Origin of the sequence: Luteibacter sp. CQ10, assembly GCF_040900725.1 — a bacterium.
Classification (GTDB): Bacteria; Pseudomonadota; Gammaproteobacteria; order Xanthomonadales; family Rhodanobacteraceae; genus Luteibacter.
Map to the genome: position 1 here is coordinate 1 of NZ_JAEUYM010000005.1, position 54737 is coordinate 54737.

Annotated in this window: 56 protein-coding genes, 1 tRNA gene and 1 riboswitch (1 of these 58 running past the window's edge); of the genes, 25 read left to right on the plus strand and 32 right to left on the minus strand. The window is 67.5% G+C overall.

Going from position 1 to position 54737, the window contains the following annotated elements; translation table 11 throughout:
• Positions 1–599 precede the first annotated feature (599 nt).
• The 5 genes from JNG39_RS17530 (at position 600) to JNG39_RS17550 (ending at position 6257) form a co-directional block, all read left to right on the plus strand.
• Positions 600–818 (plus strand): hypothetical protein, encoded by a 219-nt coding sequence (locus JNG39_RS17530; protein WP_144916311.1) that lies wholly within the window; start codon positions 600–602, stop codon positions 816–818.
• 109 nt (positions 819–927) lie between these two features.
• The gene (gene uvrD, locus JNG39_RS17535) at positions 928–3126 is read left to right on the plus strand and encodes a DNA helicase II (protein WP_368313270.1); all 2199 of its coding nucleotides are present in this window, start codon (positions 928–930) and stop codon (positions 3124–3126) included.
• Positions 3127–3229: 103 nt separating this feature from the next.
• Positions 3230–4945: an Hsp70 family protein gene (locus JNG39_RS17540; protein ID WP_368313271.1), complete on the plus strand. Its 1716-nt coding sequence runs from the start codon at positions 3230–3232 to the stop codon at positions 4943–4945.
• A gap of 74 nt (positions 4946–5019) precedes the next feature.
• The gene (locus JNG39_RS17545; RefSeq protein WP_368313273.1) at positions 5020–6138 is read left to right on the plus strand and encodes a hypothetical protein; all 1119 of its coding nucleotides are present in this window, start codon (positions 5020–5022) and stop codon (positions 6136–6138) included.
• The gene (locus JNG39_RS17550) at positions 6135–6257 is read left to right on the plus strand and encodes a hypothetical protein (protein WP_368313274.1); all 123 of its coding nucleotides are present in this window, start codon (positions 6135–6137) and stop codon (positions 6255–6257) included. The genes JNG39_RS17545 and JNG39_RS17550 overlap by 4 nt, the downstream gene beginning before the upstream one ends.
• Before the next feature lie 4 nt (positions 6258–6261).
• On the opposite strand, the gene JNG39_RS17555 is transcribed toward JNG39_RS17550, so the two are convergent.
• From JNG39_RS17555 to JNG39_RS17565, 3 genes are read right to left on the minus strand one after another with little or no spacing between them, the layout of a single operon-like run.
• Entirely contained in the window at positions 6262–7515 is a 1254-nt protein-coding gene (locus tag JNG39_RS17555; protein ID WP_368313275.1) for a heme biosynthesis HemY N-terminal domain-containing protein, read from the minus strand.
• A complete protein-coding gene (locus tag JNG39_RS17560) occupies positions 7512–8639 on the minus strand; it encodes a uroporphyrinogen-III C-methyltransferase (RefSeq protein WP_368313276.1) in 1128 nt (375 codons plus the stop codon). Before JNG39_RS17560 ends, JNG39_RS17555 begins: the two co-directional genes overlap by 4 nt.
• 46 nt (positions 8640–8685) lie before the next feature.
• Positions 8686–9456: a uroporphyrinogen-III synthase gene (locus tag JNG39_RS17565; protein WP_368313277.1), complete on the minus strand. Its 771-nt coding sequence runs from the start codon at positions 9454–9456 to the stop codon at positions 8686–8688.
• A gap of 137 nt (positions 9457–9593) precedes the next feature.
• On the opposite strand from JNG39_RS17565, the gene JNG39_RS17570 reads away from it, so the two are divergent.
• The 3 genes from JNG39_RS17570 to JNG39_RS17580 are packed head-to-tail and all read left to right on the plus strand — an operon-like array spanning position 9594 to position 10995.
• Complete coding sequence (locus JNG39_RS17570) at positions 9594–10058, plus strand: YiiD C-terminal domain-containing protein (RefSeq protein WP_368313279.1); 465 nt, start codon at positions 9594–9596, stop codon at positions 10056–10058.
• Between the two features lie 31 nt (positions 10059–10089).
• On the plus strand, positions 10090–10503 hold the full coding sequence (locus tag JNG39_RS17575; RefSeq protein WP_247370958.1) for a hypothetical protein: 414 nt from the start codon (positions 10090–10092) through the stop codon (positions 10501–10503).
• Positions 10504–10548: 45 nt separating this feature from the next.
• Positions 10549–10995, plus strand: a complete 447-nt coding sequence (locus tag JNG39_RS17580) for a rhodanese-like domain-containing protein (RefSeq protein WP_247370961.1) — start codon at positions 10549–10551, stop codon at positions 10993–10995.
• Positions 10996–11106: 111 nt separating this feature from the next.
• Here the strand turns inward: JNG39_RS17580 and JNG39_RS17585 are convergent, their stop codons facing one another.
• Positions 11107–12180, minus strand: a complete 1074-nt coding sequence (locus JNG39_RS17585; protein ID WP_368313281.1) for a 2Fe-2S iron-sulfur cluster-binding protein — start codon at positions 12178–12180, stop codon at positions 11107–11109.
• 31 nt (positions 12181–12211) lie between these two features.
• Between JNG39_RS17585 and JNG39_RS17590 the strand changes: the two genes are divergently transcribed.
• The 6 genes from JNG39_RS17590 to JNG39_RS17615 all read left to right on the plus strand — a co-directional run bounded on the left by JNG39_RS17590 (position 12212) and on the right by JNG39_RS17615 (position 17399).
• A complete protein-coding gene (locus JNG39_RS17590) occupies positions 12212–12664 on the plus strand; it encodes a hotdog fold thioesterase (RefSeq protein ID WP_368313283.1) in 453 nt (150 codons plus the stop codon).
• Positions 12661–13605, plus strand: coding sequence for a serine/threonine protein kinase (locus tag JNG39_RS17595; protein ID WP_368313285.1), 945 nt, complete (start codon positions 12661–12663; stop codon positions 13603–13605). The genes JNG39_RS17590 and JNG39_RS17595 overlap by 4 nt, the downstream gene beginning before the upstream one ends.
• A gap of 55 nt (positions 13606–13660) precedes the next feature.
• Positions 13661–14104: a hypothetical protein gene (locus JNG39_RS17600; RefSeq protein ID WP_368313287.1), complete on the plus strand. Its 444-nt coding sequence runs from the start codon at positions 13661–13663 to the stop codon at positions 14102–14104.
• Between the two features lie 18 nt (positions 14105–14122).
• Positions 14123–15292 (plus strand): class I SAM-dependent rRNA methyltransferase, encoded by a 1170-nt coding sequence (locus tag JNG39_RS17605; protein WP_368313288.1) that lies wholly within the window; start codon positions 14123–14125, stop codon positions 15290–15292.
• A 43-nt stretch (positions 15293–15335) separates the two neighbouring features.
• The gene (locus JNG39_RS17610) at positions 15336–16418 is read left to right on the plus strand and encodes a DNA topoisomerase IB (RefSeq protein WP_368313290.1); all 1083 of its coding nucleotides are present in this window, start codon (positions 15336–15338) and stop codon (positions 16416–16418) included.
• Between the two features lie 90 nt (positions 16419–16508).
• On the plus strand, positions 16509–17399 hold the full coding sequence (locus tag JNG39_RS17615) for a hypothetical protein (RefSeq protein ID WP_368313291.1): 891 nt from the start codon (positions 16509–16511) through the stop codon (positions 17397–17399).
• Positions 17400–17689: 290 nt separating this feature from the next.
• On the opposite strand, the gene pnuC is transcribed toward JNG39_RS17615, so the two are convergent.
• From pnuC to JNG39_RS17665, 10 genes are all read right to left on the minus strand, one after another.
• Entirely contained in the window at positions 17690–18250 is a 561-nt protein-coding gene (gene pnuC / locus JNG39_RS17620) for a nicotinamide riboside transporter PnuC (RefSeq protein WP_368313521.1), read from the minus strand.
• A 1-nt stretch (position 18251) separates the two neighbouring features.
• The gene (locus JNG39_RS17625; RefSeq protein WP_368313292.1) at positions 18252–20423 is read right to left on the minus strand and encodes a TonB-dependent siderophore receptor; all 2172 of its coding nucleotides are present in this window, start codon (positions 20421–20423) and stop codon (positions 18252–18254) included.
• Between the two features lie 59 nt (positions 20424–20482).
• Positions 20483–20579: riboswitch (TPP riboswitch) on the minus strand.
• A 20-nt stretch (positions 20580–20599) separates the two neighbouring features.
• Positions 20600–21724, minus strand: a complete 1125-nt coding sequence (locus JNG39_RS17630) for a phosphotransferase (RefSeq protein ID WP_368313294.1) — start codon at positions 21722–21724, stop codon at positions 20600–20602.
• 193 nt (positions 21725–21917) lie between these two features.
• Positions 21918–22649, minus strand: a complete 732-nt coding sequence (locus JNG39_RS17635; RefSeq protein ID WP_368313295.1) for a putative DNA-binding domain-containing protein — start codon at positions 22647–22649, stop codon at positions 21918–21920.
• Complete coding sequence (locus tag JNG39_RS17640; RefSeq protein ID WP_368313297.1) at positions 22646–23488, minus strand: DUF692 domain-containing protein; 843 nt, start codon at positions 23486–23488, stop codon at positions 22646–22648. The genes JNG39_RS17635 and JNG39_RS17640 overlap by 4 nt, the downstream gene beginning before the upstream one ends.
• Positions 23489–23538: 50 nt before the next feature.
• Positions 23539–23808, minus strand: coding sequence for a hypothetical protein (locus tag JNG39_RS17645; RefSeq protein ID WP_144916261.1), 270 nt, complete (start codon positions 23806–23808; stop codon positions 23539–23541).
• Between the two features lie 81 nt (positions 23809–23889).
• A complete protein-coding gene (locus JNG39_RS17650) occupies positions 23890–24333 on the minus strand; it encodes a DoxX family protein (protein ID WP_247370990.1) in 444 nt (147 codons plus the stop codon).
• Positions 24330–25070: a putative DNA-binding domain-containing protein gene (locus JNG39_RS17655; protein WP_368313298.1), complete on the minus strand. Its 741-nt coding sequence runs from the start codon at positions 25068–25070 to the stop codon at positions 24330–24332. The genes JNG39_RS17650 and JNG39_RS17655 overlap by 4 nt, the downstream gene beginning before the upstream one ends.
• Positions 25067–25900 carry a DUF692 family multinuclear iron-containing protein gene (locus tag JNG39_RS17660; protein ID WP_368313300.1) on the minus strand — a complete coding sequence of 278 codons (834 nt, stop codon included), beginning with the start codon at positions 25898–25900 and terminating at the stop codon, positions 25067–25069. Before JNG39_RS17660 ends, JNG39_RS17655 begins: the two co-directional genes overlap by 4 nt.
• An 11-nt stretch (positions 25901–25911) precedes the next feature.
• The gene (locus JNG39_RS17665) at positions 25912–26187 is read right to left on the minus strand and encodes a DUF2282 domain-containing protein (protein WP_144916250.1); all 276 of its coding nucleotides are present in this window, start codon (positions 26185–26187) and stop codon (positions 25912–25914) included.
• A gap of 172 nt (positions 26188–26359) precedes the next feature.
• Between JNG39_RS17665 and JNG39_RS17670 the strand changes: the two genes are divergently transcribed.
• The 4 genes from JNG39_RS17670 to JNG39_RS17685 all read left to right on the plus strand — a co-directional run bounded on the left by JNG39_RS17670 (position 26360) and on the right by JNG39_RS17685 (position 29402).
• On the plus strand, positions 26360–27001 hold the full coding sequence (locus JNG39_RS17670; protein WP_368313301.1) for a DUF1109 domain-containing protein: 642 nt from the start codon (positions 26360–26362) through the stop codon (positions 26999–27001).
• 40 nt (positions 27002–27041) lie between these two features.
• Positions 27042–27617 carry a sigma-70 family RNA polymerase sigma factor gene (locus JNG39_RS17675; protein ID WP_368313302.1) on the plus strand — a complete coding sequence of 192 codons (576 nt, stop codon included), beginning with the start codon at positions 27042–27044 and terminating at the stop codon, positions 27615–27617.
• Positions 27614–28255, plus strand: a complete 642-nt coding sequence (locus JNG39_RS17680) for an NrsF family protein (protein ID WP_368313304.1) — start codon at positions 27614–27616, stop codon at positions 28253–28255. The genes JNG39_RS17675 and JNG39_RS17680 overlap by 4 nt, the downstream gene beginning before the upstream one ends.
• A gap of 211 nt (positions 28256–28466) precedes the next feature.
• Entirely contained in the window at positions 28467–29402 is a 936-nt protein-coding gene (locus tag JNG39_RS17685) for an MASE1 domain-containing protein (protein WP_368313306.1), read from the plus strand.
• A 25-nt stretch (positions 29403–29427) separates the two neighbouring features.
• Here JNG39_RS17685 and JNG39_RS17690 read toward each other — a convergent pair whose 3' ends face one another.
• Together JNG39_RS17690 and JNG39_RS17695 are read right to left on the minus strand one after the other, a co-directional pair.
• Positions 29428–29865 (minus strand): hypothetical protein, encoded by a 438-nt coding sequence (locus JNG39_RS17690; RefSeq protein ID WP_368313308.1) that lies wholly within the window; start codon positions 29863–29865, stop codon positions 29428–29430.
• Positions 29866–30576: 711 nt separating this feature from the next.
• On the minus strand, positions 30577–31308 hold the full coding sequence (locus JNG39_RS17695; RefSeq protein WP_368313309.1) for a LuxR C-terminal-related transcriptional regulator: 732 nt from the start codon (positions 31306–31308) through the stop codon (positions 30577–30579).
• Between the two features lie 186 nt (positions 31309–31494).
• Between JNG39_RS17695 and JNG39_RS17700 the strand changes: the two genes are divergently transcribed.
• The gene (locus tag JNG39_RS17700; protein ID WP_368313311.1) at positions 31495–32808 is read left to right on the plus strand and encodes a winged helix-turn-helix domain-containing protein; all 1314 of its coding nucleotides are present in this window, start codon (positions 31495–31497) and stop codon (positions 32806–32808) included.
• Positions 32809–32824: 16 nt separating this feature from the next.
• Here JNG39_RS17700 and JNG39_RS17705 read toward each other — a convergent pair whose 3' ends face one another.
• Complete coding sequence (locus JNG39_RS17705) at positions 32825–34135, minus strand: acetamidase/formamidase family protein (RefSeq protein WP_368313313.1); 1311 nt, start codon at positions 34133–34135, stop codon at positions 32825–32827.
• A gap of 145 nt (positions 34136–34280) precedes the next feature.
• The gene (locus tag JNG39_RS17710) at positions 34281–35168 is read right to left on the minus strand and encodes a LysR family transcriptional regulator (protein WP_368313314.1); all 888 of its coding nucleotides are present in this window, start codon (positions 35166–35168) and stop codon (positions 34281–34283) included.
• A 107-nt stretch (positions 35169–35275) separates the two neighbouring features.
• Between JNG39_RS17710 and JNG39_RS17715 the strand changes: the two genes are divergently transcribed.
• Positions 35276–36145, plus strand: a complete 870-nt coding sequence (locus tag JNG39_RS17715; RefSeq protein ID WP_368313315.1) for an NmrA/HSCARG family protein — start codon at positions 35276–35278, stop codon at positions 36143–36145.
• Between the two features lie 62 nt (positions 36146–36207).
• On the opposite strand, the gene JNG39_RS17720 is transcribed toward JNG39_RS17715, so the two are convergent.
• The gene (locus tag JNG39_RS17720; protein WP_368313316.1) at positions 36208–38154 is read right to left on the minus strand and encodes a M61 family metallopeptidase; all 1947 of its coding nucleotides are present in this window, start codon (positions 38152–38154) and stop codon (positions 36208–36210) included.
• A 176-nt stretch (positions 38155–38330) separates the two neighbouring features.
• Between JNG39_RS17720 and JNG39_RS17725 the strand changes: the two genes are divergently transcribed.
• Positions 38331–38627 carry a hypothetical protein gene (locus JNG39_RS17725; protein WP_368313317.1) on the plus strand — a complete coding sequence of 99 codons (297 nt, stop codon included), beginning with the start codon at positions 38331–38333 and terminating at the stop codon, positions 38625–38627.
• A gap of 265 nt (positions 38628–38892) precedes the next feature.
• Here the strand turns inward: JNG39_RS17725 and JNG39_RS17730 are convergent.
• The 3 genes from JNG39_RS17730 to rplM form a co-directional block, all read right to left on the minus strand.
• Positions 38893–38966: transfer RNA gene (locus JNG39_RS17730), tRNA-Gln, on the minus strand.
• A gap of 57 nt (positions 38967–39023) precedes the next feature.
• Positions 39024–39416: a 30S ribosomal protein S9 gene (gene rpsI, locus JNG39_RS17735; RefSeq protein WP_144916175.1), complete on the minus strand. Its 393-nt coding sequence runs from the start codon at positions 39414–39416 to the stop codon at positions 39024–39026.
• 9 nt (positions 39417–39425) lie between these two features.
• Entirely contained in the window at positions 39426–39854 is a 429-nt protein-coding gene (gene rplM / locus JNG39_RS17740) for a 50S ribosomal protein L13 (protein WP_144916172.1), read from the minus strand.
• Between the two features lie 271 nt (positions 39855–40125).
• Here rplM and coq7 point away from each other — a divergent pair, with 271 nt between their 5' ends.
• Positions 40126–40767, plus strand: coding sequence for a 2-polyprenyl-3-methyl-6-methoxy-1,4-benzoquinone monooxygenase (coq7, locus tag JNG39_RS17745; protein WP_368313318.1), 642 nt, complete (start codon positions 40126–40128; stop codon positions 40765–40767).
• On the opposite strand, the gene JNG39_RS17750 is transcribed toward coq7, so the two are convergent.
• On the minus strand, positions 40764–41450 hold the full coding sequence (locus JNG39_RS17750; RefSeq protein WP_368313319.1) for an extensin family protein: 687 nt from the start codon (positions 41448–41450) through the stop codon (positions 40764–40766). The genes coq7 and JNG39_RS17750 overlap by 4 nt on opposite strands.
• 65 nt (positions 41451–41515) lie before the next feature.
• Positions 41516–42301 (minus strand): adenosylmethionine decarboxylase, encoded by a 786-nt coding sequence (speD, locus tag JNG39_RS17755; protein WP_036109987.1) that lies wholly within the window; start codon positions 42299–42301, stop codon positions 41516–41518.
• A gap of 343 nt (positions 42302–42644) precedes the next feature.
• Between speD and crp the strand changes: the two genes are divergently transcribed.
• Complete coding sequence (gene crp / locus JNG39_RS17760; RefSeq protein ID WP_144916163.1) at positions 42645–43340, plus strand: cAMP-activated global transcriptional regulator CRP; 696 nt, start codon at positions 42645–42647, stop codon at positions 43338–43340.
• 47 nt (positions 43341–43387) lie between these two features.
• On the opposite strand, the gene JNG39_RS17765 is transcribed toward crp, so the two are convergent.
• Entirely contained in the window at positions 43388–45649 is a 2262-nt protein-coding gene (locus JNG39_RS17765) for a YadA family autotransporter adhesin (RefSeq protein ID WP_368313320.1), read from the minus strand.
• Between the two features lie 55 nt (positions 45650–45704).
• A complete protein-coding gene (locus tag JNG39_RS17770) occupies positions 45705–47561 on the minus strand; it encodes a S8 family serine peptidase (protein WP_368313321.1) in 1857 nt (618 codons plus the stop codon).
• Positions 47562–47864: 303 nt separating this feature from the next.
• Between JNG39_RS17770 and JNG39_RS17775 the strand changes: the two genes are divergently transcribed.
• Positions 47865–49661: an ATP-binding protein gene (locus tag JNG39_RS17775; RefSeq protein WP_368313322.1), complete on the plus strand. Its 1797-nt coding sequence runs from the start codon at positions 47865–47867 to the stop codon at positions 49659–49661.
• On the opposite strand, the gene JNG39_RS17780 is transcribed toward JNG39_RS17775, so the two are convergent.
• From JNG39_RS17780 to JNG39_RS17790, 3 genes are all read right to left on the minus strand, one after another.
• Positions 49620–50030 (minus strand): response regulator transcription factor, encoded by a 411-nt coding sequence (locus JNG39_RS17780; RefSeq protein ID WP_368313323.1) that lies wholly within the window; start codon positions 50028–50030, stop codon positions 49620–49622. The genes JNG39_RS17775 and JNG39_RS17780 overlap by 42 nt on opposite strands.
• Positions 50027–50350 carry a response regulator transcription factor gene (locus JNG39_RS17785; RefSeq protein WP_368313324.1) on the minus strand — a complete coding sequence of 108 codons (324 nt, stop codon included), beginning with the start codon at positions 50348–50350 and terminating at the stop codon, positions 50027–50029. Before JNG39_RS17785 ends, JNG39_RS17780 begins: the two co-directional genes overlap by 4 nt.
• Before the next feature lie 101 nt (positions 50351–50451).
• Positions 50452–51402 (minus strand): GNAT family N-acetyltransferase, encoded by a 951-nt coding sequence (locus JNG39_RS17790; protein WP_368313325.1) that lies wholly within the window; start codon positions 51400–51402, stop codon positions 50452–50454.
• A gap of 142 nt (positions 51403–51544) precedes the next feature.
• On the opposite strand from JNG39_RS17790, the gene JNG39_RS17795 reads away from it, so the two are divergent.
• Positions 51545–52297 (plus strand): sulfite exporter TauE/SafE family protein, encoded by a 753-nt coding sequence (locus tag JNG39_RS17795; RefSeq protein ID WP_368313326.1) that lies wholly within the window; start codon positions 51545–51547, stop codon positions 52295–52297.
• Here the strand turns inward: JNG39_RS17795 and JNG39_RS17800 are convergent.
• The 3 genes in view from JNG39_RS17800 to trpD are tightly spaced (at most 49 nt apart) and all read right to left on the minus strand, a layout consistent with a single transcriptional unit that may run on beyond the window.
• Complete coding sequence (locus JNG39_RS17800; RefSeq protein WP_368313327.1) at positions 52294–52998, minus strand: haloacid dehalogenase-like hydrolase; 705 nt, start codon at positions 52996–52998, stop codon at positions 52294–52296. The genes JNG39_RS17795 and JNG39_RS17800 overlap by 4 nt on opposite strands.
• 7 nt (positions 52999–53005) lie before the next feature.
• Positions 53006–53857, minus strand: a complete 852-nt coding sequence (trpC, locus tag JNG39_RS17805; protein ID WP_368313328.1) for an indole-3-glycerol phosphate synthase TrpC — start codon at positions 53855–53857, stop codon at positions 53006–53008.
• A gap of 49 nt (positions 53858–53906) precedes the next feature.
• Positions 53907–54737, minus strand: the 3' portion of a protein-coding gene (gene trpD, locus JNG39_RS17810) for an anthranilate phosphoribosyltransferase (protein ID WP_368313329.1). Its footprint extends 201 nt past the window's final position; 831 of the gene's 1032 nt are visible here — the last part of the coding sequence; the start codon falls outside the window, past its right edge — the gene reads right to left on this strand; the stop codon is at positions 53907–53909.

A 54737-nucleotide genomic window follows, 5' to 3' on the forward strand; every position in this document is an offset into this window, starting at 1 on the left:
TGACCGGCGTTCTTCGCCGAGACAGGATGTCGAGTCGAAGAATCCCGCGTAGAGGTCCGTGCCCCGAAGGGGACGGGCGACGTGCGGCCGACAGGGCGCGCGGTCGGGGCGACCGCCTCGGTCCGCACCGCTCTTCGCGCCGAAGGCGTGTGGATACACGCATTCGCTGGAAGCGAATGAACCGGTTGCGGGCGCCAAGGCGCGGGCTGGGCGACCGCCTCGATCCGCACGGCTCTTCGGGCCGAAGGCACGTGGATACACGCATTCGCTGGAAGCGAATGAACCGGCTGCGGGCGCCAAGGCGTGGGCCGGGCCACCACGCCAGCCCAATTCGTTGGCAATACGTTAAATGAACCCCGGGTAACTTTTTTCGTCCTCGCCTGCAACTTTGCCCCGCCCCAGACGTCTATAGCTTCGGACGTACGCAACGGCGTCCGCATCGGTGTGTCCCACCTCCCTGGGACAACCTCGGAGCGACCCGGCTTTCCCCTGGGTCGGCCGCTCCCCGGGCCCCGGAAGCTCCCCTGGCTTCCGGGGCTTTTTTTCGTCTTCACATTTGTCAGGGCATCCTCCGTTTCACTCAAACAGGAGGCACATCCATGCGCGCGGGACTCATCATCGTCGGCGTCATCCTCATCGGCCTGGGCATCTGGGTCGTCGCCGGCAACGGCAGCTACAGCAAGACCGATACCCTGGCGCAGGTCGGGTCGGCCAAGATCACCGCCACGCACGATAAGTCCGTGCCGCAATGGGTGGGCATCGCCGGAATCGTGATCGGCGGCGTCGTCGCGGTGGCGGGTATCGCACGGAAGCGGTGAGCCGGCCACCCTTCGGGACACGGTTCGTGAGCCGTAAGCACGCCATCCGGCTGGCTTACGGTTCACGAGCCGCATGGCGGCAACCGCACTCTTCCCGCAAAATGGGAGGATGGATGTCTCCCACCTTCTCGACGACCTCAACGAGGCCCAGCGCGAGGCCGTCAGCGCCGCGCCAGGCCATTACCTGATTCTCGCGGGCGCCGGCTCGGGCAAAACCCGCGTACTCACCCACCGGATCGGCTGGCTCACCCAGGTCGAACGCGTGCCACCGTGGGCGATCCTCGCGGTCACCTTCACCAACAAGGCGGCGGGCGAAATGCGCGCTCGTCTGGATGGCCTCATTTCCGGCGGCACGCAAGGCCTCACCGTGGGCACGTTCCACGGCATCGCCCATCGCCTGCTGCGCCGTCACTGGCGCGAGGCCGGCCTCGTGGAGGGCTTCCAGATTCTCGATTCGGACGACCAGCAGCGCCTCATCAAGCGCGTGGTCGCCGGCATGGGCCTGGACGAGGCCCGCTTTCCGCCGCGCCAGGCCGCCTGGCAGATCAACCAGTGGAAGGACGAAGGCAAGCGCCCCGACGGCATCGAACATCGCGACCACCCGGTGACGCGCACCTTCGTGGAGATCTACAAGGCCTACGAACAGCAGTGCCAGCGCGCGGGGCTCGTCGACTTCGCCGAACTGCTGCTGCGCGCGCACGAGCTGTGGCTGAAAGATCCGCAGGTGCTGCGCCACTACCAGGATCGCTGGCGCTACCTGCTCATCGACGAGTTCCAGGACACCAACACCCTGCAATACGCATGGATCCGCGTGCTCGCCGGCCAGACCGGCCAGGCCTTCGTGGTGGGCGACGACGACCAGGCCATCTACGGATGGCGCGGTGCGCGCGTGGAAAACGTGCAGCAGTTCCTCAACGACTTCCCCGGCGCGAAGACGATTCGCCTGGAGCAGAACTATCGCTCCACCTCGACGATCCTCAACGCCGCCAACGCCGTCATCGCGCGTAACGGCGGCCGCCTCGGCAAGCAGCTGTGGACCGACGGCGACGAGGGCGACCGCATCGCGCTCTACGCCGCCTACAACGAACAGGATGAAGCGCGCTTCGTCATCGAGCGGATCCGCGAGCACATCGCCGAACACGGCAACGCGCGCGACTGCGCCATCCTCTACCGCTCCAACGCGCAATCGCGAAACTTCGAAGAACAGCTCATCCAGCGCGACCTGCCTTACCGCGTGTATGGCGGCCTGCGCTTCTTCGAGCGCGCCGAAATCAAGGACGCCCTGGCTTACCTGCGCCTGGCCTCCAACCGCCACGACGACGCCGCCTTCGAGCGTGCGGTGAACACGCCGCCGCGTGGCATCGGCGACCGCACGCTCGACGAGCTGCGCCGCCGCGCGCGCGGCGAAAGCACGTCGATGTGGGAAGCGGCGCTCAACGAAGTATCCACGGGCTCGCTCGCAGGCCGTGCCAAGAACGCCATCAAGGCCTTCGTGGGCCTCATCGACAACCTGCAGCGCACCTTCAACGGCCACGACGGCGACGGCGACGAACCCTCGGCGCTCGTGCTCGCCGAGCAGATCGAGCACGCCATCGTGCATACGGGCCTGCGCGACTTCTACGAAAACGACAAGCGCGGCAACGGCGAGGCACGCGTGGAGAACCTCGACGAGCTCGTCAACGTGGCTAGCCGCTTCGAGATGACGCCCGAAGACGTCGATGCCGGCCTCAACGAACTCTCCGCCTTCCTCTCCCATGCGGCGCTGGAAGCCGGCGAAGGCCAGGGCGAGGCATGGGACGACTGCGTGCAGTTGATGACCCTGCATTCGGCGAAGGGCCTGGAGTTTCCCGTGGTGTTCCTGGTGGGCATGGAGGAAGGCCTCTTCCCGAGCCAGCGCTCCACCGAAGAGGAAAACCGCCTGGAGGAAGAGCGCCGCCTCGCCTACGTGGGCATCACCCGCGCCCGCGTGAAGCTCTTCGTATCGCACGCGGAATCCCGGCGCATGCACGGCACCGAGATGCTGGCCCGTCCCTCGCGCTTCCTCGGCGAAATCCCGGCCGAGCTGATCGACGAGTTGCGACCCCGCGTGCAGGTGTCGCGCCCGGCCTATGCCGACCGCTTCACCAGCCCCTCCCTCGACGAACCCCTGCCCGTCCGCCTCGGGCAGCGCGTGAGCCATCCCAAATTCGGCGAAGGCACCATCGTCAGCGCCGAAGGCGCCGGTGCCCACATGCGCGTGCAGGTGAACTTCGAGGATGAAGGCAGCAAGTGGTTGGTTTACGCTTATGCGAACCTGACCGCGTTGTAAGGGGCTCCAACGTCGGCCGGATCGCCCGCCTCCCTTCCCGGGAGGCCGCGACCGCTCGCCAGGATGCGACTGCGCGCGTCGGAAACCGTCGCCAGGACCACGCATGATCATCGGAATCGATCTGGGAACCACCCACAGCCTCGCCGCCGTCTGGAAGGACGGTGGCCCCCGCCTCGTCCCCAATGCGCTGGGCAGTGTGCTCACCCCTTCGTGCGTGGGCATCGACGAGGATGGCAGCGTACTCGTGGGCGAGGCCGCCCGCGAGCGCCTGCAGACCCATCCGCAGCGCACCGCATCGTTGTTCAAGCGCTATATGGGCAGCGCGCGCACCGTGCGGCTCGCCGACCGGGACTACCGGCCGGAAGAACTCTCCGCGCTGGTGCTGCGTTCGCTCAAGGACGATGCCGAAGCCTTCCTCGGCCAGGCCGTGACCGAGGCGGTGATCACGGTGCCGGCCTATTTCTCCGACGCCCAGCGAAAGGCCACCCGCGTGGCCGGGGAGCTGGCCGGCCTGAAGGTCGAGCGCCTGCTCAACGAGCCCACGGCGGCGGCGCTTGCCTACGGGTTGCACGAGGGCGCGACGGAGACGCAGTTCCTCGTGTTCGACCTGGGCGGCGGCACCTTCGACGTGTCCATCCTGGAGATGTTCGAGGGCGTGATGGAGGTGCGCGCCAGCGCCGGCGACAACATGCTCGGCGGCGAGGACTTCTCCACCTTGATCGTGGAGCGCGCCTTCGCCGAAGGCATCCCGGAGGCGGCCCGAGCCGATGCCGTCTTCATGCAGCGGCTCACGGCCCGCGCGGAGGCGGCCAAGCGCGAACTCGGCGCACGAGGCGGTGCCACCTTCGACATCGACTGGAGGGACACGCGCGTCACGGTGACGTTGGACGCCGACGCCTTCGAAAAACTGTCCCAGCCCCTGCTCGACCGCCTCTGGCGGCCCATCGAGCGCGCGCTGCGCGACGCCCGCATCCGCGCGGCCGACCTCGACAACGTGGTGCTCGCCGGCGGCGCCACGCGCATGCCGATGATCCGCGCCCTCGCCACCCGCATGTTCGGCCGCTTCCCCGCCGTGGGCCTGAATCCCGACGAGGTGGTGGCCCTGGGTGCCGCGGTGCAGGCGGGCCTGAAGATGAAGGACGCGGCACTGAACGAAACGGTGATGACCGACGTGTGCCCCTACACGCTCGGCACCGACGTGGCGCAGCGGCTGGAAAGCGGCGGCCATGCGGCGGGCTTCTATGCACCCATCATCCAGCGCAACACCGTGGTGCCGGTGAGCCGCGTGCAGCGCTTCTCGCCGATATCGCCGCAACAGAAGGCGATCCGGCTGGGTGTGTACCAGGGCGAGTCGCGCATGGTCCGCGACAACATTCTCCTGGGGGAGCTCAACGTTCCCATCCAGCCAGGACCCGGCCATGCCGATGGCGTGGACCTGCGCTTCACCTACGATGTCAACGGCCTGCTCGAAGTGGAAGCCACGGTGGTCGCCACGGGCGAGAAACAGCGACTGGTCATCGAGAGCGGCGACGCACACATGTCGCCGTCCGACATCGAAGCCCGTCTCGCGGCGCTGTCGCTGCTGAAGATCCATCCGCGCGACACGCTTGAAAACCGCACGCTGCTCGCGCGCGCCGAGCGCATGTACGAACAGTTGCTCGGCGACATGCGCGACCACGTCGGCAAGATGATCCTGCGCTTCGAGCAGGTACTGGCGACACAGGATGCCCGGCTCATCGCCCGCGACGCCGAACTGTTCCGCCAGGCGTTGAAGGCGATCGAAGCCGACAGCCACTTCGCGCCCGATCCGGTGAGCTGACGCCATGGATGCCCTGCGGCGTTTCACCGATTTCGCCAGCGGCGACATGACCAAGATCGTCGAGCCCGGCTCCCATGGCTGAGACACCTTGGTTTCTCCGCGCCCTGGGGCTTCCGCCCTATGCGGACGTTTCCACCGTCCGTCGCGCCTACGCCCATGCCTTGCGAACGATCGACCAGGCCTCCGATCCCGAGGGATTCGCGCGTCTGCGCGCGGCGTACGAAGCCGCTCGGGCCTGGAGCGACCAAGCGATCGACGCGCCGCCCGACGATAAGACCGAAGCATCCGACGATGCCCTGCCGGCGGAAGACGCCGACCCAGCCCACACCGACGCGATCGACGCCCGCCGGGAGGCGGCCCAACTCATCGACGCATTCATCGCGCAGACGTTGGAAGCCGATTCGGGGCAGGCGATGGAAGGGCTCCATCGCACGATCGCGGCACTGCGCACCCGCTACGTGGATGCACCGGGAGAATTCGAGGAGCGCCTCGTCGACCTGCTGGCCACGCAAGGATTACCGCATCGGGCGACGCTTTTCGAGGCGGCCATGATCCCGTTCCAGTGGAGCGACATCGGCCAACTCGATGCGCTCGGCGAGCGTGGCGCATGGGTCGGGCGGGTACTCGCCGAACGTGAATTGTGGCTACGGCTCACGCCGTCCTGGCGCTGGCATTGGCTCGATCTCTTTGCACGTGCCACTCGAAAACTCGATGCCTCGACGGTCCGTCATTGGCCGGACGTCGCGACGCTCCAGGCCCACTATCCGCGCTGGATCGCCCTGCACCTGGACACGGCCACGAGCCAGGCGTGGCGCGCCGCCTTCGAAGCGGCACCGATGTCGACGCAAGCCATGTACCGGCAGATGGCGGCACCCTCGGACGCATTTCGCGTAGTCGCCCCCAAAGCCGTCCGCAGGAAGTCATCCCACCCCTGGTTCGGTTTTCTTTTTTTCATGGCGATCGGCATCGCCTACAACCTGCTCGTGGCGATACAGCACGGCACCGTCTCGCCGTCGTCGCGATCGCTGCCGGAGGATACGCCGCGGACCTGCGGCGAACTCCACGCGCGGCTCGATCGTCCGGATGCGCTCGCGGGCGTGAACGACGACGATGCCGATCTCATGAAGAGGCGCGGGGAGCGCTGCGCACGCCTGGGCTACTGGCACGCACCGACAGCGGAAGACGTTCGATGAACGTGCGGCAGCATCTCGATCTCCTGGGCCTGGACGACGATGCGGACGAGGCATCGGTACGCAAGGCCTACGCGACGCGCCTGAAGGCCATCGACGCGGCGGCGTGGCGCCACCGCTGATCGCTCAAGGCGACAACCGTGGCACGCCGTGCTGATCGCGCTCTTCCACCGCCGTCACCCGCGTATCGATGCGGCGGCCCCGGTATTCGGGCAGGGCCTCGGTGAGTTCGCCGCGCGAAAGCGCCAGCGCGTTGCGGTAGCAACGCTGCGCCAGTTCCGGTTGTTCCTCGCCGAGGTATACGTCACCCAACGCCTCCCACGCATCGGCACTCGGTGCGATGGCGAGCGCGCGTTCCAGGTACGGACGGGCCTTGCCCCACAACCGCACGCGCACGCACATGCGACCCAGGGCGGTAAGCAAGGCGGCGTCGTTGGGGTGCGCATCGACCCAGGACTCGGCCCGGCGCAGGCGCTGTTCGATGTCTTCCGAACCCATCTCGCCGTAGGTGGCGATGAGTTGCGACGACCATTCGCGACGCAGCGCGGTTTCGATTTCGTCCATCGCCGCCATCGTCTGCCCATGTTTCGCCGCCTGGCGCGCATAGGCATCGACGGCCGCGGGCAGGCGGCGCTGCGCCTTGGGCAACTGCGACCACAACGTGGCGAGCGTGGCACCGTCGGCGGCGGCGCCAACGTAGGCGGCGAGGACGCGCGACTCCAGCTCGGTATAGGCACGAGCGCCCAGCTCGCCGCTTTTCTGCAACGGTTCGAGCGCGCGCATGGCGCTGCGCGCATCACCCGTCTCGAGCGAGGCTTCGGCGTATTCGACCCAGCCGGCGGGCGTGAGCGCGGCCGTGCCGGCTTCCGGCGCCAGCAGCGCCGCCGCTTCGGCCGCCTTGCCGCCACGACGCAGCAAACGGGCACGCAGCACGCGCGCGGCGCGCGGCGTTTCCTGCGCGGCCGCGTCGAGCGTTTCCAGCGCGCGCGTCGATTCGCCGTGGCGTTCGGCGGCTTCGGCGGCGGCGAGCAAGGCCGGGCCGCGCACCGAGGGATACCGCGCGGCGCGGTTGAGGTCGCGCTCGGCTTCGGCGTGACGGCCTTCCACCAGCGAGACCAGTCCGTCGGCGAGGCGACGTCGGCTCAGGCGGCGATGGCGGCGTGTCAGCGCTCCGAAGGGCCAGCGGATCAGCGTCACCAGGGCCGCGATGACGGCCCAGGCCAGCAGCAGGATCGCCACCAGCGTGACCAGGGTCATCTGTACGTTGGTGCCGCGCCAGTGCACAAGGACGTAGCCCGGATCCTGGGCGACCCAATGCCAACCGAACGCCGCCAGGACGGCGACGAGAATGAGGCCGACGATCCAGCGCCAGAGCTTCATGGCGTATTCCCCTGCGGGGCGCCGGCCGCGCTCGACGCGGGCGCGGGCGCCGTCGTGTCCTTGAGCGCATGGACGGACCGCAGGTTGCGCAGCTCGCCCAGGGCAGCGCCGAGCTGCGGCTGCGGGCCTTTCGTCTTGCCGGCGAGCAAGGAGGCGATGCGGGCGCGGACGTCGCGCACGTCGGGCGACGCGGGATCGAAGCGCGCGGCGAGGCTCGCATCCACGCGCTCGAGCGCGGCCTTGCGCCCGGCATCGTCGTACGCGAGCACGGCGGATTCCGCGTGGGCGACATCGAGCGCGGCGAGTTCGCGGGCGATGCGCTCGTCGGCCAGGCCGAGCGGCGTGCCGTCGTCGTGGCTCACTTTCACGATGCTGCCGAGTGCGTCGCCGGCACGCTGCCAGAAGTCGCGCTCGCCGTCCTGCGGCTTGTCGTCGGCGTTCTTCAACGGCAGCGTGGGGATGCGGGCGCGCAAGTCGGCCAGCGTGGACAAGTCGTTGGCGCGCGACGTGGGCTCGATGGAGGCAAGGGCCTCGCGCTCCGCGCCGAGGCTACGCCGCACGGCGGCGAATGCGCTGTCGTTGACGGCGGCCAGCGTCGTATCGGCGAGATCGTAGGCGGCCAGGGCACCGGACGCGTCGCCGAACAGGGCAAACCGCTCCTTGGCCATGCGCAGCAGCGATTCGGCTTCGTCGAGCAGCATCGCGTCGTGGCCGCTGAGGCTACGCTCGGACAGATTGGCCACGGCGTCTTCGAGGTTCTTCGTGCGCTCGGAGACGCCCAGCATTTCCTCGCGCGCCGAACGGTTCACGCCGTCGGCGTCGCTCACGCGGCGGCGCAGCGTGGCGTTTTCCTCGGTGAGCGTGGCCACCTGCGTGCGCAGTTCACCCACCTGCCCGCCCAGGCCGTTGGCGGCGCCCAGTTCGGCGCGCATGTTCCATACCATCCACCCCGTGTAGCCCGCCGCGCCCAGCGCCGCGAGGGACAGCAGGATGCTCACCGCCAGCGCACCGCCGCCGCGTCGGGGCACGGTGGCGGGCGGCTTCGCGGTGCGTCGCGAGGCGGCGTCGGCGGCCGGGGCCGGCGGGGCCGGGGCGGTATCGGTCGATGGGGTCTCGGTCGTCATGGCCCGCATGCTAGCAGGCCATACGCGAACGCACGGAAGACATCCCTTACCGTCGGGTGAACGAGACGCCCGAGGCGGCTTCGAGCAGGTCGGCGGGCAGCGCCGACTTGGCCACCGTCACCCGCTCGAAACCGGCTTGTTTTGCGATTTCTCTCAACCGGTCGCTGCTGACCACCGCCACCGCCTGCACGAGCCGGCGCCAGGCCGGGGCGATGAGCGCGCGATGCAGGTGCTCCAGGGCCTCGGCGCTGGAGATCAGCACGGCGGATCGCTTGCTCAGCTTGAGCAGGGGATCGATGTGGCGGCGGTCGATGCGCGGCGCCACGCGGTGGTAGACGTGGATCTCCTCCAGCAGCGCCCCGCGCGCGACCAGTTGCTCGCGCAGCACGCCCCGCCCGCCCGGCGCGCCGATGAGCGCGACGCGACGGCCGGCGATGCCGTTCATCTCGGGCATGCCGAGCACGCCCTCGCTGTCCTGGCGGCTTTCCGGGAAGCGGACGTCGGCGACGTCGACCACCTTCAACGCACGCGCCGTGCCCCGCCCGACGGCCACCACCGTGGCACGCGTGACCAGGGGCAGGAGGTCGGCGGCGAAACGCACGGCCGCCGGGCTGGTGAAGACGAGCATGTCGCCTTCCAGCGCCGAGCGCAGCGCCGCATGGGTGGCCGAGGCATCGGCCGTGGCGCGCAGCGAAAGGCCGGGCACCGCCACCGGGATGCCGCCGAGCTTGCGTACGCGACGGGAAAGCGGACCGGCGGTGCCGGCGGGGCGGGTGATGACGACGGTAACGTTGCGTAGGGGCTGGGAGCGGCTCACGAAAGCATCCTGCGGGTGACGTTTCGAGCATACGTACATGCGGTCGATGACACGCATGCCGAAGGTCTACGATATTCATCATCGCATGCGCCATACGGGTGCGAACGTCACCGGCACGCACGTAGACTGCGCCGCTTATGACTTCTTCCGATGCCACCCTGCAGGCCCTCGAGCGTTTCATCCTCGACGGCATTCCCCTCGCCCGCGCCATGCAGGTGAGCATCGCCGGCTTCGACGGCGTGCACCTGGCGATGACCGCGCCGCTGGCACCCAACATCAACGACAAGGGTTGCGCCTTCGGCGGCAGCCTCGCCAGCCTGATGACCCTGGCGGGCTGGGCCCTGGTCGAATCCATGCTGCGGGAGCGTGGACATGATTGCGACCTGTTCGTGGCCGACTCCACCGTGCGCTACCTCGCCCCGGTATGGGGCGACCTGCGCGCCGAAGCGCGGCTCGCGCCCGGTGGCGACTGGAGCCCGTTCTTCGCCACGCTCGACGCGCGCGGACGGGCCCGGGTAGACGTCACCTGCGTGCTCCCGGGCGACGACGGCAGACCGGCGGCCAGCCTGGAGGCGCGCTTCGTCGCCAAGCGCCGGGCATAATGGCCGGGCTTTCGACCCGACGGAATCCGCCATGCGCCGCATCGCCCTGCCCGCCCTCGCCCTGCTGCTGGCCGTCCTGGCCGGCTGTGCCACCGACAAGCGCAACGAGGCGCTCAACAGCACGCTGATGCGTTACGCGTCGGCGATTCGCTGGGGCGACTTCGCCAACGCGCAGGGCTTCGTCGATCCCGACTACGCCACGGCCCATCCGATGAGCTCGCTGGAACAGAGCCGGCTCGGTCAGCTACGCGTCACCGCCTACGACGAAGGCGCCGGGCCGCACCCGGACGGCCAGGACGAGGTGACCCAGGTCGTTCAGATCAACGTGGTCAACGTCAACACCCAGGCCGAGCGCTCGATCATCGACCGCCAGCGCTGGCACTACGACCGCGACAAGGGCGTCTGGCGCCTGATGACCGGCCTGCCGGACTTCTCGCCGCACTGAACCGATATAATCGGCCGCTTTACCCTGGCGGCCTCGGAAGACCCGATGAACGACGTACTGCACAAGTTGCCCGAATTCGCAGGCAATCACCTGGCGCTGGCGGCGCTGTTCGCCGTCCTGCTGATCGCCCTGATCGCCGGTGAAGTCGGCACCCTGTTCCGCAAGTGGAAATCCCTGACGCCGGCCGGGCTCACCCAGCTGATCAACCGCGATACCCCGCTCATCATCGACCTCTCGGCCAGCGCCGACTTCGAGAAGGCCCACATCCCCGGGGCCAAGAACGTGGCGATGAGCCAGTTCGATCCGGAAACCCAGAAAGACCTCAGCAAGGCGAAGGAGCTTCCCGTGGTGCTGGTCGACAAGGACGGCCGCGGCGTGGGCAAGGCCGCCAATCGCCTGATCAAGGCCGGTTTCCCGCGCGTGTTCGTGCTCGACGGCGGTACCTACGCCTGGCAGAACGCGCAGTTGCCGGTGGCCAAGGGCAAGAAATAAGCGGTATCGCGACCGACTTCGCCGATACGATCGGCTCCCACCCCTTCGGTAGCCGCCTTGCTACCAGAGGGGTGGGAGCCGATCGTATCGGCGAATCCAGGTAGCCGGGACTCAAAGCCCATGAATCCCCGCCCGGCTGCGCAATATCTCCGCCAGCACGTCCGGCGCCAGTTCGAACGAGTCGAAATACAGCCGGTCGTCCGGCAGGCCCGAACCGGCGAAATGCTCGCGGGCCAGTTCGATCATCGGCGGCGGACCGCTCATGTAGACGTCGAAGCCCGACAGGTCCGGATGGTCTTCCAGCAGGGCCTCGTGCACCAGGCCGGCACGTATCCCGGCCTCCCACGCCGCGTCGATGTCCGACAGCACGGGCGTGAAACGCAGGCCCGGCATGCGCCGCTCCCATTCGCGGGCCAGTTCGATGAGGTAGAGGTCTTCGGGCTGCCGTGCGCCCCAGTAGACGTGCATCGGCCGCCGCGTGCCCAGTTCGATGAAATGCTCGACGATGGCCTTCACCGGCGCGAACCCCGTACCGCCGGCCATGAACAGCATCGGCCGTTCGGAATCCTCGCGCGGCACGAAGGTGCCCAGCGGCGCCTCGATGGTGAGCCGGTCGCCCACCTTCAGCGATTCGTACACCCACGTGGTGAAGCCGCCGCCCGGCACGTAGCGCACGTGCAGTTCGATGCTGCCGTCGTCGACGGGGCCGCTGGCGATCGAGAAGGGCCTGTGCCGGCCGTCGTCGAGCACCACGTCGAGGTATTGCCCGGGTAGCCAGTTCAGGCGCGAGCCGTCGACCGGCTTCAGCCAGACGCCCACCACCTCCGGCGCGAGCTCGCGCCGCGCCACCACCTCGACATCCACGCGGCGATGGGGGATGTCTTCCACGGAGGCGATCTCGCGCGCGCGGATGGCGATGTCGCCGCGCGGCACGGCCTGGCACAGCAGGATGGCTCCGTCGGCGCGCGCGTCGGCACCGAGCGCCACGGGCGGATTGCGCGGGTAGTCGCACACGCCCTCGACGAGGACGGCCTTGCAACTGCCGCAGACGCCGCCGCGGCAGGAGTACGGAAGGGCGATGCCCGCGCGCTGGGCGGCTTCGAGCACGGTTTCGTCGCCGGCGGCGTCGAATCGCTTGCCAGACGTTGTCAGGGTTACGGTGGGCACCGGCGCATTGTAGGACAATGCCGGATCGTTCACTGCGAAGACGCCGCCCATGGCCATCTGGAAGCAATCCACCGACCTCGCCCACATCAACGCCTGGAGCCGGGGCACGATGATGGAAACGCTCGACATCCGTTTCACCGGCATCGGCGACGACTGGCTGCGCGGCACCATGCCGGTGGATCACCGCACGCGCCAACCGTTCGGCCTGCTTCACGGCGGCGCGTCGGTGGTACTGGCCGAGACCCTCGGCAGCACGGCCGCGATGATCACCCTCGACCCCACCACCCATCTGGCCGTGGGCCTGGACATCAACGCCAACCACATCCGCGGCGTGCGCGAAGGCCTGGTCACGGGCACCGCCAAGGCCGTGCACCTGGGCCGCACCACGCAGGTGTGGGAAATCCGCATCGAAGACGACCGCGACAAGCTGGTCTGCCTTTCCCGCCTCACCATGTCGGTCATCGCCACGCCGGGCGGCATGGACGCGGTGATGCGTCCGTGAGTGCAGAGGCCCCGTATGCGACGCTCTCGCCCGACGTGGTGCTCGCCGCCGTGGAGGCCACGGGACTATGGAGCGACGGGCGGCAGCTCACCCTCAACAGCTACGAGAACCGCGTCTTCCAGGTCGGGCTGGAGGACGGCGGCTTCGTGGTCGCCAAGTTCTATCGTCCGGGCCGCTGGACCGACGAGGCCATCGCCGAGGAACACGCCTTCGCGCTCGAACTGGTGGCGGCGGAGCTTCCCGTGGTGGCGCCGATGGCCTTCGGCGGCGAGACGCTGCTGCGTCACGCCGGGTTTCGTTATGCGGTGTACCCGCGACGCGGCGGCCGTGCACCCTCGCTGGAATCGCCCGACCAGCTCGAATGGCTGGGCCGCCTGCTCGCCCGCATGCATGCCGTGGGTGCCCGCGAGCCTTTCCGCGAGCGCGCCGTGCTCGACCGCGCGTCGATGATCGACGGCCCCGCGCGCGCCGCCCTGGCCTCCCACCTGTTGCCCGCGCACCTGGCTGACGCCTATCGCGAGGCCGTCACCCGCGTGGACGACGCGGTGGCGAACCGCTTCGAGGCGGTGGGGCCGGTGCGTCGCATCCGCCTCCATGGCGACTGCCATCCCGGCAACGTGCTGTGGACGGACGCCGGCCCGCACTTCGTCGATCTCGACGATGCGCGCATGGGCCCCGCCGTGCAGGACCTGTGGATGCTCGCCTCCGACGAGGCGATGGTCGACGCGCTGCTGGAGGGCTACGGCCAGTTCCGCGACTTCGATCCGGCCGAACTCGCCCTCGTGCCCGCATTGCGCGCGATGCGCCAGGTGCACTACGCCGGCTGGATCGCGGAGCGCTGGCACGACCCGGCCTTCCCCGCCGCCTTCCCGTTCGCGGGCGAACCGCGCTGGTGGGAGCAGCACATCGCCGACCTGCACGACGCCGCCGACGCGCTTTAGCCACGGCTCAAGCGGCTACGTCCATAATCGCCCGTCGCTTACCCAGGGATCACGCATGCAATCGTTCCTCACCCGCATCATCGCCGTCTTCGAGATCGCCGGCGGTCTCTACGGTCTCGTCCGCCAGATCGGCCACCTGCTCGGCTCGCGGATGAACGGCTTCGAGGCGGTGTCCACCGTGTTGGGCGTGCTGCTGTTCGGCTTCATCCTCGTCGCCGGCGTCTTGCTGGCGAGCAACGACGGCCGCGGCACGCAGATGTCGGTCTGGGCGCAGTTCCTCCAGGTGCCGCTGCTGGCCATGCCGGTCTTCAGCTATGCGCTTTCGGCGGGCGCCTTCGCCAATCTCTCGATCACGCTCCAGCGCTCGCCGCGCCTGGGCTTCGACTGGGCCATCGCCGAGCATGGCTGGCTGCTGGCCCTGGGCGGACCCTCGGCGGCGCACGTGGGCATCAACGTGCTGGCGCTGGTTTCCTGGCTGGTCCTGCGATACGGCCGCTGAGGCCGGTATCATTCACCGATGAATACCCCCGCTTCCCCCGTCATCCAGCTCAAATCCGACCGTACCCCCGGCCACCCGTGGGTCTGGTCCGCCCAGGTCGTCAAGCCCGCCGAGCGCATCCCGCCCGGCAGCGTGGTGGAGGTGGTCGATACGCGAGGCCGCTTCGTTGGCCGGGGTTTCTGGAACGGCCACGCGCGCGTCGCGCTGCGCATGCTCACCACCGATCCGGCGGACACCGTCGACGCCGCGTGGATCGCCGCGCGCATCGCGCGCGCCGTGGAGCTGCGCCGCGACCTGCTCCGCCTCGACGATGCCAGCGACGCCTGGCGCGTGGTGCACAGCGAGGGCGACGGCCTGTCCGGCCTCGTGGTCGACCGCTACGCCAACCACCTCGTGGTCGAATACTTCGCCGCGGGCATGTGGCGCTTCCGCGATGCCATCCATGCCGAGTTGCTGCGCCACTTCCCCGGCGCGTCGCTGTACTGGTTCGCCGAACAGCACGTGCAGCGGCAGGAGTCCTTCGACGTGCGCTCCAACGACGCGCCCGAGGCCGTCGACGTGCACGAACACGGCCTGGCCTTCCACGCCGCCCCCGGCCTCGGCCACAAGACCGGCTTCTTCGCCGACCAGCGGGACAACCGCCTGCGCTTCGCCGGCCTGGCCCGCGGCCGCCGCGTGCTCGACCTGTGCTGCAACGCCGGCGGCTTCGCCGTGCACGCGATGAAAGCCGGCGCACTGGAAGCCACCGGTGTCGACGCCGATGCCGCCATCCTCGAGGTGGCTCGCGCCAATGCGCGCATGAACGACGTGGACGCCACCTTCGAACAGGGCGACGTCTTCGAATGGCTGCGCGCGGCCATCGCCGCCGGGCGCACCTGGGATGCCGTGGTGCTCGATCCGCCCAAGCTCACCCGCGACCGTAACCAGGTGGTCAACGCGCTGAAGAAATACTTCGCGATGAACCGCACCGCCCTCGACGTGATCGCGCCGGGCGGCATTTTGCTCACCTGCTCGTGCACGGGCCTGGTCGGCGAAGGCGACTTCATCGAGATGCTTCGCCGCGTGGCCCTCAACGCCGGCCGCGACATCCAGTTGCTCCACGTGGCCGGTGCCGGCCCGGACCATCCGGTGGCAAGCAACGTACCGGAAAACCGTTACCTCAAGGCCGTGTTCTGCCGGGTCTCGTAACGTTCACCGAGTCTTGATCGATGGCCGGCACACACTGCCGGCCATGTCCCGGAAACCCGTCCCCGAAGCCCTCGCGGCCGTCACCACGGAGATGGCCCACGCGAAAGCGGCGGGCCTGGTCTACGTGTGCGATACCGACGCCGGCATCACCCGGTGCCGTCGAGGCAAGAGCTTTGCCTACCTGGACCTCGACGGCCGCCGGATCACCGACGAAAACGTTCTCGCCCGGATCCGCTCGCTGGCCATCCCGCCCGCCTATAGCGAGGTGTGGATCTGCCCCGACGAACGCGGGCACCTCCAGGCCACCGGCCGCGACGCCCGCCGGCGCAAGCAGTACCGATACCACATCGAATGGCGGTCCATCCGCGATCGCGACAAGTTCGAGCGGATGCTCGATTTCGCCGCGATGCTGCCGCGTCTCCGCCGTCGCCTGCGCAAGGACCTCGCCCTGCCGGGCCTGCCGCGTGACAAGGTACTCGCCCTGGTGGTGAGCCTGCTCGAGGAAACGATGATCCGCGTGGGCAACGACACCTACGCAAAGGAAAACAACTCCTTCGGCCTCACCACGCTGCGCTCGCGCCATATCGCCGTGCGCAAGAACCGCATCGAGTTCCATTTTCGCGGCAAGAGCGGACAGTGGCGCGACGTTGTGCTCGACGACCGCCGGCTCGTGCGCGCGGTTCGCCGGGTGCAGGAGCTTCCCGGGCAACGCCTGTTCCAGTACGTCGACGACGAGGGCCAGCGCCAGGGCATCGATTCGGGCATGGTCAACGACTACCTGCGCGAGGTGACCGGAGGCGAGTTCACGGCCAAGGATTTTCGCACCTGGGGCGGCACGGTCCAGGCGGTCGCGGTGCTGGCCACCACGCCGCTACCTGACACGGGTGGCGAGCGCGCGGTGAAATCGACGCTGGCGGCCGCGGTGAAGGAAGTGGCGGCGATCCTCGGCAACACGCCGGCCGTATGCCGTCGTTCCTATATCCATCCGGAAGTTCTCGCCGGCTGGCTCGACGGCGAACTGGCCCGCCGGGTACCGCCGACCGACGCGCGTTTCACCCGGAAGCTCGAAGCCTTGACGGTGTCTTACCTGCGTCGGCGCTTACGCAGCACGAAGCGCTCCCGTTAGCGCATGCGGATGGCTATAGTGCGCGGGTGGGGATGGCTATTTTCTTCAGGGGTTGTGTCGACGATGTGGCGGTGGAAGCAAATCCCCCTGATGGTGGCCATGGGCGTGGCCGTCACGGCCGGTGCGCAGGAAGCGCCCGACGGTATGCCCGCCCTGCCGAGATTGCAGGCACATCGTGGCGTGATCGACGACACCTGGATCATCGCGCCCAAGCGCCTGGGCACCGCCACCCTGGCCGCCGTGAAGAACTACGCCGACGAAGGCGACATCGCGGCCGGCGTGTCGTTGCGCTATCGCATCGACCATGCCGACTGGATCGCGGCCGACGTGTTCATCTATCCCGCCGGGGAAGGCTCGACGGACGATATGCTGCGACGGGCCGCCGAAGACTTTCGCGAGTCGGTGTCGTTCGCCGAGCGCCAGGAGATCTACCGCAACGTCTGGTGGGGAGATGAGTCGCCCTACACCGCGAAGCTCGCCAACGGCAAGACGCTCGACGGCCGGTTCCTGCCATTGGTGTTCGATGCGCAGCAGGACATGCTCACCTCGCGCACCTATCTGTTCTACCGCAAGCTCTACTTCACCAAGATTCGTCTCACCACGCCCGTGGGGGCGGTGGATTCGCTCGCCGACAACGCCGACCGCTTCGTGCGCAACCTTCTCGACGGTGTCGACATCATCAGCGTCGGCGGCTGCGGCAAGAAGATGGACATCTCGGTGCTCGCCCCCGGGCAATCGCCTCCCCCCGAGATGGCCGACGGCGTGAGCGCCGACGGTTTTCGCCTGATGCTGCGTACCGGCAAGGCCGGGTTGCCCGCCTATGGTCCGGCGACGGAGAAGACGCTTTCGCTGGCGGCCAAGCGGCAGTTGGCCGGTGGATGCACCACGCTGGACTATCACCCGCCCCTGGAAGACGACACGCGCGCGGTGCTGCACCTGTCGTTCGAAGCGAGCGATTGGGGCGCGACGCCTAAGCAGTGATCGAGAAAACAAAAGCGGCGGGAACGCGTCCCACGTTCCCGCCGCTGTCGTGCTGCCCGGCGCCCCGAGAGGCCCCAGTCCTGGATGCCAAGCACCGGACTGCGTCGACCGGTGAATGATCCGTGTTATGGGTGGCCTTGCCTATGGAAGCATTCTGAAAAACGCGGATCGACATTCGTCAACGTAACGCTCCGCCGGATTCGCGGATACGATCCGCTCCCACCCCTCCGGTAGGAGGGTCATGCAAGCCTAGCTACCAGCGGGTGGGAGCGGATCGTATCCGCGAATGCCTACGGAGCGGCGACTTCCCGCCGCCACGCCCGCCAGCCCATCGCCGCCAACACCACGAACCCGGCATACAGCACGGCCGTCACCGGCAGCGACTTGTAGGCGTACTCGCCCACGTAGATCACGTCGACCACGATCCACAGCCACCATGCCGCCGCATGCCGCCGCGCCTGCCACCACTGGGCGACGAGGCTGAACGCGGTGAGCGCGGCGTCGAGCCAGGGCAGCGACGCGTCCGTCCAGCGATGCATCACGTAGCCCAGGGCCAACGCCGCCGCCGTGCCCACGGCGAGATGCAGCGTGGCGCTGCGGCCGTCCAGCGCCGCCACGCGCACGTGGCCACCCTCGTCCAGATGGCGCACCCAGCGATGCCAGCCGTAGAGGATGAGCACGGCGAACACCACCTGCAGCAACATGTCGGAATACAGCTTCGCGTCGACGAAGATCCACGCATAGGCAACCACCGACACCAGCCCCACCGGCCAGCACCACGGGCTGCGCCGCGCGGTGAGCCAGACGCCCGCCGCGCTCACCAGGGCGGCGGACACCTCGAAGGGCGACAGCTCAAAGCTCATACGTCACCGACAAGCGCGTGAGGCGTGGCATGCCCGGGAACAGGTAGCGGTCGCCGCCCGAGCTGCCCGTGTCGCGCCAGTAGAACCTGTCGAACACGTTGTCGACGTTGAGGTGCCAGGTGAGCGCATGCCCACCCACCGTCGTCGCATAGCGCAACCCGGCGTCGAACACGTTGTACGCGGGCACGCTCACCGTGCCCTCGGGCGTGGCGACGTTGGTGCCGACGTAGCGCCAGCCGCCGAGCACGGCCAGGCCGGGCACGAACGGGAGGCTGTAATCGGCATAGACCGCCGTGTGCCAGCGCGGCACGTTGATGACCTGGTGGCCCTCGTACTCGGCGATGCCGGTGTGTTCCGCACGGGCGCGGATCGCATTGGCGCTGGCCGTGATGCGGAGATTCCGCGTGACCTGTCCAGAGAGGTTCACCTCCGCTCCGGTATGCACTTCCTCGCCACGCTGCTGGAAGGTGAAGCCCTCCGCCGTGTCGTCGGGGGCGGCGAATTGATACGGCTGGCGGATGCGATATACCGCCGCCTGCAGGTCGAACGCGTCGTTCAGCGCGTACTTCGCGCCGGCCTCCACCTGCCGCGAATGCAGCGGCGCCAGCGTCGTGCCGCCGTTGCTGGTCCAGTACGGGGCTTCACGACCCAGGGAAAGACCCTCGCCATAGCTCAGGTAGGTGGTGAGCTTCGCCACCGGCTGCCAAAGCACCGCCGTCTGCGGGAGCATCTTCGACAGGCGCGTATGGCGATCGGCGGCGCCGTCGTCGTCATAGGCGGTTTCGTCGAGGCGCACGAAACGCGCGCCGGCCAATACCTGCCATGTGTCGCCCAGGTGCACCCGGTCGATCGCGAACAGCGTGCGCTGCCAACTGGTGAGCGCACGTGCCGACGCGCCCGGTTCGTTCGGCGACGGCGCGAACACCGGCGGCTCGCGCTGATCGATATTGGCCGTGCCCACGTAGTCGTAGACGTAGGGGCGCTGGTCCACCGTGCGACGGAACGCCGTGGCGCCCACGTTGAGCTCGTGGTCGACGCCGCCGGTGGCGAAGGTACCCGTGAGTACCGCGCGCACCTCGTCGTTCTGGCGCGTGTCGTCCGGGCTTCGATAATCGTAGATGTCGTAATCGCCGTTGGGCGCGAAGAAGTAGCCCGGCGAGCCGTTCGCGCAGGCTTCGGCATACCCGCAGCCATAAGCGAAGGCCACGTTGTCGTCGATCGCGGTATGGCTGTGACCCGCCGATACCTGCGCGTTCCAGGCATCGCTGAAGCGATAGTTGAAGCGCAGCGACGTGTTGCTCGAATGGATCCCCACCGGTCGCTGCCACGGCTGGTAGCCGAGCAACTGGGTGCGACTGGGATGTTCGGGAATCACCGTGCCGCCGAGCAGCTGGTAGCCCGATGCCGAGCGCTGGCCGCTGGTCTGGTAGTCGGTGTCGAGCAGCAGCGTGGCCGCGTCGCTGATCTTCCAGTCGGCGGCGACCGATACGAAGCTGCGGCGGCCGTCGGCATGGTCGATCCACGAATGCGTCTTCTCGTTCGCCGCGTTCACCCGCATGCCGAACGAGGGCGAGAACCACGCGCCGAGATCGATCGCCTCGTAGCTGGATCCGTGCGAATCGGTGCCGACGGTGACGTTGTGCACGTCGGCCACGCGCTTGCTCACGTAGTTCACCAAGCCGCCCGGCTCGACCACGCCGGCCTCGAGGCCGCCCAGGCCCTTGAGTACTTCCACCCGTTCCTTGCCTTCCAGCGCGAGCGTCTGCTCGGCGGACATGATCATGCCGTTGAAGCGGAAACCCGTGGCGAGATCGAGCGGAAAACCGCGGATCGACACGTCCTGGTAATACCCCGCGGGCGCGTAGTTGTCGTTGATCGCGGCATCGCCGCGCACCAGTTCGCTCAACGAACGGGGCTGGCGGTCGTCGATCTGCGCGCGGGTGATCACGGTGATCGCGGCGGGCGTATCGTGCAGCGGCGCGCTACCGAAGCTGCCGAACGTGTCCAGCTGCGAATCGGCCGCCTGGTAGCCGCTGGCCGTCGCGGCGTGCACATCGATGGCGGGCAGGGTGCGCGCCTGCGGCGGGGCGGTGTCGTCGGCATGCGCCAGCGGGGCGAGGGACAACAGGGCGAGAGCGAGGGGCGTGCGGGAGAGGGTCATCGTCGTCTTCGTCGAATACGTGCGAAGCGACGGCGAGCCACGGCGCCGGAACGGCGGTATCCGTGGCTCTGCAAGCTCCCTACGCCGGTGCAAACCGGATCAGGTTCCAAGGGACTCTCTCAGCCCGGCCAACGCCGGGCACCCCCGCTTCAGAATCCCTATTGAACCACGAATCCTCAGGCGGCGTGTCGAAGGGCGTCCAGGAAGGCCCGGCCATGGGGGCCGAGGAACCAGGCCGCATGGCCGCGCAGGAAGGTATGCCAGGCCACGTCGGCATGGTCGCGGCGTCGCGTGATGCCCTCGAAATACGCCACTTCCGAGAGGGCGAAATCCACGTGGACTATCGGCAGCAGGTCGGCAAGCGCGCCGATGTCGGCCGCCGAAAGCGGCCGGCGCGAATGGTACCCTTCGATCAGTGCGAGGGCGAGGTCGGCCCGCCCGATGTCGCCCCGTTCGATCTCGAGCCAGGCGATGGCGTTGCGCTCGATCGCCGTGGCGAGGTCGAAAAGCGCGAACGTGCGCGCCGATAGCCCGAAATCGAGTACGCCGGTGATGGAGGCGTCGTCGGTATCGCCGCTCCAGTACAGGTTGGACACGTGCCAGTCGCCGTGCGTCCACGACGGCGAGCGCGCGGCGAGATCGCAAGGCGGCCACGGTGCCATGGCGTCACGCAGTTCCTTGCGCCAGTCCCGCTCGCGCAGGTACGAATGCAGGCAGGGGCGTGAAGGCAGTTGCGCCTCGACCGCCGCGACCGGATCGGGGGACGAAAGGATCTCCGCGCGCGCGACGAGCACGTGCGTCGATCGTTGCGGTGCGTCGTATCCGGCGAGCGCATCGTGCAGCCTGGCCAGCATCTCGCCCGCCGCCCGCGCGTGCATCACGCCTCCGATGGGCGACCAAGAGTAGGCCTCGCGATAGACGTCCACGCCATGCGCGGGCTCCTGCACCTCGTAGACCCAGTCGTCCTGCGCGATGACGGAATCACCCGCCTCGTCGTGGAAGATGCGCGGCACGGGCAGGCCGCGGCGTCGCACGTGCGCGGCAAGGCGATGTTCCTCGGCCAGCTGCGCCGGTGTGCGCACGCTGCGGTGGTGGCGCTTGACGAAGACGCGTCCGTGCGACGTATCGACCAGCGCCGCCGCCGACAGCGGCCTGGGACTGCGCCACGCCAAGGCCTTCGCGATGCCCGTCCCGGGCACCCGTTCGAGCGTGCTCGCGACTTCGGTGAGGGTCAGGGCGGGCCAGTCGGGCGTGAGCTCGTCACCGGCAAGGCCATGGGTCAGGTGCGCATCGTCGATCATGCGCGCAGTCTAATCGGTGAGAGCATCGCCGATACGATCGGCTCCCACCCCTCCGATGGGCCGGTCGCCGAAGCGGACCATGTCCGCGAATCCCACGCGAAAGCCTGTCTACCGAAGGGTTGGGAGCGGACCGTGTCCGCGAATCCTACGAAGCGGTGCACCCCAAGATGCGAAGCGGCCCGAGGAAGCGGCGTCACCGCAATCCGCGCAACATCCCTTCCGCCGTCCACGCTCCAAGGCACCCCCCCGCGATGCGTGCGGCATGCTCGCCGTCGTAACGATGTCCCAGCCAGGCGCAGATCTCGCCGAAGCTCGCCCCGGCCATCGCGAGGTCGAGGCACGAGGTTTCGTCGGCCGTCATGCTCGCGTAGCGGGGCGACAGGTCGCTGCGCCACACGCGTATACCGACGCCCTCCTCCACGCCCACCGGCGCGGGAGGGGGCACGCCATCGCCGAGCGCGCGCCAGATCGCCGTGGCATTGCTCCTGGCCCGGCGAAACCGCAACGTCGGCACGAAGTCGAATTCCACGCTGTCCCAGTCGTCGGCCTGGAGATCGCCGATGCCCAACACACCCGCGTCCGGCCCGGAAAACGCGCGCCGCAGGTGCCAGTCGAGCCAGGCGATCTCGCCCACCTCGACGTCCGCCGGATAGGCGGCATCCAGGTGTTCGACGAACGATGCGCCGTAGGCGTCGAGTGTCCATGACGATGGCGCATGCGCGGCGACGTAGGCCGACGCCAGCGTGTCGAACGTCGCTTCCCCCAGCCAGAGCAGGGTCTTCTCGTAGGTATCGCGCAACGCGGCCACGAGCTGGCCATGGTAGTTGTTGGCGTAAACGGCCATGCCCCGTGGATCGACCTCCGCGGGCACCAGCCCGGCGGCGAGCGCCGCCGCGAACGCCCTCTGCCGGTCGCGCAGGTTCACGCCACGTGCCGCCGCGCGGTGGCGGCGAGATCGCGCGCGTGCGCCACCTCGGCCAGCAGCTCGGGCAGCGGGGGAATCTTGTCGTCGCGCTCGATCATCACGGCCACCTCGCCCAGTCGTTCGATGAAGCGCACGTACAACGCCCACACCGGATCGGGCACGGGCGCATCGTGCGTATCCACGAGCATATCGCGACCGACGCTGTGGCCGGCAAGATGGATCTGCCGCACGCGATCCAGCGGCAGGTGCTCGAGCCAGTCGTCGGGGTCGAAACCGTGGTTGGTGGCGCTCACGTAGATGTTGTTCACGTCCAGCAGCAGGTAACAACCGGTGCGGGCGCACAGCTCGGCGAGAAAGGTGGCCTCGTCCATCTCCGCTTCGCCGAAGGCGAGATAGGTCGACGGATTTTCCAGCACCAGGGGCCGGCCGAGGATGTCCTGCGCCACGGCCACGTTCTCCGCGACCATGTCGAGCGCTTCACGCGTATAGGGCAACGGCAGCAGGTCGTGCGAGTTGAAGCCCTCGACGCCCGTCCAGCACAGGTGGTCGGACACCCACAGCGGCTGCACCGAATCGGCCAGCGCGCGCAGGCGGCGAAGGTAATCGCGATCCACCCCATCGCTGGTGCCGATGTTCATCGACACGCCGTGCAGGGCCACCGCATGACGCTCGCGCACGCGGGCGAGCACATCGAGCGGGCGGCCACCGTCGACCATGAAGTTCTCGGAGATCACCTCGACGAAGTCGACGGGCTGTTGCACGTCGAGGAAGTCGGCGTAATGCGGAATGCGCAGTCCGAGCCCGAAGCCGTCGAAGCGCGGCAAGGTGGAGACGTTCATGGTCGGAAATTCCAGCAGGCCCGGCCGCCGTGGGCGGCCGGGCCCATCGATCACTTGGCCGGCGGGGTGGTGCTGCCGCCCTGGGCGGTGCATTCCTTCATGGAGACTTCCTTGAAGCCCTGGCCCTTGCACGAGTTCTGGCCCTTGCAGGCATGGTCGCCGGACTTGCAATCCGAGGTGCCCTTACAGCTGTTGATGCCGTAGCACTGCACGGTCTTGCCGGCGCCCTTCTCGGCGGCCTGGGCCGGCGTGGAGATGGCGACCGCGGACACGGCGAAGATGGCGGCGGCGGCGGCGATGGTGTGGGTGGCGGTATGCATGGTGGACTCTCCGTTGCTTGGGTTGTGCCGTAGTGGCATGGATGATTCGCGCCTGGCGTGGCGCCGGTTACACGAATGTCGTCAACGAATGCGCAAAACGTGGTCCAGGGAAAGACGACCCGCCCCACGCGCGATGAGATACAGCAGGATCGATGCCCACGACAAGTGCGTAGGCCAGGCATCGGGATAGACGAATACCTCGATCACGGTGGTCATGCCCAGCAGCACCAGGGCGGAACCGCGCGTGAAAAGTCCAAGCACCAGCAGAATCGGCACGATGTTTTCCACGTAGGCCGACAGGTGGGCCGCGATCTCCGGCGGCAGCAGCGGCACCTTGTATTCGGTGCGGAACAGCTCGTAGGTGGTGTCCTTGATGGACAGCAAACCCTCGACCTTGGTCCGGCCCGAAAGGAAGAAGATCGCGGCGATCGATACCCTCGACACCAGGGCGAGCACGTCGTGCGTCAGCAGGGATTCCACTCGGTCGGCGAGCGCGTTCCAGCGGGTACGCAGGGTCATGTTCATGGATGTGAAACTCCTTCATGGGCGAATGCGCCGATACGCAGGCATTCGGCGAAGATGTGGTCGAGGGCGGCATCGGAATAGATGCCGAGGGTGTGCATGGCCGCTTCAGCCAGCGTGGCGCCCGTGGCACAGGCATCGATGAAGGCGAGGCTCGATGCCTCTACGGCATGCACCTGTACCGTCATGCCCGCGCGGGCGACGAGGGCGCATTCCGGCCGCCATGCGAGATCATCGACGGCCGGCAGGCCCGCCCGGCTCGCCTGCCAGATCGACACGGCCGGCGTCACCGCGCGAAACAGCCGCAATGCGGGGTGGATGGTGGGCACGACACGCGCGAGCGCATCGGCAGCGAGGCCGCCCCAGTCGGGCGCCGCCGCATCGGCGGCCATGTAACTCTCCGTCCAGAGGCGGTCCAGGCGCGCGACGTCGGCGAGGTACGGCAATTCCGCCGCAGGGCCGAACGCGGCCAGGAAGGCGGGAAACGTGTCGCCGTAATGGAGCAGCCGCGAATCCCGCGGCGGCTCGGCTTCCGCGTACAGGGCGGCCACCGAGCGAAACCAGTCCCGGCCCACGAGGCAGGCGACGGCCGGGAAGTTGTCCTCCAGGGCGTCGACGCAACCGCGCATCGTCGTGTTGCGATACACATCGAACGCCGCGTGGCGCGACGGCGCGAAGTCCGCTTCTTCCGCATCGAGCGCATCGACGAACGCCGACTGATAGGCGGCGAGCTCGTTCATGCGGCCTCCCGCAGGCGGGACATCGCGCGATGCGCGCGGCGACGCTCATCCATCAGCCGGTCGAACGCGGGCACGTCACCGTCGCGCTCGATCAACGTGGGAACGTGCCCCGCGCGGGCGATGACACGCTCGTAAAGCAACCACACGGCATCGTCCACGGCGGCATCGTGCGAATCGATCAGCAGGCGCCCATCGCGGGTTTCGTCCACGCCATGGCCCGCCAGATGGATCTCCGTCACCGCGTGCAAGGGAAACGCGTCGAGGTAGTCCTCGGCACGGAAGCCCAGGTTGTGCGCGCTGACGTGAACGTTGTTGATGTCGAGCAGCAATCCGCAACCGCTGCGTGCGGCCAGCTCGGCGAGAAAGTCGGTTTCGCTCCAGGCGTGGCCTTCCAGCGCCAGGTAATGCGAGGGATTCTCCACCGAGATGGCACGCCCCAGGGCCTCCTGCGTGCGTTGCACGTTGTCCACCACCCTCGCCAACGCTTCCGCCGTACGGGGAAACGGCAACAGGTCGGGCAGGTAGCGTCCTTCGTAGACCGACCAGGCCAGGTGTTCGGAGACGAGGGCCGGCTCCACGCGATCCAACAGGCGGCGCAGCCGGGCGAGATGGGTGGCGTCGGGCGGCACGGCCGAGCCGAGCGACAGCGACACCCCGTGCAGCGAGAGCGGGTGGCGCGCGGCGAGCGCGTCGAGCATCGCCAGGCGCGGACCGCCGTCGACCATGTAGTTTTCCGGATGCACTTCCAGCCACACGCCGGCCTCGGTGCAGGCCAGGGCCTCGTCGAGGTGCTGCGGCTTGAAGCCGACGCCGGCGGTGAGCGCGGTCATGCGGACGAGCCTCAGGCCTTGCTCTGCTCGAGCGTGCCGTGGCCGTTCGGGGTCTTGATCGCGGTGCAGGTGCCCAGCGGCACGAGCTTCCACGCGTTCTTCTGGAAGTCTTTCTTCGCGGTGCCCGCGCAGGTGGTGCCCGGGCCGGCGGCACAGTCGTTCTGACCGGCCTTCGCGACGCCCCAGCACTTTTCCGAGCCTTGCGGCTTGGCGTCGTCGGCATGGGCGACACCCGCCACGAGGGCGGCGACGGCGAAGGCGAACGAGGCGGCGTGACGATGGTTCATGGCGATGTCCTTGAGGTGGGGCCCGGGCCACATGCCCGGGTTCGAGGATTCATTCGTCCCGCCACGGCATCCGGTTACACCGTCATGCCCGCGAAAGCAGAAATTCAGAACCTCGCGGCATGAACATGGAGCGAGGTGTAACCAGGCGCCCCGCGCGCACGAATAACCGCTCATGCACACCCGTCACCTCATCGATGTCCTCGCCAGCGACACGCGCCCCGTGCGCCGGCACGCGGTGGCGACGCGCCTGGCCTGGTCCACGCTGACCGGCATCGGCGTCGCGCTGATCCTGCTGCTCACCTTCGGCGGCATGCGCGGCGATCTTCCCGACGTGCTCGACAACCCCGTGTTCTGGTTGAAGTCGCTCTTCCCCGCCAGCGTGGCCACCGCCGCCTTGGGGTTGGCCGCGCGCCTGGGCCGGCCCGGCGCACGCACGCGGTCGGCCTGGCTGCTGCTGGCGCTGCCCGTGCTCGCGGTGTGGTTCGCGGCGGGCTGGGTGCTGGAGTCGGCGCCCCCTTCGCTGCGCATGCCGCTGCTCTTGGGGCAGACCTGGCGCGTGTGCTGCTTCAACATCCTGGCCCTGTCCGTTCCCACCTTCATCGCCACCTTCTGGGCGGTGCGAGGGCTCGCCCCCACGCGCCTGACGCTGGCGGGCATGGGCGCCGGCATCCTCGCCGGGGCGCAGGCCGTGCTCGTCTACACGCTCTACTGCACAGAAATGGCCGCGCCGTTCTGGGCCACGTGGTACGTGCTGGGCATGGCGCTGCCCACGGTGCTCGGCGCCCTGCTCGGCCCGAGGCTCTTGCGATGGTGAGCGCGGCACGGGTATACCGTGCGCCATGGAGACCCTGGCGATGACGACGCGAACCACGGCATCGGCCGGCGTCTCCGCCGCCGAGATCGAACTGCATGCGCGCTTCGTGGCCGGCCTGCGCGGCGACGCCGCGGAGTATCGCCGCTTCCTCGACGGCCTCACCGGTTTCCTGCGCGCCTACCTGCGCCGCCGCCTGCCGCGCGCGCTCGACGACGTGGAGGACATCCTCCAGGAAACCCTCCTGGCCGTGCACAACGCCCGGCACACCTATCGCGAGGACCAGCCGCTCACGGCGTGGGTCCACGCCATCGCCCGCTACAAGCTCATGGATTTCTTCCGCGCCCACGCCCGCCGCGAGGCCCTGCACGAGCCGATCGACGACGATCCGCGCATCTTCGTCGACGCCGACACCGAGCCCGCCGACGCCCGTCGCGACGTCGGGCGCCTGCTCGAAGGCCTGCCCGACCGTCACCGCGTCCCCATCGAGATGGTGAAGATCCAGGGCCTGTCCGTGGCCGAGACCGCCCAGCGCACCGGCATGTCCGAGTCGGCGGTGAAGGTGGGCGTGCACCGGGGCCTGAAGGCGCTGGCCGCCGCCCTGCGAGGCAGCTTATGAAAACCGACGACCTGATTTCGATGCTCGCCCGCGAGGCACCGGCGGTGGACCGCCGCGTGCCCGCGCGCCGTTACGCCCTCGCCGTGCTCACCGGCGCGGCTGGCGCCGTGCTGCTGATGGCCTGCCTGCTGGGCCTGCGCCCCGACCTCGGCGCCGCCGTGCGCCTGCCCATGTTCTGGTTCCGCCTGGGCTACGCCGCCACCATCGGCGCCGCCGCGCTGTGGCTGGTCATCCGGCTCGCGCGTCCGGGCGCCACGGTCGGCTCGCGCTGGGCGGCGGTGGCGGCGCCGATCGCCGCGGCCTGGGCCGCCGCCGCGGCCATCCTCGCGCGCACGGCCGCCGACGAGCGCGTGGCGGCCTGGCTGGGGCATACCTGGAAGGTCTGTCCCGTCCTCATCGGCATCCTCTCGATACCGGCCTTCGTCGCCATGATGTGGGCGGTGCGCGGCATGGCCCCGACCCGGCCCCGGCTGGCCGGTGCCGCCACCGGCCTGTTCGCGGGGGCCACGGCCACGGTCGCCTACTGCCTGCACTGCCCCGAGATGGCTCCGCCGTTCTGGGCGTTCTGGTACCTGGTGGGCATGCTCGTCCCGGCGACCGTCGGCGCGCTCGCCGGCCGCCGCCTGCTGCGCTGGTAAGTCGCCTGGCTACCCCATCAATCCCGGCGCCAAATCGGCAAACGTGAATGCGGCCCCCTAAAGCCCGATGGCGGCGAGGCCGATGAACCTTCAGACTATAGGCGTCGTCGTATTCGGGCCGCTCCCGCGTCCGCCGGCGCAGTAGGCCGGCCGTCGGGCACCCCTCGACGACCGCCCCTGTTTGGACCGCTGTTCAGGACGAGGGCGCCACGTGATCGCAAAATTCAAGGATCCGTCCATCTGGGGACCCCACCTCGCGGTGGCGGCTGCCTATGCCGCTTGCTATGAGGTGGTGCGGTATTTCTCATTTACCCATTGGATGATCACGGCAGGCCTTCGCCTGGGTTGCCTCTTGCTCGTACAGCGACGCTTCTGGCCGGCGCTCGTTCTCGGCGAATTTTTGCCCATCGCAGAAAAGATTTTCTTGGGAGGCGCCCCATTCGGCGCGGCCTGGGCATCGATCGCCACGATTCCCCCGATCCTCCTGTGCGCCCCGGTTTTCGCGCTGCTGCATAAGCATATGCCGCTCATTCGCGAAGACGGCCGAGCGAACATGGTCATGATCCTCACCGCCGCCCTCGTATGCGCAGGAGCCACCACTGGTATTGGCTCCATGGCGCTATCGGTGATCGTGATGCCGGATGGCAGCACGCCTCCTCCGGTCTCCGTGCCGATCGTGCTGGCGTGGCTGCTCGGCAATTACCTTGGAGCGCTTACGATCGTTCCCACCGTGCTTGCGTTGCGAGAGCGCATCATGCGCATCGATGGACCACTCACGTGGGCTCACGTGTGGCATAGCCCACTGCTCAGGGAAATTCTTTGCGTAGAGGGCCCCATCCTGATCGCCTTGCTCGCGGCCGTGCATTTCATTGGCGGTAACACGACCCCCTACATGCGCATGGCGATGGTGATTCCAGTCGTCGTTCTGGCGGTAAGGCATGGCTGGCACGGTGCGGCCATCGGCGGGATGCTGGCCAGCGTAGCACTTGCGGAGAGCGCCATCGCCACCCGTGATCCATCTATGATCCCGGCCCAGGTCACGCTTGCCTTCGCCATTTCCACATCGCTTCTGCTCGGACTGCGAGTAACGGAACGCCGTGCCGTAGCCAAGCAAGCCGATGCACGGATCAACCCCGTAACGCGTTGATCCGCGCATCTCCCTCACGCTTTTATCAGCGGAAGGCTCCCGTGCATTCGACCGGATTTTGAGCGCAATTCACTGGGGCGGCCATCAGGCGCATCGTGCCGTCCGGTTGCGGTGCCGCAAACACCTTGATGTTGTTTCCCTGATACACCGTCTCACCCGTCGTGCTCGCAGGCGCGGGCATCGGCTCATCAGGCGTGGCGAGTTCGGCCGTACCGATCGGCAAGCCGACGAGGCTATATGGCGTGCGGGCAAACGCACCACGCACGTTACCGTTGGCATCGTTCACCTGGATATAACGGGTATTGCCACGCTCGAACACGTAGACGTGGTAGTTCGGGCTCGAGCTGACGTCCGTGGCATTCGGCCAGGACTGCCCCAGGCCGCTGACGGCGGCCTGCTGCGCGTGGGCGGAGAACGGGACGGCGATCAGGGAGGCGAGAAGAAGGACGGAAAGGGTACGCATTGGGAGTTCTCCTGGAACGATGGGAGGGATGGCCGACGCTGGACATCGGCACGAGAACACCAGCCCGCCCTTGCAAAAGAGCGGCTGGTATAAGCACTTTCCTGCAACTGCACCTCAGTTTTGGAGGTGGTGCCGATTACGCGCATGTTTCAGGTCAAATGAAAGCACCCGAAAACGGCCGAAATCCGCCCTCGTGCAGGCGGGGCAAGCATATGTTCGGCGGGTGTCGCGGCCTGAGACCGAACGGGAAAGGTTAGTCGCGGCTGGATAAACGCTTCCCGACCGGTCATCGGGTCACGTCCTAGGACACCTGCCGGTAAGCTGAGTCCGGCGCCGGAACGACCGGCGCCCTCCCCGGTGACCGGGCCGAATCCACATACACCTTGCCCGTGTCGTCGAAGCGTCCCTACCGGAGGGTGGGAGCCGATCGCATCGGCGAAAGGCGCACGCCACGAAGCGTGGCATGCCCGCACCATCGGCGCCCCCATGAGTAACTTCGGCGTAAAAAAAGCCCTTCCGGCGAACCGGAAGGGCTCTCGATGTACCGACACACGTCAACCCGGTGACGGGGCGGCCCCATGGAAGGACCTCGGCACCCCCATCCTCGATCGCGAGACACGTCATTCGATGTCAGATCGATGAAAGGTCACCAGACCTTCCGGAGATAATTTCCGAATTATCTTAAGAGACGTGACGTCATCGGCGATGCCGTCACTGCATGGTGGCGATCCCGGCCCGCAAGGCATAGCGGGTCAGCTCGGCGATGCCCTCCACGCCCAGCTTGGACTGGATGTGTTCCCGGTGCGTACCCACCGTCTTCATGCTGATGTGCAGGCGATCGGCGATCTTCCTCGTGCTGAGGCCCTCGGCGTAGAGCTGGAGCACCTCCCGCTCGCGCGGTGTCAGCACCGATTCGTCGCCCTTGCCGCCGCGGCAGAAGGCCTCCACGAGCACGTGGGCCAGCTCGGGGCTGACGTGGTATCGCGCCGCCAGCACGCTGTCGATGCCCTCCACGAGGTGGTCGAAGGCGCAGCGCTTCAGTACATAACCATGGGCGCCGGCGTCGAAGGCCGCGCGCACGCTGGAACGATCGCCGTTCTCGGACAGGCACAGCATGCGCGTGGCCGAGCAGCGCGCGGCGACCCGGCGGGCCATCTCGAAACCGCCCATGCCGGGCATCGCGTCATTGAACACCATGAGATCGGGCCGATGGTCCAGACACAGGCGGAGGCCTTCCCTGCCGTCACCCGTGCTGCCCACCACCTCGAAGCGATCGTTGGCCGCCAGCAGCGCCGCCAATCCTTCCCGCATGATCCTTTGCTCATCCGCGAGCACCACTCTTACGGGCCGGGAAGCGCCCATCCGCCCGATCTCGGGCGCCTCGCGACGCGGCTGTGACAGAATGCGCTCCACAGGACGGCCGTCCAGGTAACTTCCTTGCATTTACCTACTCCGGTTTAAGACTTCGCCTACCGTCGCAGATGACGCCAGCCGAAGTCCTTCCCGGAAGCTTACGGCCCGGAAATCGATTTCAGTTCAGGCACACCCAGCAAGATGTCGATGCACGGCGGAGACCGCCCCCACCACGCCCTTAGGCCATTCACCGTCGGCGAATGGCACGTTTTCCCGATGCACCGGCGCATCGAGCGTTCGAACGAACGGCGAACGCTGGAGCCGCGCCATGTCGACGTACTGGCGTACCTGGCCTCGCACGCGGACGAAGTGATCGGAGTGGAACGCCTCCTCCAGGCATGCTGGGGAAACGTCTTCCACGGCGACAACCCCGTGCACAAGACCATCGCGATGCTGCGCAAGGCACTGGGCGACGATGCGCGTTCGCCGCGCTATATCGCCACGGTACGCAAGCGAGGCTATCAGTTGATCGCGCAGGTGGGCCAGGCCGCGCCCCCCGCACAGATCATCCCGAATCCGATGCGCATGCCATATCGCGGGCACCTCCCTTACGGCGTGGACGACGCGGGCGTTTTCTTCGGTCGCGCGCGCGCCACGGCCGAACTGCGTGACACCCTGTTCGATAGCTGTGCCCGTGGTCGCCGCGTCGTCGTGGTGCATGGCGCCAGCGGCTGCGGCAAGACGTCGCTCGTCCACGCCGGCCTGCTCGCCTCGCTGTCCACACCGTCGGCGCGCCACGAATTTCCACTCGCTTCATGGATGCAGGTCGCGCCGCACAGCGGCGGCGACGTGCAAGGCGTGCTCGCGGCCACGCCGCCGCACGAACGCGTCATCCTCGTCGCCGACGGCATCGAACGCATGCATCCTTCGACGGCACCGATGCTCGACCGCTTCGTGGCCGATCCACGCGTCATGATCGTGGCCACGTGCCGCCACACCGAACTGGCGACGATGCGGCGCCACCCCTCGTGGGCCGCCCTCATGCGTGGCAGTGCGGATTACGCCGTGTCCGCGCCGAGCGCGGGGGAGATCGCCTCGATCATCCGCGACCCCGCGCGATCATGCGGGCTGCGCTTCGGCCGCGATCCGGTCGACGCCCGCCAGCTCGACGACGTATTGCTGCATGACGCGTGGAAGCATGCCGGATCCCTTCCCGCGCTCCAGTACCTGCTTCGCCGGCTTTGCGAAGCGCGCGACCACCTCGGCGTCATGCCGTTCGAGGCATATCGCGCCATCGGCGGCATCGACGGCGCGCTGGCGCGCGATGCCGCACGGCGGTTGCTGGAAAGCGGATCCACGCGGGGCGGCGTGCTGCCGCGGTTGCTGCGCCGCCTGGTGTGGACGGCCACCGACGGCGTGTTCCGCTCGCAACCGGTACCTTACAACACGCTCGACGATGAGGAACTCGCCCTGGCCGACGAGCTCGTCGAATCGCGCCTGCTCGCCAGCCAGTTGATCGACGGACGTGCATGCATCACCGCACCGCGTCCGTCGGCCACCGTGCTGTTGGCCGACGCGTTGCCTTCCTGACGGTGGACGACGCGACCTATTCCGCCCGATTCTCGCGCACATGCGGCAAAGGAAGCAGGCGCTTGTCGAGTTTCGCGGCCACGCCGACGCTTCGTCCGGCGAGGTTCGCCACGTCGTAGTGGATCGCGCTGCCCATCACCTGCGCCGCCTGCGACAGGGTCATGCCGTAGTCGTTGCGTAGCCATTGGATCATGCCCGTGCTGGCCGCCTTCAAGGCATCGTCCAGCGACCCTGCCTGACCGAGCACCATGATGCGTTCGGGCGATTCGACGCGCGGCATCGATATGGGACGACCATGGATGAGATCCACCGTGACGGTGACGTCCATCGACGTTTCCAGCGCGTACTGGCTGGTTTCGCCGTCGCCCTGGAGGGCATGCGCGTCGCCGACATACAGCAGCGCGCCGGGTTGCTGCACCGGGAGATAAACGGTGTTGCCTTCGATCACCTCGTTGAAATCCATGTTGCCGCCGAAACGGCTCGTATCGCCCGTCGAGATGGGCGGCATCCCGAATCCCGGTGCGACGGCCAGGCCGCCGAGCATCGGTTTGACCGGCACCACGTAATCGCGCAATGCGCCCGAAGCGTTCTCCGGGCGTGCAAGCCCCTTCTCGCGATCGAGGATCCAGCGAACGGGTTTCCCCAGGTGCCCGGCGTCGGGGACCAACGATGCACCGAGCGCGCGACCGACGATGGTGTCGAGGCTGTCGGCATAGTCGCGATCGAGGCGCAGGCGGCGGATGTGCACGACCAGCGTGTCGCCGGGAACGGCGCCCGCGACGAAGAACGGGCCGGTCTGCGGATTGCCGAACAGGGCTCGCGTCACTCCCGTGGCGTCCACGCCTCCCGAGTCGAGCGTGGTGGTATGGATGGTGTCGCCCGGCCAGACGACGAGCACGGGTTTCCGATCGGCGTCCCACGTATTGGAGTAGCTGTCGGGCCGGTAGTCCCACAGGCGGGGCCCACCCGTCCTCTCGGGGAGTTTCCAACCCGTCACCGCATGCGTCACCCGACGGTTGCCGTCATTGGGGTCAGGAAGGTCGGCCGTGCCGGTCACGTCGTCCTTCGTTCGACGAAGCCGGTATCGCGAGACCCGGCCTTGCCCGTCGGTGCTGTCGAACACCAGTTCGCGACCGTCGGCCTTGCCGGTGATGGCATCGCCGTCGAGGCTGCCTTCGAGCCGGACCTTGTCCGGGTGCGCGATCAAGGTGGAGAACGCTGGGGAGTGCCACAAATCGGTGCGGAGAATCCACGTATCGCCGGCGTGGCTCGTGGCTGAGAGGATCACCACGGCAAGGGCCAGAACGGGTCGGATAGCTGGAACCACGGTCGCTCCTCCAGATTGACTACATTTGTAGTCAAGACTACATGTGTAGTCACGAGAGGGGAAGTGACCTATGGACTACGTCGTCATGGCCTGTCCTGGCGCACTGCTCACAGCAGAAGAAGCGCGACGTACGCGGAGGATCAGGTCACCGGGACGCGGCTGCCGTGAACGAGCCGTCGGGATACTGGTCGACGATGAACTCGACGAATGCCCTGACTTTCGGACTCTGCAGGCGACGCGAGGTATGCAACACCCAGAGTTCGACTTCGCTGCCTACGCTCCCCCACGTCACCACCGTCCCACGCTCGATGGCACTCCCCAGGATGGATTGCGGCAGGAGCGCCACGCCCGCGCCGGCGGCGACGGCATCGCGCACCATCAAGAGCGACGAGAGGCGGAGCACCGGCTGCGGAAACACGGTGAGTCCGCCCCCGCGAGCCGTCCAGACATCACCGTCCCGGTAGGTGCTCATCACGACGGCGGGTACGGTAACAGGGCCCTCGCCGTGCTCCCTGGGTATCGGAATCGAGGGCGGCGCCGCCAGCACGAGACGGTCCCTGGCGAAGCATCGTCCCACGAGGTTGCTGTCGTCCTGCGGGTTGATGCGAATGGCGATGTCGAAGTGCTCCTCGACCAGATCGACGAAACGATCTTCCGAGATGGTCTCGACCTGGACCTCGGGATACGACGCCACGAACCGGGCGACGAGCGCACCCAAGGCCACCTGGGAGAAGAGTTGCGGAGCGGCGATGCGCAATCGGCCCCGCGGCGCCCCCATGCCGTCCCGCGCGGCGGCGAACGCTTCACCGACCTCGCGAAGGGGGCCTTCGGTCCGGCTCAGGAGCGCCTGCCCGGCCTCCGTCAGCGCGAGGCGCTGGCTCCCTCGCTCCACCAGGCGAACGCCCAGCGCCTCCTCGAGATCCGCGACCCGGCGCGACAGCGTCGCCTTGGACCGGCCGGTTGCCCGGCTGGCCTTGCCAAAGCCGCCGTGGGTCGCCACCAGCTGAAAATCCTCGAGAGCGCTCAGATCCATACCGTCTCATTTTTGATACGAGGTATCTCCATTCTACGATCTGTGTTTCTCCCATGGCACTACCTATCGTAGTGGACACCTCACTCATACCTTTCGGGAGACACACCATGACCATCCTCGTTACCGGCGCCACCGGCACCGTTGGCCGCGAAGTCGTCCATCAGCTCGTCAAGCGCGGCGCCGACGTCAGGGCGCTCGTTCGCGATCCTTCCAAGGCCAGGCTGCCCGAGGGCGTGGCGATCGCCCAAGGCGACCTGCTCGACGTCGATTCCCTCCGCAACGCCTTCACGGGCGTATCCACGCTGTTCCTGTTGAACGCGGTCACCTCCGACGAGTTCACGCAGGCCCTCGTCGCGCTCAACGTGGCGCGCGAGTCGGGCATCGAGCGCATCGTGTACCTGTCGGTGATCCACAGCGACGTCTACGTCAACGTGCCCCATTTCGCCGTCAAGTTCACGGTGGAGCGCATGATCGAAACCATGGGGATCCACGCGACCATCCTTCGCCCGGCGTACTTCTTCGACAACGATCGCTCCATCAAGGACGTGATCATCGAGCACGGCATCTACCCCATGCCGATCGGCGGCAAGGGGCTCGCGATGATCGATGCACGCGACCTCGGCGAGATCGCCGCCATCGAACTGCAGCGCCGCGAGCAGGCCGACACGCCGCTTCCGCTGGAACGGTTCCATGTCGTGGGGCCGGAGACGTTGACCGGTCAAGACATCGCCGGCATCTGGTCCGACGTGCTCGGCCGTCCGGTGGCGTATCCCGGCGAAGACCCGGCGGGATTCGAAGCCAACCTGCGACAGCACATGCCCGGCTGGACCGCCTTCGACATGCGCCTGATGAGCGAACGCTTCATCAGCGACGGCATGCTGCCCGTACCCGGCGATGTCGAGCGCCTGACGACCATGCTGGGACGCCCGCTCCGGTCGTACCGCGACTTCGCACGCGAGGTGGTTCAAGCCGGCTGAGGGAACGTGGGCGCGAGGTCTCGCGGAGCAAGGCCTCGCACCCACGTTCCGGTGACGCCGTTTTACTTATGCGCGGCGATGATCTCGCTGAGGTAGTCCGGCGTGCCCTCGACGCGTACGAGGTGCGGGTACTGTAAGCCGTCGTGGTAATCCACCGGTACCGTGCGATAGCCACCCTGGTATTTGAGTAGCAGCACGATGGGCGATTGCCCGCCCTTGGCGGCGGCGATCTCGTTCTTCAGCACGTCTTTCGAATACGCCTTGCCGTTTACCGCGACCAGGGTCGCGCCGGTGCTGACACCGGCCTTGAAGGCGGGACCATCCCAGCGCACGTCGTTGACCTCACCCTCGTCGTTCATCGTCAGGCCGATCGACCAGGCGAAGTTGTACAGATGCCGGGATGGCTCATGGCGGCTGTTGTATTGCTTTTCGTATGCGCTTTCCTGATCGGTGTAGACCAGCTTCCAGCCGGTGGCCGCGATGCCATCGAGCAGCGGCGGGTTGACCGTCGCGACATGCGCGCGCAGGAAGGTGGCCCAATCGTACGGGGCCACGCCGTTCAAGGTGGCCACCACCTCGTCGAAGGTGTAGGTCCTGGGCACATAGCTGCCGTCGTCGACACCGAAGAACGCATGCGCGAAATCGTCGAGCGATTTCCTGTCGTGCGTGAGGCCGCGCAGTTTGGCGTCCACTTCCAGCCACATCATCTGGCCTGCGCTGTAATACTCCTCGCTCATCTGCCAGCTGCGATACGGCAGTGCCGTCCGGTGGGCGGCCGTCGGATCGTTGGTGGTGTCCTCGAGCGTACGCCACTGGAACCCGACGCGATTGCGATCGTAGTTGGCGGCCGTCATGGCCAGGGCATCGCGGAACTGCTGCGGCGACCAGATGCCCGAGCGCGCGGTCAGCACGAATCCCCAGTACTGGGTCTGCCCTTCGTACACCCAGAGCAGCGAATCGCCCATGGGCACGTTGAAATTGGGCGTCCAAAGATCGGCGGGGCGGCGGAATTTGCCGTTCCACGAATGCACGTATTCGTGAGCCAGCAGGTCGCGCTCGGGCGCCGCCTCGTTCCAGGCGGTGAAGTAATCCGAACCCAGGCCGTCCTCGCTGGATTGATGATGTTCCGTGCCGTTGCCACCCAACTGGTCCGACAGGGAGAACAGGAAGTCGTAGTGATCGTAGTGATGTGAACCGAACAGTTTCACCGCTTGCGTGACCAGCGCGCGATGCACCTTGACCTGCTCGGGCGTCATCTCCAGGTCGCCGGGCTTGTCGCCGAAGACATCCAGGTGCACCGGTGCCTTGTCACCCGGATTCAAGTCGACGCGCTTGAAGTAGCGGCCCGCGTACACGGGGGAATCGACGAGATTGTCGAACGTCACCGGCTTGAAAGTGGTGGTATCGCCGGACGGTGAAGCCGTTTCCAGGGCCGTGCCGAACTGCCAGCCATGCGGCAGCGTCATGCTGGGCACGAACGTGATGCCCCGCGTGAAATAGCCGGCTGGGTACAGGGCGACCTTGCTCCACTCCATGTCCATCATGCGATCGGTGATCTCGAAGCCGCCGTCGCGCGGCGAGAGGTACTGAAACTCGGCGTCGATCGCCGATACATCCGTGGGCACATCGAGATGGAAGGCGTACACGTTGTACGTGTCGCGTTTCCACGCCAACGGCTTGCCATTCGCCGTGAGCTTGAGTCCGGCGAGCATCGCGATCGGGCCGGACGGCGAATGGTCACCGGGTATCCACTGGGGATACAGAAGCGTCAGCTCGCCTGCCTTGACCGGTATCGTTTCATGGACGCGAAAAATGCCTTGGGCCGTATCGCTGGCATCGACATGAAGCTTGATCTGCCCCGTGTAAGGCACATCCCGCGGTGGCGGCACCGCGTCGTTGCCGATCTGCTCGGCAACGGCGGAACCTGCCGCCGTGCCTGTGATCAAGGCCAAACCAAGCAAGAATTTACGATGGGCGGCAAGCGACGCAATGCGACGAACGTGGGACATGGCGGTATCCGGCGATGGGACGATAAGCGCGCAACTTACCATCACCCCCATCGCCGGGAGAAACGATCGCGCCGAGTGCCCCCAACCGATGGCACGGATGTGGTGAAGATGAAACCCGTAATATCTACCTAGGGCGCCTGATGCGTCCTCCCCCCACTCATCGAGGTGTTTCATCCATGCGTGCATTGCTATCGGCTGCCCTGCTGTCCACCCTGCTCATCGGCACGCCCGCATTCGCGGCTACCGGCGCCGGAAAGATCGAAGGCCACTGCAAGGCCGGCCAACAGCTGGTGATCACCGCCGAGCGTTCGAAGGCGGTCGTTGGCGCGACGTGCGACAAGGCAGGTACCTTCCACGTCGACGACCTGGCGCCGGACCAGTACTTCATTCATACCGGTGGCTCCACATCGGATGCTGACGCGACCGGCGTGCCGGTGCTGGCGGGTCGCGTCTCTTCCGTCGACGTGAAATAGCACCGCGACATCGAGTACCGACACTGACGCCGGGGCGGCTGTCGGTGCTCTGCCAACAAGCTACGTCGTGTCAGCGTGCGTCGTGGGAATAGGTCAAAACACGTACGTTCCGGGTCCGTGCCTGATCGGTGGCATGAATGACGTCAGGCGCGCGCCTTAGCGGACTCGCCGAAGCGGTATGTCGTCGCTTGCAGGAAAGGAGTTGGACCGAACGGCAAGTCCTGAAAAGCAAAAGGCCTCGCTTTCGCGAGGCCTTTTGCTTGTTTGGCTGGGAGACTAGGATTCGAACCTAGATAAACGGAGTCAGAGTCCGTTGTCCTACCGTTAGACGATCTCCCAATAAACCGGGCTTCGATGCGCTCTGACCTTGGAGCACCGAAGTTTGAAGCGCGATGATTAGCGCTTCGAGAACTGCGTGGCGCGGCGGGCCTTGTGGAGACCGACCTTCTTACGCTCGACTTCGCGGGCGTCGCGGGTCATGAAACCGGCCTTGCGAAGCGGCGACTTGAGCGCTTCGTCGTACTCGACGAGGGCGCGGGCGATGCCGAGGCGAATGGCGCCGGCCTGACCCGTGATGCCGCCACCGGCGACGGTGACCATGATATCAAACTTCTCGGAATTGTCAGTCAGCTCGAGCGGCTGACGGACGATCATGCGCGAGGTTTCGCGGCCGAAAAACTGATCGAGCGGCTTGCCGTTGACCACGATGCCACCGGTGCCCTTGCGGAGGAACACGCGGGCGGCGGAGGTCTTGCGGCGGCCGGTACCGTAATTCTGCTGGGTAGCCATGTCGGTTCCTTAGATTTCCAGCGCCTGCGGCTGCTGTGCGGTGTGCGGGTGTTCGGCGCCGCCGTACACCTTGAGCTTGCGGTACATGGCGCGACCCAGCGGGTTCTTCGGCAGCATGCCCTTGACGGCGATCTCGATCACGCGCTCCGGGTAGGTGGCCAGAAGATCCTTGAGGCTGGTGGTCTTCAGGTTGCCGACGTAGCCGGTGAAGCGGTGGTACATCTTGTCGTCCAGCTTGGCACCGGTGACAGCGACCTTGCCGGCGTTGATCACGACGATGTAGTCGCCGGTATCGACGTGCGGGGTGAACTCCGGCTTGTGCTTGCCACGGAGACGGCGAGCGACCTCGGTCGACAGACGACCCAGGGTCTTGTTCGTGGCGTCGATCACGAACCAATCGCGCTTGACGCTCTCCGGCTTGGCGCTGAACGTTTTCATTTCGAAAATACCTGGTTTGCCGCCGTGAGAGGCGGAACACGGAATCGGTGAAAGCAAAGACGCGAGAGAATAGCGGAACCGCCCTTCATCGCGCAAGCCCACCAGATAGGTGAGCTTCGGGCCGACAATCATAACATGACAACATGGCCGTATCGCAACCCCGCCACGGACGGGACATCCATCGGCGCGACAAGCGGCCGCAGCGGCGATGGCTCCGTTCGGGGCGGCGCGCATTGTAACGTGTGTCATCCCCCTTCGTCAGGAGTCTCCCATGTCCGTCCGCACGCTGAGCCCTTTCGACCGCCTGCTGGCCGGCCTGGAGCGCGCCATGGAGGCGGTGGCCGGTTCGCCCGAGGCGGCACGCCCCTCCCCGGGAGACGTCGTGCCCGACGCCGCGATGGACGATGCCGAGCGTCGCCACGCCGCGGGGCTGATGCGGATCAACCACGTCGGCGAGGTCTGCGCCCAGGCGCTTTACTACGGTCAGGCCGCCCTGGCCCGCACGGACGAGACCCGCGCCCACCTCATGCACGCCGCGCAGGAAGAAACCGACCACCTTGCCTGGTGCGCTGAGCGCCTGAAACAGCTCGACAGCCGCCCCAGCCTGCTCAATCCGCTCTGGTACGCCGGCAGCTACGCCATCGGCGTGGCAGCGGCGGCCGTGGGCGACCCGATCAGCCTGGGCTTCGTGGTGGAAACCGAACGCCAGGTGGAGGCTCACCTCGCCGAGCATCTCGAGCGCCTGCCGTCGCAGGACGAGCGCTCCCGCGCCATCCTGCGCCAGATGCAGGTTGACGAGGTGCGCCACGCCGAGGCCGCGCAGGCTCGCGGCGGCGTCGACCTGCCCTTCCCCATTCCGCGCCTGATGCAGGCGGCCTCCGCCGTCATGAAGACGGTGGCCTACCGTCTCTAGTGGCAGAAGCCGTATCCGCGCCCCTGCACGTGGAAGTGGGTGCGGTGGGCCGCGTTGTAATCCGGCCCCAGGAAGGCGCCGAAGTAGTGGCAGCCGTCGCCCTGCAAGGCCCGGAGAAACGGCGCGCGGGCGGGGTCGACCCAGTCCTCTTCGATGCTTACCCGGCGGCCGTCGCCCAGCCGGAACCCCGTGATGTCGAAGGCGTCCGCGCGGGCATGGCGGCTGAGCGGCGCCTGGTCGCGGTGGTAGACATTGCGGCAGGCATAGCTGCCCACGTGATCGATGGCGCGCACCGGCTGGCCGAAGGCGACCCGCGCATCCGGTTGCAGCACGTTGCGGTCGAACAGCACCAGCGAGGCCGCGAGACGGCAGGTGAGCATCACGGGCGAGGCGAGCTTCGCATCGGCGAGCGCGGAGAGGCGCACCGCGTTCGACCAGCCGCATCCGCCGGCCTGCTCACGATCGGCCAGCGGCTCGAAGACGGCTCCGGCATCGCGCAGGGCCGCCCGGCAGCGTGGCGCATCGTCGGCCAGCCGGGAAAGCTTGTAGCCGAGGAAGAGATCGGGCTCGGCGCGCAGGTCCAGCGGCGCCCACGGGTTGTAGCGGTCGGGCGGCCGCCAGCCGCTGGACCAGACCAGGGCCACCACGGCCAGCAGGAGGGCAAATAGCAGCCAGGCACGCATGGACGCACCCTAGCCGGGACGAGGTGAAGCCCAACGAAAAAGCCCCGCTTTCGCGGGGCTCGTCGTCACATCAGGTTGCGGCCGTGAAAGAGCTCTTCGATCTCGCGGCGCAGCAGCGATTCGATGCGCTGGCGCTCCTTGAAGGAGAGGTCGTCGGCCTGGGCCTCGAACAGGTAGGTGTCGAGGTCGAAGTCCTTGATGTGCATCTTGGTGTGGAAGATGTTTTCCTGGTAGACGTTCACGTCGAACATCTCGTACTTCTGGCGGATGTGCTTGGCCAGGTAGTCCTGCACCGAGTTGATCTTGTGGTCGATGAAGTGCTTCTTGCCCTTCACGTCGCGCGTGAAGCCGCGCACGCGGTAGTCGGCGATGACGATGTCCGACTCGAAGCTGTCGATCAGGTAGTTGAGCGCCTTCAGCGGGGAAATGACGCCGCAGGTGGCCACGTCGATGTCGGCGCGGAACGTGGCGATGCCGTTGTGCGGGTGCGTTTCCGGATACGTGTGGACGGTGATGTGGCTCTTGTCCATATGCGCCACGACGGCGCCCGAAATGGTGTCGCGGCCCAGCTTCTCGACCACCGGTTCCTCGGAGATGAGGATGGTGACCGACGCGCCCTGCGGATCGTAATCCTGGCGGGCGATGTTCAGGATGTTGGCGCCGATGATCTCGGCCACATCCGTAAGAATTTGCGTCAGGCGGTCGGCGTCGTACTGCTCATCGATGTATTCGATGTAGTTCTGACGCTGCTGCTCCGAGACGGCGTAACAGATATCGTAAATGTTGAAGCTCAACGCCTTGGTAAGGTTGTTGAAACCCTGCAGGCGAAGGCGGGGAAGCGGTTTGACCACAGCGACTCTCCGAGGCCGGGGAACGGCCAGCAGCAGACGCGGGTTAGCAGCAAGGGTCCCCGCAATAGGATGAAAGGCGACGCGCAGACGGGCAGTGTGCCCGCCCCTCGTGAACGGCGTGAGACAGGGCCCATGCGCCGAGGGGGTGAAATTATGGGGCAAGATGGTCAGGATTTGAACACGTTCCGTGATCCCGTCCCCCGAATAGGTGGATTCCGGTGACCGGATGTCTGCCATAATCCGGACACGGGGACATGGCGAGTCGACGACGCCTGACGGTTTTCCGTCGGGGCCGTCGACGTTGGGGGTCATGCCATGCCATTGAGGCTTAACGGAATCCGCTGTGGCACAACTTAAATATCTGTTGCAACAGGCGTTCGAACGGTCACAGGCCCCTTCGAGCTTCGCCCCCGATCCGGCCGCGATGGGCCGCTTTCTCGACGCCTGTCACCGGCGCCGCTATCCCGGCAAGACGGCGATCATCCGCCCCGGCGATCCGGCCAATACGCTCTATTACGTGGTGGACGGCTCCCTGGCCGTCTGCACCGAGGACGAGGAAGGCCGCGAGCTGATCCTGGCCTACATCAACCGGGGCCAGTTCATCGGCGAGATGGGCCTTTTCGTGGAGCAGGCGCAGCGCGAGTCGCTGGTGCGCACGCGCACGGCCTGCGAGATGGCGGAGATCAGCTACGAGCGGCTGTTCCAGCTGCTCGAAGGCCCGCTGGCCGCCGAATGTCCCAAGCTGCTGTTCGCCATCGGCTCCCAGCTCACCCACCGCCTGCTGCGCACCTCACGCCAGGTGAGCCGCATGGCGTTCATGGACGTCACCAACCGCGTCTCGCGCACGCTGCTCGATCTGTGCCAGGAGCCCGACGCGATGACCCACCCGGACGGCACGCAGATCCGCATCTCGCGCCAGGAAGTCAGCCGGATCGTCGGTTGCTCGCGCGAGATGGTGGGCCGCGTGCTCAAGCAGCTCGAGGAAGAGCGCATGATCGACGTGTCCGGCAAGACGATCGTGGTGCGCGGCACCCGCTGAACCCCTCATGGTCAGGCGGACCGCCCTCGGCGGCCCGCCTTCCTACTTCACCAACTGAAGCCGCCGCCGATGCCCACCGTGCTCTCCGAGCCCGAGCTCGACGCGCCGATCGATACGCTCGCCCGGTTGCGGTTGAAGGCACGCTGGTAGCCCACAGCGACCGCCGACTGGCCGCCGTAGGCGCCCGCTCCGACGCCCACGCGGTTTTCTCCGGAAAGCCCCGAGGTGTTCATGCTCATCTGGGAAAGCGCCGTTCCCATGGCCCCCACCCGGTCGAGCCGTTGGCCGACCTTATGGAATTGGTCGTCGACGTGGTTCCGGAAGCCGTCGAAGTCGCTGCGGCTGACCGCATTGCCCACCTTGCCGTCCGTGTAGGCGTTGGCGCGCGCGAGCGTCTGCTGGTCGCCGCTGTCCGCGTAAGACTTGGCCGTGGCGAGGGCCTGGTCCACCTGGCTGACGTTGGCTGCGTCCGTGGGTGCCGTACCGGCCGCCACGTTGACGATGCGTCGCTGGTTGGCGGCACTGCCCACCGATACCGTGTTGGCCTGGTCGGCCACCGAGCCGGCGCCGAGCGCGACGCCGTTCGCCGCGATGGCCGACGCACCCTGCCCTATCGCCGTGGCCGATGCCGCCGACACGGACGAATCGGCGCCTACCGCCACCGCGTTCGTCGCCGACGCGCCGACGTTGGCGTTGCTGCCGACGGCTACGCTGCCGTCGGCGGCGATGGTGGCGTGATGGCCTACGGCGGTATCGCGCGAGTCCTTCGCGACGCTTCCGCTACCGACGGCGAGACCGTCGCCCGCGCCCGCGGGAACCGCCGGAGCATTGCCCGGCATGCCGCCGGCGATCTGCCCACGGATCTCGGCGATGCCTTGCAGCGCGCCGGAAAGTGCGTCGTCGACCGCCGTGAACGCATCCCCCACCGTGCCGTAGGTCTGGCCCTGCACGGCGTAGACGGGGGGCACGAAACCGGACAAGCCCATGCCGGCACCGCCGCCGAACGCCTTGGCGACGGCGGCGTTCACCGCCGAATCGCCCGTGCTGACCTGGCCGATGGCGGCCTGCAGCTGCGCCACGTTCACCGCGTCCGTGGCTTCGATGCCGGCGCCCAGGTTGGTGATGCGACGAGTGAACGCGGGGATCTTCTGGCCGTAGCGGTTGGTGAGCGTGCCGTCGCTGCCGATGGATACCACGTCGGCATCGTCCGTCGCCGAGTTCGCGCCCAGCGCCACGCTGTTGGCCGCATTGAAGCCGAGGCTGGCGAAATGGCCAAGGGCTACCGAATCGTCGCCCTTGGCCATGGCGAGGTCGCCGATGGCCACGCTGTTGGTGCCGTAAGCCCAGGTGGATGAACGGTCGTCGCCGCCGATGGCGATGGAATTGATGCCCGTGGCGGCAGCGTTGTAACCGATCGCGGTATTGTTCGCTTCCTGCGCATAGGCCGATTTGCCCAAGGCGATACTTGCGACCCCCTCGGCTCTCGCATGTCCGCCGACGGCCGTGGACCCGTCGGCCAGGGCCATCGCCGCCGCGCCGACGGCGGTGGATTCGTATCCGGCCGCCCGGGTCAGGTCGAACACGCCCGGGAACACCTGTGAAGCGCCACCGATCGCCGTGGCGCTCTCACCATCGGCGGTGGCGGCGGTACCGACCACGGTGGCGTTGTCGCCGATGGCCTGCGCTTCGCTGCCGACGGCCAGGCTGCCCGGGCCGAAGCTGCTCGCCAACGATCCCAGGGCGACGGCTTCGTTGCCCTGGGCCTGCGCGCTGGCACCTATCGCCATGGCGAGGTCGCCGGCCGCCGTGGTCACCTGGTCGGATACGGGCGTACCGCCACCGTCGACGGCGAGGCCGCCGATGGCAAGCGCGCCCGCATTGCCGGCCGTGGCTCCCGTACCCAAGGCGATGGCGTTGCTACCCGAGGCCGACGCGCCGTAGCCGATCGCCGCGGCGTGGTCGCCGGCGGTATTCGCCGACTGGCCCAGGGCGACGCTGCCCTCGCCCTGGGCGATCGCGCCGTTACCTATCGCCGTGGTGCCGGCGTCGAAGGCGACGGCACCCGAACCGATGGCGGTCGAATCGTCGCTGCTGGCCAGCGCGCCGGCGCCGACGGCCACGCTGTGATATCCGTCGGCGTAAGCGTCGTCACTGCCATCGGCGGCGCCGTTGGCGGCGAAATAGCCGGACGGCGTGACGTCGGCCGCTTGCAGCACGCGCAGCGAGGGAGCGATCAGCGGCGCCTTGAGGAGCGGCGCCTCGGCGTGGGCGGTTCCGGCGGCAAGGCCGGCCAGTATGGCGACCGTCATGGCATGACGGACGCAAGAACGGTAGTTCCGATACATCGATGTCTCCGAAAGGGGGTCAGGGGGCGATGAAGCTCGCCTGCACGCTGAGGTTCTGGGCATCCTTGACGCCAAGGACGCGCACGAAATACGTGCCGGCCGCGGGGCGGGCCAGCACGACGGACTCGGCGTTGCCGGCGTGGGCCGACTGGTAGTCGTAACCGCCGTCGGCGGGTCGCGCGCCGACCTTCACCTGCAAGGTCACGTCGCCGGTGCCGCCGAACGTGCGCACCACCAGGCTTCGGGCGCCAGCCGGGACATCGATCTGGTAGAACGCCGAGGTGCCCGCGTAACTGGACAGGCCATTCAGCAGCTGGCCGTTGGTGAGCTGCGGCGTATAGCTGTCGCCCAGCACCGCCCGTTGCACCGCGGCGGCCGCGTCGAGGATGCCCGCGCCGGCCGGCGTGGCCGACGGAAACGCCACCTTGGGTTTGTGCGCGGTCTGCTTCAGCACGGCGGCGACTTCAGCAGGTTGCAGCATGGCCTGACCGGCCGCCAGCCGCGCGCTCTGCATCAGGGCCACGGTACCGGCCACATGCGGCGTGGCCTGCGAGGTGCCCGCGTAGCCGCCGTACGTCGGATCGCCCGGCACGGTCTCGCCAGCATTGAGGGCCTGGTACACGAAGCCCTCGGTGACGGGATCGCCGACGGTACCGTCGTTGGCGTAGATGCCGCCGCCTGGCGCGGCGAGGGTCACCGGCTTGCCGAAGTTGGAGTAGAAGGCGAGGCGACTGGTGATGCCGACCGAAGCCACGGTGATGGCTCCCGGGCAACTGGCCGGCGAATAGAAAGCCGCATCGTCGCCGTCGTTGCCGGCCGCCACCACCACGACGGCGCCGCGCGCGTTGGCCGCGGCGATCGCCTGCTCCATGGGATCGTCGGCGGTGCACTGACCCTGCCCACCCAGGCTCATGTTGATCACCTGGGCCGGATGCGTGTTGTCCGGCACGCCGTCGACATGGCCGCCGGCGGCCCACACGATGCCGTCCGCGATGTCGCTGTCGTAACCGCCGCAATGCCCTAGTACCCGCACGGGAAGCACTTTCGCGCGGAACGCGACGCCCGCCATGCCCAGCCCGTTATCGGTCAGTTCGGCGACGGTGCCCGCCACGTGGGTGCCGTGCCACGAACTGGGCTCCATCCTGCAACTGTCCGACCACGGCGCTTCGGTGGTCCAGTCGCCGGTGTCCCAACCGCCGGGCACGCGGCTACTGTCGGCCCGCCCGGAAACGAACGGATCGCTGATGAAGTCGTAGCCCGCATCGGCGAGCGACGTATCCAGGTCCGGGTGAAGCGTGATGCCGGTATCCACCACGGCCACGGTGATGCCGTTGCCGTCGGCCAGCGACCACGCCGCGGCGACGTTCGCACCGCCCTGGTTGGGCACCGCGTCGTCGGTATCGGGCGTGCCGTCCGGGGCACGCAGGTGCCACTGGTCCTTCAGGTAATAGGTGTCGTCCGGCACCGTGACGGCGTCCGCGCGAACGTCGCGCACCGGCTGTCGCAGCCGGTCGGGCACGATGGATTTCACGGCGGGATCGGCCGCCATCGTGGCGAGAAAGGCCGCGGCCTCGTTCGCGTCGAGCCTGCGCGAAAGCTTCAGCACGCGCGCGCCGATGGCGAGTTTGCGCAGGTGCGTCACCGACGGCGCCGTGGCCCGTAAGCCCGGTGCGGAGGTAAGGCCGATGCGTCCGATGGCGGCCCCCGCCGCCTGGACGGCTGCCGTCGCGGCCGATTCGGCGGCGGTTCCCTGGCGATAGGTGACGATGAAACGGTCGAAGGATGTCTGGACCGGCGGCGTGGCGTTTCCCGCGAACGCGGGTACGGACGCTGCCATGACGAGCGCGCCCAGAAGGCGCATGCGTGGACGATGCATGGTTCGATGTTCTCCCCGAAGGTGCGAATGGACGGCCGCCGGTGCGATCCCTACCTGCCCGTACCCCTTTTGGCCGCCTAGGCGGCCATACGACGTCCCGTCGCCCGCGCTGGCGGCGGGCGAGCGGCGAACTTATGACAAAGCCGCGTCACGATCACGCACCGTCGCTGTCGGAAACTGTCGAAAACTCACGATTTGCATGACTGATGGCATGGCATCGCGGCATTGACAGTTTCGGTGCGTGAATCCCCGCCCTTTCGCGCCTATAAAGGAACCCCGATTTCCACCGGCGCAGGAGCGCGAGTGACGAACCCCATCCTCCGGCCCATCGTGGCCTGGCTGCGCGACATCCCGGGCGGCGACGACACCACGCGCGGCAATGGCGTCGCCCTTCAACTCCTGCTGATCATGATCGGCTCTTCCCTTCCGCTGATCTGGCCTTATCGCATCGCGGCGCTGATCCATCCGCTCACCCGCTCGGACTGGATCGACCTGTGCACCGATTCGATCGTGGCGGCGTCGGCGTGGGTGGGCGTGGTGAAGATCCGCCGGGGCGACGTGCAGGGCGCGACACGCCTTTTCGTCGCCAGCATGCTCCTGTCGCAGGCGCTGACCTACGTCCAGCGCGGACTGATGAGTTCCATGCTCGACCAGACCTACGTCGTGCTTCCCATCGTGCTGGGCGGGCTGATCCTCGGCAGGCGCACCCTGTGGCGGCTGTACGGCCTGCTGATCGTGCTGTTCGCGGCGGGCGGCGCGGCGGACGTATCGCGCCTCGCCGCCAAGGGCGCCCAGCACCCGATGATGGGCGCCATCAACGTGCTGCCGCTCGCGCTGAGCTACTTGGCCATCACCATGGTGCTCGACCAGTGCGTATCGACGCTGCGTGGCAGCGTCATGGCGGCCGAACGCCGCGGTCTCCGGCTCGAGGAGATGAACCGGGTACTCGAAGACGAGATCGCCGCGCACAAGAACGCGCGCGAACAGCTTATCCATGCGCAGAAGGTGGAAGCCGTCGGTCGCCTCGCCGGCGGCGTGGCCCATGACTTCAACAACATCCTCAGCGTCATCGAGGGCTATGCCGAGGCCCGCGAGGAGAGCGACGACCCGGCGGTGCTGCGCTCGGCGCTGTATGGCGTGGCGGCGGCGGCGCGGCGCGGCGCCGCCATCAGCCGCAAGCTGCTCAGCTTCGGCCGGCGCGACGTGGCCCGCCTGGAAGTGATCGACCTCAAGCGCGCCTTGCGCGACGCGCGGCAGGTCTTGAGGCAGTTGTTCAGCCAGGGCGTGGCGCTGAGCGTGGACATCGCCGACGATGCGCGTTACGTGCGCTTCGATCCCGAACAGCTCGAACTGATGATCCTCAACATCGCCGCCAACGCCCGCGATGCCATGCCGCCGGACGGCCGCTTCGACATCCAGGTCACCCGGCTCTCTCCCGAGCACGTGCGCATGGCCTTTCGCGACGACGGACAAGGCATGCCCGAGCATGTTCGCCAAAGCGTCTTCGAGCCTTTCTTCACCACCAAGCCCGCGCATGCCGGCAGCGGGCTGGGGCTGGCGGTGGTGCGCGACGTCGTACGCAGCCATGGGGGAACGGTAGGCGTGGAGAGCCTCGAGGGGCGCGGCACCACTTTGCTCGTCGACCTTCCCGCGCTAGCCGGCCACGGCGACAACGTGCTCCGGCCGTCGCCCTTGATCCACACCCTGCTCGTGGAGGACGAAGACGTGTTGCGCGAGATGTGGAGCAGGCGATTCGAGGCCGAGGGATTCCTCGTGGTCGAGGCGGGGAGCGGCACGCAAGCGATGCGACTGGCCGCTGAACTGGCGCACACGTTGAACCTGGTCGTGACCGACCTGCGCCTGGGCGATAACGATCCCGATGCCTGGACGGACCAACTGCGCGCCCTGTTGCCGGAAGTGCCGATACTGGTCGTGTCCTCACATTTCCCGCCCACGATCCAGCGGACCAAGGGCGTAGGCATCCTGCACAAGCCGTGCTCCCCCGACCTGCTGGTGTCCGAGGCGACGAAGCTCGTGGAGACCTCGTGGCGACGGGGCCTACGCGGTGAAGACGTAGCCGCTGCCTCGCACGGCGGTTAACGGCAACACCATGCCGCTGCGGCTGGCCACCTTGCTGCGCAGGCGATAGACCAGCACTTCGATGCGATGCGGGTCGAACAGTTCATCGCCGCCCAGCGCGGCGATGAGCTGTTCGCGGCTCACCGGTTCACCCGGCACCTGCAACAGCGTGCGAAGGATGACGCGCTCATGCGATTTCAACGCCACCGAGACCTCATTGGGCGCCACCAGGCACCATGCCTGGTTGTCGAGCCGCCACGTGGCCACGTCGGCCGGGGCCAAGGGCGGCGGGCGAAGCCGGCGCATGAGGTTGCGAAGCGTGACCGCGAGCTCGTGCATGACCACCGGCTTGGAAAGATAGGCGTCGGCGCCATGAGTCAGGCCTTTCACCCGATCGGCTTGCTATGCCTTCCGGACACGATCACGATGCCGACCCGAGAATGGCGGTAAAGCCGCTCGGCGATGGAGAAGCCGTCGCCGTCGGGCAATCCGACATCCAGCACCACGATATCGGGGCCGTCGGTATCCAGGACGTGGGCCAGTTCGCGCTCGGTGCCGACGGGGGTCACCCTGAAACCGAAGTCGCGCAGACCCGGCGCGAGCAACGTATCGCGCAGCACGTCATCGTCTTCCACCACCGCCACGTGCGGCTGGATCGCCTCTTCGGCCACAGCTTCCCCTGCCGTGGCCAGCGTCTGTCGAAACTCCATGAAAAGCGGGTCGCCTGGATCGAAAGAACGTCCGGGACTTGATAGCAGTTATTGGCGTGGATGGATAGACCGCTAAACGCATGCTCCGTCCCCGCACCACCTCACGGACCGGCGTAAACCATATAGACGTCCGCACGCTCGTAGTGCGATCCCGGCCGCGCGCCCTCCTGCATGACGAAGCCGGCCCGGCCGTACATGCCCACCGCCCGCGTCAGGCGGCTGTTGGATTCCAGGAACAACGTGCCGCCGCCCAGCCGGCGGTATTCGCCGATGGCCGCGTCGAGCAGCTTCCTGCCGGCGCCGAGGCCGCGGTAATTCTCGTCCACCGCCATCTTGGTCAGCTCGTAGACGCCCTCGCCTTCGTGGATCAGCGCGCAGGTGCCGACCACCTCGCCGGCATACAGCGCGAAGAACACCTGGCCGCCGGCGCCGACGATCATGCCTTCCGGATCGGTCAGCACCGCGTGGTCCACCTCCTCGATACGGAAATAACGCTCCAGCCACTGCCGGTTGAGGCGCAGGAAGTGCTCACGCAGCGACGGGTCGTAGGGCACCACGCGTACGTTCTCGCGCACCAGTTCGGCATGCTTGGCCAGGATCGCCGGCACCACCGGGCGCGCCGCCAGCGCCCGTTCGCAGGCGTCGATGGCGTCGAGCATCTCGGCCCCACGCGGCCCCAGGGACTCGGCCATGCCGCGGCGGATCGACAGCCAGACCGGCCCCAACGCGCCCAGCGCGCGCTCGCCGGCGTCGGTCAGCGCCAGCACGCTGCGCCGGCCGTCCTGCGGATCGCGCTGGCGCACCACCATGCCCGCGTCCACCAGCCGGTCCGCCAACTGGCTGACCGCCGAATGCGTCTGGCCGATGGCCAGCGCCACGTCCGTGACGGTGCTGGGCCCCACGTCGCGGAGGAAACGCAGCACCGGGAACCAGCGCGACTCGATGCCCGCCCCGCACGCCCGGTACACCTCGTCGACCGCCTGGTAGAAGTGATCGCTCAACGCCTTGAGGCGGCTGCCGAGGGCCAGCTCGCGGAGCGAGGAAAGATACATGCGTAAGTCCTTACATGACTGATGGAGCGAGCACGACACTACGGCGGCCGATTGCCGCACGCAACCAATTTTGACCCGCTTTCATGCGGAAAAGGCATAGGCCTTCGTATATGGTTACTTCTGACCCATATCCAGGGTAAGCATGGACTGGAGCCAATTCCTCATCTTCGCGGGCGTCGGCCTGCTCGCCCAACTGGTGGACGGTGCCCTGGGCATGGCGTACGGCCTGGTGTCCAATGCCGTGCTGCTCGCGCTGGGCCTGCCACCGGCGGTGGCCAGCGCGACGGTGCACACGGCCGAGGTGTTCACCACCGGCGTGTCGGGCGGGGCCCACGCCTTCTTCGGCAACGTCGACTGGAAAGCCTTCCGGCGACTGGCCATCCCCGGCGTCATCGGCGGGGTGATCGGCGCCTGGTTCCTCGCCAGCGTGCCGGGCGACGCGATCAAGCCCTTCGTCTACGTCTACCTGCTGATCCTGGGCATCGTGGTCCTGGTACGGGCCGCCGGCCGCGTGGTGTCGCACCATCGCGTACGTCACAAGGGAGTCGTGGGCTTCTTCGCCGGGCTGCTCGATGCCATCGGCGGCGGTGGCTGGGGGCCCATCGCCACGTCCACCCTGCTCGCCCGCGGCGGCGCGGTGCGCCAGACGATCGGCACGGTCAACGCGGCGGAGTTCGTGGTGACCCTCGCCGTCTCCACCACGCTCGTGGCCCACCTGGGCATCAGCCACTGGCCGATCGTGCTGGGACTGCTCACCGGCGGCGTCATCGCCGCGCCAGCCGCCGCCTGGCTGGTGAAGCACCTGCCGCCACGCTACGTGATGACGGCCGTGGGTTGCCTGATCGTGGGGATCAGCCTCTACCAGCTGATCAACTACATCGTCGTCGCGCGTTAGAACCAATCGAGCGTTTCGAGTCGCTCGCCGAGGAGCTTGCGCATCTTCTTGACCGTCTTGGGATGGGCGTTGACGAGTTTGGGCGCGTCGGCGATGCGCAACAGGGGCAGGTCGGACAACGAATCGCCGTACGCGACGGCACAAGGACGCGCGATGCCTGCCCGCTGGACGGACACCGGCTTCACGCCGTCGACGTTGTGCACGACGAAACGCACGCCGAACAGCCCACCTTTCGTGCGCGAGGCGAGGAGTTCGCAACCGGCGAGGTTCACTTCGTCGAGGATGGCCTGCACGAGCGTCGCATCGTTGCCGGTGACGATCACCACGCGATCGCCCGCGTCCAGGTGACGGCGCAGCGTCGCCACCGCATCGCGGACGAACACGCCGGGGCGGCGCGCATACGCGCGCGCGAAGGCCGTCACCTTCCGGCGATAGCTGGCTTCGCTGCGGCCGAACGTCACCACGCGGAGGAAGACTCGCCCGAGGAACCGGTTGCCGCCCACGCTCGGCAGCAGCACCGGCACGAAGGGCACCAGCGGCAAGGCCAGCAACAGCCGCCAGCGACCGAAGCCTTTCAGGCACTCGCGGAAATACAGTTCGAGCGTCTGGTGACGCACGATCACGCCATCGAAATCGAACAACGCCACACGCCGCGCATCGGCGGCGATGTCGGTCGCCGCCGCATCCATCCCCTGTGTCATCGCTGGATCAGTGCCGGTGAGCGTGTGGATGCGGGTTCGAGAAGAAGAGCTTCTTCAGTTCTTCGCCCGGATCGGCGGCGCGCATGAACGCTTCGCCCACGAGGAACGTGTGGATGCCTTTCTCGCGCAGGATGCGCACGTCTTCCGCCGTGTGGATACCCGACTCGGCGACGATGGCGGTCTCGGGACCGACGCGGTCCTTGAGCTTCAGCGAGGTGCCGAGCGAGGTCTCGAAGGTGCGCAGGTTGCGGTTGTTCACGCCGATCAGCGGGGCCGGCATGCCGAGCGCGATTTCGAGTTCTTCCTCGTTGTGCACTTCCACGAGAACGTCGAGGTCGAGTTCCGCGGCGAGCAGCGACAGTTCGGTGAGGCGATCCTCGTCGTAGATGCGGTCGCCGTCGGCCTCTTTCTGCGCGAAGGCGGACACGATGAGCAGGATGCAGTCGGCGCCGATCACGCGCGCTTCGTACACCTGGTATTCGTCGACGATGAAATCCTTGCGCAGGATCGGAAGATCGCAGGCGGCGCGAGCCTGGCCGACGAAATCTTCATGGCCCTGGAAGAAATCCGCATCGGTGAGCACCGACAGGCAGGTGGCACCGCCGGCGGCATAGCTGCGGGCGATGGCGGCCGGATCGAAGTCGGGGCGGATCAGGCCCTTGCTCGGGCTGGCTTTCTTGATCTCGGCGATCACGGCGGGCTGGTTGTCATGCAGCCTGGCGTCGATGGCGGCGACGAAACCGCGCGTGTCTTCGAGATCGGCGATGCGCGCGGCAAGATCGTCCAGGGAGCGCTTGCGGCTGCGTTCGGCGATCTCTTCCAGCTTGCGGTCGAGAATCCTGTGGAGAATGTCGGGCATCGATGCGCTTCCTAAAGGCTAGGCCGGCGCGCGGGGCCGCGACGGCGAGTCAGGCGCCGAGCCGCTGGGTGGCGGCCACGAACGCCTCCATTTTTACACGAGCCGCGCCGCTTGCGATGGTGGCCCGGGCAAGATCGATGCCGGCCTGTATCGAAGAGGTGACATCGGCCGTATAGAGCGCCGCACCGGCATTCAGGCAGACGATGTCGTGGGCCACCCCCGGCGTGCCGGCAATCGCGTCGAGCAGCATGGCCTTGGATTCATCCGCGTTTTCCACGCGGAGGTTGCGGCTGGAGGCCATGGAGAGTCCGAAATCCTCCGGCTCGATCTCGTATTCGCGCACGTCGCCGTCGCGCAGCTCGCCCACGAGGGTGCCCGCGCCCAGCGATATCTCGTCCATGCCGTCGCGCCCCCAGACCACCATGGCGTGCTTCGCGCCGAGGGCCTGCAACACGCGCACCTGGATGCCGACGAGGTCGGGATGGAACACCCCCATGAGGATGTTCGGCGCACCGGCCGGGTTGGTCAGGGGGCCGAGGATGTTGAAGATGGTGCGCACGCCCATCTCGCGACGGACCGGCGCCACCACTTTCATGGCGGGGTGGTGGTTCGGCGCGAACATGAAGCCGATGTCGGTCTCCTCCATGCACACGGCGACCTGGGCGGGCAGCAGTTCGATGCGGGCGCCCAGGGCCTCCAGCACGTCGGCGCTGCCCGACTTGGACGAGACGCTGCGGCCGCCGTGCTTGGCCACGCGTGCGCCGGCCGCGGCCGCCACGAACATCGAGGCGGTGGAGATATTGAACGTGGACGCGCCGTCGCCACCCGTGCCCACGATGTCGACGAAATGCGGGTGCGAGCCGGCTTCCACCTTCGCGGA

What these genes read in the sequence shown, in the direction of transcription:
- JNG39_RS17530 (WP_144916311.1), top strand. Translation starts at nt 600, where the DNA reads ATGCGCGCGGGACTCATCATCGTCGGCGTCATCCTCATCGGCCTGGGC.
- uvrD (WP_368313270.1), top strand. Translation starts at nt 928, where the DNA reads ATGGATGTCTCCCACCTTCTCGACGACCTCAACGAGGCCCAGCGCGAG.
- JNG39_RS17540 (WP_368313271.1), top strand. Translation starts at nt 3,230, where the DNA reads ATGATCATCGGAATCGATCTGGGAACCACCCACAGCCTCGCCGCCGTC.
- JNG39_RS17545 (WP_368313273.1), top strand. Translation starts at nt 5,020, where the DNA reads ATGGCTGAGACACCTTGGTTTCTCCGCGCCCTGGGGCTTCCGCCCTAT.
- JNG39_RS17550 (WP_368313274.1), top strand. Translation starts at nt 6,135, where the DNA reads ATGAACGTGCGGCAGCATCTCGATCTCCTGGGCCTGGACGACGATGCG.
- JNG39_RS17555 (WP_368313275.1), bottom strand. Translation starts at nt 7,515, where the DNA reads ATGAAGCTCTGGCGCTGGATCGTCGGCCTCATTCTCGTCGCCGTCCTG.
- JNG39_RS17560 (WP_368313276.1), bottom strand. Translation starts at nt 8,639, where the DNA reads ATGACGACCGAGACCCCATCGACCGATACCGCCCCGGCCCCGCCGGCC.
- JNG39_RS17570 (WP_368313279.1), top strand. Translation starts at nt 9,594, where the DNA reads ATGACTTCTTCCGATGCCACCCTGCAGGCCCTCGAGCGTTTCATCCTC.
- JNG39_RS17575 (WP_247370958.1), top strand. Translation starts at nt 10,090, where the DNA reads ATGCGCCGCATCGCCCTGCCCGCCCTCGCCCTGCTGCTGGCCGTCCTG.
- JNG39_RS17580 (WP_247370961.1), top strand. Translation starts at nt 10,549, where the DNA reads ATGAACGACGTACTGCACAAGTTGCCCGAATTCGCAGGCAATCACCTG.
- JNG39_RS17590 (WP_368313283.1), top strand. Translation starts at nt 12,212, where the DNA reads ATGGCCATCTGGAAGCAATCCACCGACCTCGCCCACATCAACGCCTGG.
- JNG39_RS17600 (WP_368313287.1), top strand. Translation starts at nt 13,661, where the DNA reads ATGCAATCGTTCCTCACCCGCATCATCGCCGTCTTCGAGATCGCCGGC.
- JNG39_RS17605 (WP_368313288.1), top strand. Translation starts at nt 14,123, where the DNA reads ATGAATACCCCCGCTTCCCCCGTCATCCAGCTCAAATCCGACCGTACC.
- JNG39_RS17610 (WP_368313290.1), top strand. Translation starts at nt 15,336, where the DNA reads ATGTCCCGGAAACCCGTCCCCGAAGCCCTCGCGGCCGTCACCACGGAG.
- JNG39_RS17615 (WP_368313291.1), top strand. Translation starts at nt 16,509, where the DNA reads ATGGTGGCCATGGGCGTGGCCGTCACGGCCGGTGCGCAGGAAGCGCCC.
- JNG39_RS17625 (WP_368313292.1), bottom strand. Translation starts at nt 20,423, where the DNA reads ATGACCCTCTCCCGCACGCCCCTCGCTCTCGCCCTGTTGTCCCTCGCC.
- JNG39_RS17630 (WP_368313294.1), bottom strand. Translation starts at nt 21,724, where the DNA reads ATGATCGACGATGCGCACCTGACCCATGGCCTTGCCGGTGACGAGCTC.
- JNG39_RS17640 (WP_368313297.1), bottom strand. Translation starts at nt 23,488, where the DNA reads ATGAACGTCTCCACCTTGCCGCGCTTCGACGGCTTCGGGCTCGGACTG.
- JNG39_RS17645 (WP_144916261.1), bottom strand. Translation starts at nt 23,808, where the DNA reads ATGCATACCGCCACCCACACCATCGCCGCCGCCGCCGCCATCTTCGCC.
- JNG39_RS17650 (WP_247370990.1), bottom strand. Translation starts at nt 24,333, where the DNA reads ATGAACATGACCCTGCGTACCCGCTGGAACGCGCTCGCCGACCGAGTG.
- JNG39_RS17655 (WP_368313298.1), bottom strand. Translation starts at nt 25,070, where the DNA reads ATGAACGAGCTCGCCGCCTATCAGTCGGCGTTCGTCGATGCGCTCGAT.
- JNG39_RS17660 (WP_368313300.1), bottom strand. Translation starts at nt 25,900, where the DNA reads ATGACCGCGCTCACCGCCGGCGTCGGCTTCAAGCCGCAGCACCTCGAC.
- JNG39_RS17665 (WP_144916250.1), bottom strand. Translation starts at nt 26,187, where the DNA reads ATGAACCATCGTCACGCCGCCTCGTTCGCCTTCGCCGTCGCCGCCCTC.
- JNG39_RS17670 (WP_368313301.1), top strand. Translation starts at nt 26,360, where the DNA reads ATGCACACCCGTCACCTCATCGATGTCCTCGCCAGCGACACGCGCCCC.
- JNG39_RS17675 (WP_368313302.1), top strand. Translation starts at nt 27,042, where the DNA reads ATGACGACGCGAACCACGGCATCGGCCGGCGTCTCCGCCGCCGAGATC.
- JNG39_RS17680 (WP_368313304.1), top strand. Translation starts at nt 27,614, where the DNA reads ATGAAAACCGACGACCTGATTTCGATGCTCGCCCGCGAGGCACCGGCG.
- JNG39_RS17690 (WP_368313308.1), bottom strand. Translation starts at nt 29,865, where the DNA reads ATGCGTACCCTTTCCGTCCTTCTTCTCGCCTCCCTGATCGCCGTCCCG.
- JNG39_RS17695 (WP_368313309.1), bottom strand. Translation starts at nt 31,308, where the DNA reads ATGCAAGGAAGTTACCTGGACGGCCGTCCTGTGGAGCGCATTCTGTCA.
- JNG39_RS17700 (WP_368313311.1), top strand. Translation starts at nt 31,495, where the DNA reads ATGCACCGGCGCATCGAGCGTTCGAACGAACGGCGAACGCTGGAGCCG.
- JNG39_RS17710 (WP_368313314.1), bottom strand. Translation starts at nt 35,168, where the DNA reads ATGGATCTGAGCGCTCTCGAGGATTTTCAGCTGGTGGCGACCCACGGC.
- JNG39_RS17715 (WP_368313315.1), top strand. Translation starts at nt 35,276, where the DNA reads ATGACCATCCTCGTTACCGGCGCCACCGGCACCGTTGGCCGCGAAGTC.
- JNG39_RS17720 (WP_368313316.1), bottom strand. Translation starts at nt 38,154, where the DNA reads ATGTCCCACGTTCGTCGCATTGCGTCGCTTGCCGCCCATCGTAAATTC.
- JNG39_RS17725 (WP_368313317.1), top strand. Translation starts at nt 38,331, where the DNA reads ATGCGTGCATTGCTATCGGCTGCCCTGCTGTCCACCCTGCTCATCGGC.
- rpsI (WP_144916175.1), bottom strand. Translation starts at nt 39,416, where the DNA reads ATGGCTACCCAGCAGAATTACGGTACCGGCCGCCGCAAGACCTCCGCC.
- rplM (WP_144916172.1), bottom strand. Translation starts at nt 39,854, where the DNA reads ATGAAAACGTTCAGCGCCAAGCCGGAGAGCGTCAAGCGCGATTGGTTC.
- coq7 (WP_368313318.1), top strand. Translation starts at nt 40,126, where the DNA reads ATGTCCGTCCGCACGCTGAGCCCTTTCGACCGCCTGCTGGCCGGCCTG.
- JNG39_RS17750 (WP_368313319.1), bottom strand. Translation starts at nt 41,450, where the DNA reads ATGCGTGCCTGGCTGCTATTTGCCCTCCTGCTGGCCGTGGTGGCCCTG.
- JNG39_RS17765 (WP_368313320.1), bottom strand. Translation starts at nt 45,649, where the DNA reads ATGACGGTCGCCATACTGGCCGGCCTTGCCGCCGGAACCGCCCACGCC.
- JNG39_RS17770 (WP_368313321.1), bottom strand. Translation starts at nt 47,561, where the DNA reads ATGCATCGTCCACGCATGCGCCTTCTGGGCGCGCTCGTCATGGCAGCG.
- JNG39_RS17785 (WP_368313324.1), bottom strand. Translation starts at nt 50,350, where the DNA reads ATGGAGTTTCGACAGACGCTGGCCACGGCAGGGGAAGCTGTGGCCGAA.
- JNG39_RS17790 (WP_368313325.1), bottom strand. Translation starts at nt 51,402, where the DNA reads ATGTATCTTTCCTCGCTCCGCGAGCTGGCCCTCGGCAGCCGCCTCAAG.
- JNG39_RS17795 (WP_368313326.1), top strand. Translation starts at nt 51,545, where the DNA reads ATGGACTGGAGCCAATTCCTCATCTTCGCGGGCGTCGGCCTGCTCGCC.
- JNG39_RS17800 (WP_368313327.1), bottom strand. Translation starts at nt 52,998, where the DNA reads ATGACACAGGGGATGGATGCGGCGGCGACCGACATCGCCGCCGATGCG.
- trpC (WP_368313328.1), bottom strand. Translation starts at nt 53,857, where the DNA reads ATGCCCGACATTCTCCACAGGATTCTCGACCGCAAGCTGGAAGAGATC.